Origin of the sequence: Dyella jiangningensis, from assembly GCF_003264855.1 — a bacterium.
Taxonomy (GTDB): Bacteria; Pseudomonadota; Gammaproteobacteria; order Xanthomonadales; family Rhodanobacteraceae; genus Dyella; species Dyella jiangningensis_C.
The window spans coordinates 230,148-287,818 of sequence record NZ_NFZS01000005.1 but is presented as its reverse complement, the minus strand read 5'-3'; the positions used below and the strand labels follow the sequence as shown (position 1 = coordinate 287,818).

Here is a 57,671-nt window from a genome sequence, read left to right as displayed (position 1 = left end):
CGCCGCCGGCACCACGGTAAACCGCTGGACCAGCGTGGGCATGCTGGCGGCGTCGGCCTCTTCCAGCGAAACCTCCTATCTCACGTGGAAGGTGGTGCGCTCCCTCGGCATGGTGGTGTTCGACAACCAGGCGCGTGTCTGACACGGACCGACGGTGGCCAGTCTGGCCCCATCATTCGGTCGCGGTGCCATGACCAACACCTGGCAGGACATCAAGAACGCCAATGTCGTCGTCGTGATGGGTGGCAATGCCGCCGAAGCGCATCCCTGCGGGTTCAAGTGGGTGATCGAGGCGAAGATCGAGAACGGCGCCAAGCTCGTCGTGGTCGATCCGCGTTTCACGCGCACGGCTTCCGTCGCCGACTACTACGCGCCGATTCGCCCGGGTACCGACATCGCCTTCTTGAATGGCGTGATCCGCTACCTGCTGGAGAAGGACGCCATCCAGCACGAGTACGTGCGTTCGTACACCAATGCCGGCCTGATCGTGAAGGAAGGCTATAGCTTCCAGGACGGCCTGTTCAGCGGCTACGACGAAGAGAAGCACACCTACGACAAGTCGAGCTGGGACTACGAGCTCGACGAGAAGGGTTTCGCCAAGTCCGACGATAGCTGGCAGGACCCGCGCTGCGTGATCAACCTGCTCAAGCAGCACGTGTCGCGCTACACGCCGGAGATGGTGTCGCGCATCTGCGGCACGCCGCAGGACAAGTTCCTGCACGTGTGCGAGCTGTTCGCCAGCACCGCCGCGCCGGACAAGGCGATGACCAGCCTGTTCGCGCTGGGCTGGACGCAGCACTCGGTGGGCTCGCAGAACATCCGCACGATGGCGATGGTGCAGCTGCTGCTGGGCAATATCGGTGTGGCGGGCGGCGGCATGAATGCGCTGCGCGGCCACTCCAACATCCAGGGCCTCACCGACGTCGGCCTGCTGTCGAACCTGATGCCGGGCTACATGACCCTGCCCAACGACAAGGACACCAGCCTCGACGTCTACATGTCGACCAAGCAGTACAAGCCGCTGCGGCCGGGCCAGACCAGCTACTGGCAGAACTACCGCAAGTTCTTCGTGAGCTTCCAGAAGGCGATGTTCGGCGACGCCGCCACGCAGGAAAACAACTGGGCGTATGACTGGCTGCCGAAGCTGGACATCCCGCTGTACGACATCATCAAGGCGTTCGAGATGATGAACAACGGGCAGATGACCGGCTACATCTGCCAGGGTTTCAACCCGCTGCAGGCGTTCCCCGATCGCGGCCGCAGCCGTCGCGGCCTGAGCAAGCTGAAGTTCCTGGTGACGATGGATCCGCTGGACACGGAGACCTCGCGTTTCTGGCAGGACTTTGGGCCGCAGAACCCGGCGAAGTCGGCCGAGATCCAGACCGAGGTGTTCCAGCTGCCGACCACGTGTTTCGCGGAAGAGAACGGCTCGCTGGTGAATTCCGCGCGCTGGCTGCAATGGCACTGGAAGGCGGCGAATGGCCCGGGTGATGCGAAATCCGACATCTGGATCATGACCGGCATCTACAAGCGCCTGCTCGACCTGTATCGCAAGGAAGGCGGTGCGTTCCCCGATCCGCTGCTCAACCTCACGTGGAAGTACACCAACCCGGTCGATCCCGATCCGGAAGAACTGGCCAAGGAAATGAATGGTCGCGCGCTCGCCGATCTCACCGATGCCACCACCGGCGCGGTGACCAAGGCCGGCACCTTGCTGGATGGCTTCGCGCAGCTGCGCGACGACGGCACCACCATGTCGGGTTGCTGGATCTTCAGCGGTTGCTTCACCGAGAAGGGCAACCAGATGGCGCGTCGCGACGCCACCGATCCGCGCGAGCAGGGCATCGCGCCGAACTGGGCGTGGGCGTGGCCGGCCAACCGGCGCATCCTCTACAACCGAGCGAGCGCCGATCCCGAAGGCAAGCCGTGGAATCCGGCCAAGCCGGTGATCTCGTGGAACGGCACGCGCTGGGTGGGCATCGACACGCCTGACTACGGCCCCACGGTGAAGCCGTCCGACGGCGTCGGCCCGTTCATCATGAATGCCGAAGGCATGGGCCGCCTGTTCGCGCGCGATCAGATGGGCGACGGCCCGTTCCCGGAGCACTACGAGCCGCTGGAATCGCCCGTGGACAACGTGCTGCATCCGAAGGTGAAGTCGAACCCGGTGGCACGTGTGTTTCCCGACGATCGCGCGATGTTCGGCGACGCCAAGAGCTTCCCGTACGTGGCCACCACCTATCGACTCACCGAGCATTTCCATTTCTGGACCAAGCACGCACTGATCAACGCGATCCTGCAGCCGGAGGAGTTCGTGGAGATCGGCGAGGCGCTGGCGAAGGAGAAGGGCATCGCGCAAGGCGGTTGGGTGAAGGTGTCGTCCAAACGTGGCGAGGTGGTGTGCAAGGCCTATGTGACCAAGCGCATCAAACCGCTCACCGTCGACGGCAAACCCACGCACGTGATCGGCGTGCCGCTGCACTGGGGTTTCACGGGTCAGGCAAGAAAGGGCTACGGCGCCAACACCTTGACGCCGGCGGTGGGCGATGCGAACACGCAGACGCCCGAGTTCAAGGCATTCCTGGTCAATGTGGAAAAGACCAGCGCGCCGGCATCAGCCTGAGGAACGGACATGTCAGACCTGCAATCGCAAGACTACATCCGCCGTTCCGCCTCGACGATGACGCCGCCGTCGGCGCGCAGTCACGAGGACGAGGTGGCCAAGCTCATCGACGTCAGTCGATGCATCGGCTGCAAGGCCTGCCAGTCGGCGTGCATGGAGTGGAACGATCTTCGCCAGGAAGTCGGCCACTTCGAAGGCTCGTACCAGAACCCCAACGACTTGAGCCCCAGCGTGTGGACGCTGATGAAGTTCGCCGAGTACGAGAACGAACAAGGCAACCTGGAATGGCTGATCCGCAAGGACGGCTGCATGCATTGCGAGGATCCGGGCTGCCTCAAGGCCTGCCCCGCGCCCGGTGCGATCGTGCAGTACGCCAATGGCATCGTCGACTTCATCAGCGACAACTGCATCGGCTGCGGCTACTGCGTGAAGGGCTGCCCGTTCGACATCCCGCGCATCAGCAAGACCGACCACAAGTCGTACAAGTGCACGCTGTGCTCCGACCGCGTCACCGTCGGGCTGGAGCCGGCCTGCGTGAAGGCCTGCCCGACCGGTGCGATCCTGTTCGGCACCAAGACCGACATGAAGCACCAGGCGGCCGAACGCATCGTCGACCTGAAATCGCGCGGCTTCGACAAGGCCGGCCTGTACGATCCGGCGGAAGTGGGCGGCACGCATGTGATGTACGTGCTGCATCACGCCGACAAACCCTCGCTGTATTCGGGGCTGCCCGACAAGCCGGGCATCAGCCCGATGGTCGAAGCGTGGAAGGGCGTGATGAAGCCGCTGGCGCTGGCGGGCATCGCGCTGGCGACCGTGGTGGGCTTCTTCCACTACATGATCAAGGGGCCGAACGAAGTCACCGAGGCGGACGAGGCGGAAGGTGCGCGCGCGCTCGATGAAACGGAGAAGACGCCATGAAGACCGTCATCGTCCGCTACACCACCGCCAACCGGGTGAACCATTGGCTCACCGCCATCTGCTTCGTGCTGATGGTGTTGTCGGGCCTGGCGATGTTCCATCCGATGCTGTACTGGCTGTCCGGCCTGTTCGGTGGAGGACAGTGGACGCGCGCGGTGCACCCGTGGATCGGCTGTGTGCTGCTATTGAGCTATCTCGGGATGATCGTGCAGTTCTGGCGCGAGAACCTGTGGCATCGCGAGGATACCCAGTGGGTGAAGTCGATCCGCGAGGTGGTCGACAACGAAGAAGAGAACGCACCGCCGGTTGGCCGCAACAACGCCGGCCAGAAGCTGGTGTTCTGGTCGATGGCGTTCCTGATCCCCGTGCTGTTCCTCACCGGGCTGGTGATCTGGGAAGTCTATTTCGGCGAGGCAACGCCCATGCCGGTACAGCGCGCGGCCGCATTGATCCACAGCCTCGCGGCGGTGGCGGCGATCATCGTGTGGATCGTGCACGTGTATGCCGGCATCTGGGTGCGCGATTCCGTGCGCGCCATGACCCAGGGCTACGTGACGCCGGGTTGGGCATGGCGGCACCATCGCAAATGGCTCAAGGAGCTGGCCTCCGACCGGCATGACAAGGACCTGATCAGGAAGCGCCCGTGAGGCAAGCGGAAGCACCACCCACCGGCAAGTGGACCGGACCCAACCATGCGGGCGTCAAGGCCGTCGAGCCGATCCAGCTGCCCGATCCCGCCCGACGTTTTGCCGCCACGGCGCAGCGTTTGGAGCAGCTCGCCGAGGGGCATCCGATGGAGGCCTGGCTGCGCTTCATGGCGATGCTCTCGCGGGCGCAGCATGACGTGGCGACGACGCTCGCGCCGGCAGCGTCGCTCGGCGATGCCAGCGTGAGCCAGGCGGTCGAAGGTCGTCTGCCGCCACTGGCGGCGGATGGCCATGAACGGGATGCCTCATGGCGCGACGGGCTGGCCATGCTGCTCGATCAGATCGGGCGCCATGAGCTGCCGCCGGAAGCGCACGACGCCATCGAACAGCTGCGCCGCAGCGATGCGGCGGCGAGGGAGAAGCTCGCCGACCAGTTCCTTCGCGGCGGCCTCTCGGCAGGCGATGCTGCCGCAGCCGTCTATGTGGCTGCCGCGCTGCAGGTGTACTTCACCGGTTCCGCGGCGCGGCTGAAGGCCGCGGATCTTCGCCTGCTCGAGGAACGCGGCCTGTGTCCCTGCTGCGGTTCGCCCTCGGTCGATGGATTGATCACGGCCACCGGCACCACGCCGGGCACGCGTTTTCTCTACTGCTCGCTGTGCTCCACCGCGTGGAACCACGTGCGCGCGGTATGCATCACCTGTGGCGGCTCGCGACGTTTGTCATTGCAGGGCATCGAGGGCGACGCCGGCGTGGTGAAAGCCGAGACCTGCGGCGAATGCCACACCTACGCCAAGCTGCTCTACCAGGTGAAGGACACCAAGGTCGATCCGTATGCGGACGATCTCGCCTCGCTTGGCCTGGACATCCTGGTGGCCGAGGCGGGTTACGCAAGGCACGCACCCAATCCGCTGTTGCTGGTGGGCGATGGCGAGGCGGTGGAGGAGTGATCGCGCCGATCAGTGCATGCCCAGCCACACCGCAAGCGCGCCGCCCAGCATGCCGAACCCGCAGACCGCCGTGGCGATCGCCAGCAGGGTGCGCACGCGGAACGAGCGTCCCAGCATCGCCAGCGATGGCAGGCTGACCGGCGGCAAGGTCAGCAGCAGCGCCGCCGCCGGCCCGCCTCCCAGCCCAAGGGCCAGCATCGCCTGCACGATCGGCACTTCGCCGGCGGTCGGAATGACGAACAGCGTGCCTGCCAGCGCCAGCGCGGCGATCCACAGCCACTCGTTGCCGATGTCCGGGCCGACGTGGGGAAACATCCATGCGCGCGCCGCGCCGAGCAGCAGCACGATCACCACGTACTCGGGAATCAGTCGCGCTGCCATCTGCACGAAGAGGCGCAGCCAGCGCCGCGCCACCTCGGCCAGCGAACGGGGCTCGGCAGGCAGCGACGGCAGCTCCACGGCGGGTGCATGGGCATGTGCCATGCGGTTCACCAGGTAGCCCAGCCCGAACACCATCGGCACGCCGAGCGCTGTGCGCAGCAGGGTCCAGTGCCAGCCGAGCACGAAGCCGGTGAACACCAGTGTCGCGGGATTGAGCGTGGTGTTGCCCAGCCAGAACGCCACCGCCGCGCCGGGCGCCGCCTGGTGTTTGCGCAAGCCGACGACCACGGGCGCCGCGCAACAGGTGCACATCATGCCGGGGATCGCCAGCAGGCCGCCGGCCAGCACGCTGCCGAAGCCGCGGCCACCCAGCGCGCGCCGCACCCAGTCCGCCGGCAGCAAGGCCTGGATGCCCGAGCCCAGCAGCAAGCCCAGCACCATCGCCTGCCAGATGGCCTTGCCGTACGCGAGGGCATAGCCGAGCGCCGCGTTCCATGAGGGCGCCGGTGCGCTGGCCGCATCACCCATCAGGATGGATCGGCCGATGGAGTGTTCGCTCGCGGCGATGAAGGCGCGCCCGTAGTACGGATACCACTTCACGTAGAACAGGCCGGCGATGGCCAGCAGCACGAAGACGGACCAGCGGACGGTGCGCGCGGACGACACGGTAGCGACGGGCATGGATCCCCCTGCGGGGTAGCGGACATCAGGGCCCTACAGGGCACGAGATCGCCCCCGTGCTGCAGGCCGGACGCACTGCAGAGGGGCAGGGATTGAGCGGCCGCGAGCGCCGCCCGGTGCATCCAAGCATGCGACCGCGTGAAGGTGGCGTCATCCTGCGTGCGCCTGCCTTGACCCTTGCTTGGTCGGCAACGCAGCATAGTCGGCATTGCCGCACGAAGCGGCGATGCGCTGGATGGAGCGTCATGGCCGAATCCGAGGTCAATCTGCTGCGCCGCCTGCCTGCGGTGGCCGCCGTCCTGGCGACCGTCGAGGCCGCATCGCTGGTGGAACGCCACGGACGTGCCGTCACCACCGACGCCATTCGCCAGGTCATCGACGAGGCGCGCGAAGTCCTGCGCATCGCCCCGGTCGAGGCGCCCACCGCGGCCGATCTCGCCCTGCGTGCCGGCGAACTGCTGCAAGCGTGCCTGCCCGGCCTGCGTCCGCTGTTCAATCTCACCGGCACGGTGCTGCACACCAATCTCGGACGCGCCGTGTTCGCCGAGACGGCGGTCGAGGCGGCGGTGGAAGCGATGCGCCATGCGGTGGCGCTCGAATTCGACCTCATCGATGGCGTACGCGGCGAGCGTGACGATCACCTGCGCGGCCTGCTGTGCGAGTTGACCGGCGCCGAAGACGCCACCGTCGTCAACAACAATGCGGCGGCGGTACTGCTGTGCCTCAACACCTTCGCGCTGGGGCGCGAGGCGGTGGTGTCGCGCGGCGAGCTGATCGAAATCGGCGGCGCGTTCCGCATGCCGGACATCATGGTCCGTGCCGGCGCGCGCATGGTGGAAGTGGGCACCACCAACCGCACGCATCCGGCGGACTATCGCAACGCACTCAACGAGCACACGGGCCTCGTGCTGAAGGTGCATACGTCCAACTACCGCATCCAGGGTTTCACCGCGGAGGTCGGCGCGCGCGAACTCGCCACCCTGTGCGATGCGATCGGCGTGCCGCTGTTGAACGACCTGGGCTCCGGCAGCCTGGTCGACCTCTCCGCCTACGGCCTCGTGAAGGAGCCCACCGTGCGCGAAGCGGTGGAAGAGGGCGCGCGACTGGTGACGTTCTCCGGCGACAAGTTGCTGGGCGGGCCGCAGGCGGGCTTCATCGTGGGCGACCGCGCGCTGATCGAACAGGTCAACCGCAATCCGCTCAAGCGCGCGCTGCGCGTGGACAAGGTGCGGCTCGCCGCCATCGAGGCGACGCTCCAGCTCTACCGCGACCCCGATCGGCTGGCCGAACGCTTGCCCACGCTGCGATTCCTTGCGCGGGACAAGGCCGACATCGACGCGCAGGCTCAGCGTCTCCAGCCGGCCGTGGCCGAACGTCTCGGCGATCTCTTCGCGATCGAGGTGGGCGATTGCCTCAGCCAGGTCGGTTCGGGCGCCTTGCCGCTGGACACCTTGGCCAGCACCGCGCTGCTGATCCGTTCGCGCGGCAGCCAGCGCGCGCTGGAGCAACTCGCGGCATCGCTGCGCGTGCTGGCGCGGCCCATCATCGGCCGCATCGCCGATGGCGCCCTTCGGCTGGATCTGCGCTGCCTCGCCGAGGCGGACGAGGACGCATTCCTCGATGCGCTGGCGCAACTCGACGCCACCGATCTGGCGGACATCCCATGATCGTCGGCACCGCAGGGCATATCGACCACGGCAAGACCTCGCTGGTCAAAGCCCTGACCGGTGTCGACACCGATAGGCTGAAGGAAGAAAAGGCCCGCGGCATCACCATCGACCTCGGCTTTGCCTATCTGCCGATGGACAACGGTTCCGTGGTCGGTTTTGTGGATGTGCCCGGCCATGAGCGCTTCGTGCACACCATGGTGGCTGGCGCCAGCGGCATCGATGTCGCGCTGCTGGTGGTGGCTGCCGATGACGGCGTGATGCCGCAGACGCGGGAGCACCTGGCGATCCTCGACCTGCTGCATGTCCGCCGCGGGATCGTCGCGCTGACCAAGGCCGACCTCGCCACGCCGGAGCGCCTCGCCGACGTGGCCGCGCAGATCCGCGGAGCCATCGCGGGAACGGTGCTGGAAAACGCGGACATCCTGCCGGTATCCACGCTCACGGGCGCGGGCATCGAGGCGTTGCGCGACCGGCTGGCCGTCGAGGCGCACACGCTGGGCGAGCGCGCGGCGGAAGGCCGCTTTCGCCTTGCCATCGACCGCGTGTTCATCCTGACCGGCATCGGCGTGGTGGTGACCGGCACCGTGCTGTCGGGCATCGTGCGCATGAAGGACCCGGTGATGCTCAGCCCCTCGGGCCTCAGCGCACGCGTGCGTTCGCTGCATGCGCAGAACCAGCCGATGGAGATCGGTCGCGCCGGCGATCGCTGCGCACTCAACCTGGTGGGCGAGGACATCAGCAAGGAGGCGATCCATCGCGGCGACATGGTGGTCGATCCATCGTTGCATGCGCCCACCGATCGCATCGACGCGCGGCTGCATCTCCTGGCCGGCGAACCCCGGCCGATCGGCCAGTGGTTTCCCGCGCGACTGCATCACGCGGCGGCGGAGGTCGGCGTCCGCATCGTGTTGCTCGAAGAAGGCACGCTGCAACCGGGCGACATGGCGGACGTCCAGCTCGTGCTCGAGCGGCCAATCGCCGCCGCGGTGCTCGACCGCTTCGTGCTGCGCGACGTGTCGGCCCAGCGCACGATGGGCGGCGGCCACTTCATCGACCTGCGCGCGCCATCGCGGCAACGCCGTACCGATGCGCGCGTCGCCCAGCGTGCGGCGCTGGCGATCGATGACCCGCAGCGCGCCTTCGCCGCCCTGCTCGACACGCCGCCGCATGCGTGGGACCTGCGGGCCTTTGCGCGCGACCGCGCACTGTCCGAGGCATGGATCGAGGACACGCTGGCCGCACTTTCACCGATGTTGTTCGATGCCGATGATCAACGCATCGCCATGGCGCGACCGCATTGGGAGCGGCTGGTGGCGCACCTGGTCGAGTACCTGGAAGCGTTCCATGCTTCCCACCCGGACGTGCAGGGCGTGGTGCGCGAGAAACTGCGGCTGGCGCTGCAGCCTCGACTGCCTGCGGCTGCGTTCGCGCTGGCGCTGCAGCACCCTGACCTTGCCGGGCATGTCGTGCGCGATGGCGGCTTCGTAAGGCTCGCCAGCCATGCCGTGCAACTGGGCCCGGAGCGCGAACTGCAGTGGCGCCTGATGTCGCCGCTGATCGGCGGCGATGTCCGCTTTCGCCCGCCGCGCGTGCGCGACATCGCCGGCGTGCTCAAGCGGCCGGAGCAGGATGTCCGGCAGCTGCTGAAGTTCGCCGCGCGACTGGGGCTGGTCGACGAGGTGGCGCACGATCATTTTTTCCTGCGCACGACCACGCACGAGATGGTGCTGATCGCCACCGACATCGCGGCGCGGGCAACGGATGGACGATTCACCGCCGCGCAGTTCCGCGACCGCCTCGACAATGGTCGAAAGGTCGCCATCCAGATACTAGAATTCTTCGACCGCCAGGGTGTCACGCTCAACCGGGGCACCTTGCGCAGGGTCCAGGCACGGTACCTCGACGTGTTCGGACCCGTTCCCGCACCCGTTTTGCCGCAAGGAAGAGAATCGTCTCCGGTGGGGCGTCCGGACTTCAAATCCGGGTGAGGCAGGTAAGACTGTCTCGGGTGGGTTCGACTCCCACTCTCTTCCGCCAGTCATCGGCGGCTCGCTCACACGATGTCGATGCCCGGCGTAACCGCCACCGCCGAGCCGATGATGCGCGCGTCCGGATAGCCCGCGGCTTCGATCCTGTCGCGGATGGCCGAGGCTTTTTCCGCCTTGCACGCCACCAGCAGTCCGCCTGACGTCTGTGGGTCGGTGAGCAGCGCGCGGCGCCATTCCGGCAGGTCGGCGGGCAGGGTGACGCCGTCGCCGTAGCTGTTCCAGTTCCGCTTCGATGCGCCGGTGATGTAGCCCGCTTGCGCCAGCGCTTCCGCCTGCGTGAAGAAGGGAAGGCTCGACTGCTCAATGCGCAACCGCACGCCGCTGCCACGCGCCATTTCCAGCGCATGCCCGAGCAGGCCGAAGCCGGTCACGTCGGTGATGGCGTGCACGTCGTCGTCTTTCGCCAGTTCATGGCCGATGCGATTGAGCAGGGTGGTCGAGGCCAGCATTTCGTCGTACGCGTCCGCGGGCAGCGCCCGTTTCTTGAAGGCGGCCGAGTAGATGCCGACGCCGATGCCCTTGGTGAGGATGATGGTGTCGCCGGCTCGTGCCGTGGCGTTGCGGCGGAGCTCCGCTGGCGCGCACAAGCCGATCGCGGCGAGCCCGTAGATCGGTTCGGCCGAATCAATCGAATGACCACCCGCCACCGGAATACCGGCCTCCCTGCAGATGGCCTCGCCGCCCGCGAGGATGTTGCGGACGGTATCGACGTCGAGCTTGTCCAGCGGCATGCCGAGGATGGCCAGCGCCATGATGGGCTTGCCGCCCATCGCATAGACGTCCGACAACGCGTTGGTGGCGGCGATGCGGCCGAAGTCGTAGGGATCGTCCACCACGGGCATGAAGAAGTCGGTGGTGGCGATGACGCAGGTGCGCTCGTCCACCTGCCAAACCGCGGCGTCGTCGCCTGTTTCCGTGCCCACCAGCAGCCCCGCGAACGGCATCGCGGCGGCCTTGTCGGCGAGCAGTTGCTGGAGCACGGAAGGCGCGAGCTTGCAGCCGCAGCCGCCGCCGTGGGCGAGGTCGGTCAGACGAACGGAGGTCATGCGAACTCCTGTGCCGATGGCGCAGCGGCCAGTGTCCCGAGCATAGCGAAAAGCCGTGTGAAGCCACGACGCGAACGGTGATAGGTGCGGGGCGCGCATGCTGGCATCATGGAAGGCCCGTCCCTGTTCCGGCCGCGCGCCCATGTCGTCACGTTCCAACGTTGCCCAGATGGCGCTTGCGATTGGCACGCTGCTGATCGCCATGGTGTCGTACCAGTGCGGCGCCTCGCTGGCCAAGCATCTGTTTCCGCAGGTGGGCGCACAGGGCGCGACGGCGTATCGACTGGGGCTCAGCGCATTGATCCTCCTGCTGTGGCGGCGGCCATGGCGACGTTGGGGCAGTCGCCGCGACCGATGGGCGTTGTGGGGCTACGGCCTCTCGATGGGCGTGATGAACCTCGTGTTCTACCTGTCGTTGCGCACGATTCCGCTCGGCATCGCAGTGGCGCTGGAATTCACCGGCCCGCTGGCGCTGGCGATGGCCACCTCGCGCCGCTGGGTCGATTTCGTGTGGATCGCCCTGGTGGTCGCCGGCCTGCTGTTGCTGCTGCCGTTGCGCGGGGAGGCGCATGCGCTCGATCCGATGGGCGTGGCCTATGCGCTGGCGGCCGGCGTGGGCTGGGCGCTGTATATCGTGTTCGGCAAGAAGGCCGGTGCGACCTACGGCGCCGACGCGGTGACGCTGGGTACCTCGATCGGCGCGCTGGTGGCGATTCCCTTCGGTGTCGCGCACGCCGGCGCCACGCTGCTGTCGCCGGCGTTGTTGCCCTACGCGCTCGGCGTGGCGCTGCTGAGTTCAGCGCTGCCGTATTCGTTGGAGATGGTGTCGATGACCCGCCTGCCGGCCCGCACCTTCAGTACCTTGCTGAGCCTGGAACCCGCGGTCGCGGCGCTGGCGGGTGTCACCTTGCTGGGCGAGCGACTCAGCCCGCTTCAATGGCTGGCCATCCTCGCCATCATCGTGGCGGCGGCCGGCACCGCCCTGAGCGTAACCAGACCCGCCTCGCCAGCGAACTGAGCTGTGACGCTTCCCGCCGTGGATTGCTTCCGGTCCCGATGAGGCACATGCTCGCCGAGCGACGTGTGTTCACGCGGCGTCCGGCGGCATCGGGAAATGCAACCTTTGCGGGCTGCACGGGCACCCACCTCGGATCAGTGGCCCAAGAATGATCCGCTGCCATGGACGCGTCAGTCCCAACGAGGCCGAAGGAGCGGCCCGGCCGGAAGCCTGGATGGCCCGCCGGATCCAACTTTCGCGCAGTTCCTTCCATAAGCATGTCGAGGATGAAGCAATGAACAAGCGTCTTGTAGTGTCGCTGGCAACGGGAGCCCTGGTAGCTGGCGCGCTGGTGGCGTCGCCCGCATTCGCCGCATTGAGCCAGGGCACGGCCGCGCCCGCGTTCACCGCCCAGGCCAGCAAGGACGGCAAGGCCTCCGATATCTCGCTCGCGGACGCCCTCAAGAACGGACCGGTCGTCGTGTACTTCTTCCCGTCCGCCTATACCGGCGGCTGCGATGTCGAGGCGCATGCCTTCGCCACCGAGGCGGCGAAGTTCCAGGCGGCGGGCGCGACGATCATCGGCGTGTCGGCCGACAGCATCCAGCGGCTCAACAAGTTCTCGGCCGATCCGAACTTCTGCGCGGGCAAGTTCCCGATCGCGTCCGATCCCGCGGGCAAGATCGCCGCGTCGTACGACCTGAAGATGTCTGCTGCCGTGCCGGGCGCGAAGGACGTGCAGGGTGCCGTGATCGATCACGGCTTCATCTCGCGCACCACGTTCGTGATCGGTCGCGACGGCAAGATCGCCGCGGTGTTCGACTCGGAAGCCGATCACCTGCATCCGCAGGAACACGTGGCGAAGTCGCTCGCCATCGTGGAGCAGTTGAACGGCAGCAAGGCGCCGTAAACCGCGCGAAGGTGCCATGGCGTGCCATAGACATGGCTGCCATGGCACCCAACGAACCGGGGCCGCCTGGACCATGACCTAGGACCTATGACGTTCGTAGACCGTCGAAAGTTGTGTTTTTTGCGCAAGAACCTGGCGATAGATTCTGCGCTCCACAACAACGCACGTGATACGGAACGCGCCTTTGATCCAGGGGTTGGCGCTGTACGACGCGTCTACCCCGGAGGGTCCCATGCAAGTCCCGCAGAACGCAGTTCGTGAAACACCCGTGGCTGTTCCCGCTAACCAAGCGCTTTCCCCCGATCGCCTGCTGCAGCTGGGCATGGGTTTCTGGGCCTCCAAGGCCATGCTTTCCGCCGTCGAACTCGGCGTGTTCACGCAGCTGGCAGGCGGCAGCCGCAGCAGGGAACAACTCGAGCGCGCGCTTGGCCTGCATCCCAGGTCGTCCCGCGATTTCCTCGATACGCTCGTGGCGTTGGGCGCGCTGGAGCGCGACAACGGCCAGTACCGCAATGCGCCGGATGCCGACCTCTTCTTCGACCGCGCGAAGCCGAGCTACGTGGGCGGCCTGCTGGAGATGATGGAGACGCGCCTCTATGCGGACTGGGGTTCGCTCACCGACGCGCTACGCACCGGGCTGCCGCAGAACCGGACGAAGGATGGCGCGTCGCCTTTCGACGAGCTCTATCGCAATGAGGCGTCGCTGCGCAGCTTCCTGCAGGCGATGACCGGCGTGAGCCTCGGTGCGGCCCGCGCCATCGCGACGAAGTTTCCCTGGGAGAACTACCGCAGCTTCATCGACATCGGCGCGGCGCAGGGCGCGTGTCCCGTGCAGATCGCGCAGGCACATCCGCATCTGCGCGGCGGCGGCTTCGACTTGCCGGTGGTGGCGCCGGTGTTCAACGACTACGTCGCAGCCCATGGCCTGCAGGATCGGCTGCGCTTCCATCCCGGCGATTTCTTCAACGACCCCTGTCCGTCGGCCGACGTGCTGATCATGGGCCACATCCTGCATGACTGGGACTACGACCAGAAGCAGGCCCTGCTGGCCAAGTGCTACGACGCGCTGCCGACGGGCGGTTGCCTGATCGTGTATGACGCCATCATCGACGACGAGCGCAGACACAACGCCTTCGGCCTGCTGATGAGCCTCAACATGCTGATCGAAACACCCGGTGGCTTCGATTACACGGGCAAGGAATGCTGCGAGTGGATGACGGCCGCGGGCTTCCGCGACGTGCGCGTCGAGCCGCTGCTGGGACCGGATTCGATGGTGATCGGCATCAAGTAGCGCATGGTTGCGCCATGCCTGCGTGCGGCAGGCATGGCGCGCGCGTATCGATGCACGTCAGGCTTCGACCAGCCCGTCTTCTTCGGTATCGGACACCACACGATTGCGGCCGGCGCGTTTCGCGCGATACAGCGCCGCATCCGCCTCCCTGCACAGCCGCTGCAAGTCGTGGCCGCAGTATTCGGTGGAAGCAAGGCCGACGCTGGCGGAGAACGTGACGATGCCGGCATCGCCTTCCAGCTTGGCGACGTCGATGGCGCGACGAATGCGTTCGGCGATCCTCATGCCCTGTTCGCGCGTGCAATCGAGCAGCAGGATGCCGAATTCCTCACCGCCCAGGCGACCGAACAGATCGGTGGGACGCAGCTGTTGCCGGCAGATGGTCACCGTACGCCGCAGGACGGCGTCGCCCGTGGCGTGGCCATGCGTGTCGTTGATGTGCTTGAAGTTGTCGAGGTCGATGAAGAACAGGCACGCCATGCCCTGCCTTCGCTCCAGCAGGTGCAGGGCCTTGCCGGCTTCGCCCATGAAGTGCTGATGGTTGTAGACGCCGGTGAGGCCATCGATGGAGGACAGCTTCTTGAAATGAAGCTGCGATCGCTTGAGCCGCAACAGCCAGAAGACGGCGGATGCCAGCACCAGGAGCAGCAACACGACATACAGACGGATCGTTTCGACCGCCTTGGCGTCAAGCGCCTGCTTCAGGCGAAGGATATTGTTCTCGCGACTGAGCTTCTCGGTTTCCAGCTTCTGCACGATCACGTGTTGCTTGGCCATGGCGTAGGCCAGTGCTCTGGCGCTGACGTCGTTGAGGTAGCCGACGTCCTGCGCGACGTAATGCTCGTAATCGGCCAAGGCCGCCGCCGTGTTGCCCTGTTTCTTGTCGAGGCTGTAGAGCACGCGATAGGCGTCCCTCAGCGTTTCGCTGATGTCGCCGGGATCGCTCAGGGCCAGCGCCGCTTGCGCCGCCTTGCGTGCCGCGTCGTCCTTGCCGAGCTTCAGGTAGGCCTGCGCCAACTGCACCTGCGTCGTCAGCATGTTGGAGTAGTACTGGTCCGAGCGGACGGACGGAGCAATGCGAAGCAGCAGTTGCACCGCTTTCAGGGGCTCGTTTTCGTCGAGGTGAAGGTCACTCTTAACCAGCCAGAGCGCATTGGTGAACACCGAATCGCGCGCAGCCTGGCAGGCATCGAGTGCCTCCTGCAGCTCGGGGCTGGACGACGTCAGCTTGCGCGTTTCGTACAGCGCGGTGATCCGCATGGCCAGCGGCTTGCAGGCGGTTTCGCCCGCGGGGAGATCCTGCGCCATGTCATGGGCGTAGTTCGCCGCCAGTTCGTACTGGCCGGCCGAGCGCAGCAGCTGCGAGAGATAGGAAAGCGCCACGAAGCGCGCGAGCTTGTCCTGTGTGCCTGGGAGCTTCTCCACGAGCTGGTTGGCCAGCTCGAAGGCTTCTTCATAACGCTTGTTGCTGCCCCAGTCGCCCATGAGGATGGCGGATGCCTTCACGGCCAGTGCCGGGTCGTCGGAGTGGTCGATGACGTCGCGGAGCCGCGGTTCCGCGTTTACGTAGTCGCCCTGGAAGGAGGCCTCCCACGCCTCGAGGTAGCGCAGATGCCAGCGCTCGCGCATGGACATGGCGGCCGCCTGCGAGCGCAACAGATTCAGGCGCGCCAGGAAACGAGGGTGGTCCGCCGTGCGCAGGCTCTCGGCCTGTTCGAGCTGCACGCCGAGATCCGCCGAGTGTGTTTGGGCAAACGATGGTCGGATGGTGACGCAAAACGCCATGGCCGCCAGCGCGGCCCATGGCGTGAAGCGGTGCCACCGACGTGGCATGACCGGTCAGCCGAGCACGGAATCGGCGGGGATTTCGTCCGGGGTTTCTTCACCGGGCTCGCCATCGGGCGATTCTTCTTCCTCTTGGCCACCGGTGTGCAGGTCGTGATTGACCAGCAGCAGATTGAGGCCAAGCTCGGCGGAAAGCAGCGCGCTGTCCCCCTGCTTCACCGCGGCCATCAGGCCGTCGGAAGCGTTCGCCTTGGCCAGCACATCCGCCAGTTCCTCCGCCGTCGCGTGCCGCAAGGCTGCGTCCTTGCCGATGGCTTCCAGCAAATCGATCGTATCCGACATGGTTTCCCCCTGTTCCCTGTGATGTTTCAGGCATCTCCGATGCAAGCAACGCTCATGCCAATGCCTTCGCGCGCACGTGCGATGTCGCGGATGGGCAGGGCTGCGGAAAGGTTCATGCGAAAGCGCTCGCCTTGTCCAGCGACTGCAGCCGTTGGCGCACCGCGAGGTTTGGTTTCAGGGGCGCGGCGGGCGGCAGTACGACGGTGTCTTCGCCGGTCAGCGTGATGTCGGGCAACTCGCCCAGCCGGAGGCGGCGCACCCTCGGCCTCTCGATCGGCAGCGTCGCGGCGCGATAGACGATGATCTCGTGGTCCAGCGGATAGTCGGCGCTCAAAACGTCGACCAGCACCTGCCGGTAGGCAGGGCCGGTTTCGAAGCGCGTCAGCGACCAGTCGCCGACCAGCGCCACCTGCCATAGCACCAGGTAGCCGGTGGGTTCGAGCCGGCGCTCGTAAAACAGCAGCTGGCTGGCCTCAAAGTGCTGGCAGCCGAAGCGGCCGGGGTCGATGCCCAGGTCCGCGTACAGGCAGTCCTCCGCGGAAATGCCAGGCTCCATGTGCGCGGCGTAGCCCTCTGCGCGCGCCCGTTCGATGGCGTTGCGCGGCGACCACGCGAAGATGCCCGGGTGGCCGTAGAAGACGCCGCACACGCGCTTGCCGGCGCGTACCTCGGCCATCATCAGGTCGACCCATTCGCGGTAGGTCTTCTGCCGCGACTTGCCTTCCCCGTAATAGGGCTGGAGGCTGCGCACATCCGGATGCATGCGTTGCAGCCACATCTCCGCGGCGCCATGGGCCAGCGCGGCGAAGACCACGTCGGCCCGCTCGATATGGCTGCGCGCCAGCGGCGTGAGATGGGAACCCAGCGTCATGCCCAGGCCGACGCAGGCGAGGCTGCCGCGGGTGGCGTTTTGGGGAGGGAAATGGTCGGTCATCGCCTGATGGTAGGCAATTTTCCGGGCGGGTGTGTGACGGCTGGCCCCCGGAGCCGCCGCCCATGACGGCCCCTCGGAGAGGTGGATCGTCACCACCGGCCTAGGGACCAGGCGTGCGCATCCGGTGCAGTTCTTCCATGAGCCAATCCGCGGAGGGACGTTCCCTGCCATCGCAGTCCACCCGATAAGGCTTGCCACTGAAGCTGCTCTCGGTGCCCGCGCGCTCGATGAATTCCTCCGCGGAGTTCACCCGGTGCCGCTGCAGCAGGTAGTTGAGCTTGTACTCCAGGTGGCTTCGTGCCTGGTCGGCGCCGTACGCCTTGCCATTGCGGATGAACGTGCAATGGCTGCTTCCCACGAAGGCAAGCAATGCCTGCACTTCGCGCTGGCCGATGGCATCCAGGTCGGCGCGCGCGACCGTCGGGCATACGACGCAGAAGCCGAGTCCAAGCATGCCGGCGAGTAACCGCGTTGAGTGCACGATGACGTTCCGCGATGCGATGGTGATGCATGGTTGCTGGCAACGGCATGCTTTGTCGATCACGAAGACGTGATGCGCCCACGAGAGCGGTCGTTCGGACGGCCATTTCGAATGGTTCCGCGATGCGCAAGCTGTACGGAACATGTGCGGGCGTGGCGCATGTCTCCCACCGGCACGCGATAGTCAGCCGTGATAGGGCTTGGCTATGTTAAATGGATGATGCGTCCGGGTTTGCTTCGTCGTCCGGCTGCATCGAGGTGTGGACATGCGGACAGATCGTCGGGTTGTCGCGTTTGCCTTCACAATCCTTTGTCTTTTCCTTCAGGCGTGTTCCACGCTTCCGCCCAGCACGGCCAAGGAAGAGACACACCATCTGCCTCCCGCCAATGACACCGCGGCGGCCCGCTATGCGCATGCGGAGGTGGACAAGCACCAGAACCAGTCGGGGTTTCGCCTGCTGACCCTGAGCACGAACGCGCTGCTCAGCCGCGTGGCCCTGGCCGACCAGGCCGCGCACTCGATCGACCTGCAGTACTACATCTTCGCCAACGACATGACCGGGCACCTGATGCTGCAGCATCTGCTGGCGGCGGCCGATCGGGGCGTGCGCGTGAGGATGCTCATCGACGACAACAACTTCGACGACAAGGATCATCTGTTCGAGGCGCTGGATTCGCATCCGAACATCGAGATCCGCCTGTTCAACCCCTTCCAGACACGCAACCCCACGCTGCTGTCGCGCGCCACGCAGTTCATGCTCGAGTGGCGTCGACTCAACCGGCGCATGCACAACAAATCGTTCATCGTCGACAACAACGTGGCGGTGATCGGCGGGCGCAACATCGGGGACCCGTACTTCGATGCGGGCAGCGATACGCATTTTCGCGACCTGGACGTGGTGGCGATCGGCCCCGTGGTGCAACAGGCATCCGATGCGTTCGATGCGTATTGGAACTGCGACGCCGCCTATCCGCTCGACCAGCTCAAGAAGACGGACGACTCCGGCCAGCGCCTCGCCGCGGCCCGGCAAGTCCTGAAGAAGGAAGTCCGCGCCTTCAACCAATCGGATTACGCGCAGGCCGTGATCAACGAGCTTCCGGATGGACCGACGGCCGACGCGCGCGGCGCATGGTTCTGGGGCGATGCCGAACTGGTCGCTGACCAGCCCGAGAAAATCGAGGCCTCGCGTGATGTGCCGGCGTTGCGCATCGGCCCCAAGCTCAAGTCCATGCTGGACGGGGCGCAGCACGAGATCCTGGCGACCACGCCTTACTTCGTCCCGGGCGATGCCGGTACCAAGCACCTGGTCTCGCTGGCGCAGCATGGCCTGTCCATCAAGATCCTCACCAATTCGCTGGCCTCCACCGATGAGACCGCGGCGCATGCGGGCTACGTGCACTACCGCAAGGCGCTCGCCGAAGGCGGCGTGCAGCTCTACGAGCTGAAACCTTCATGGGGCCAGAGCCAGCCGTCGACCACGCTGGGCAAATCGTCGGGCATCAGCCTGCACGCCAAGACCATCGTGGTGGACGACCGGCAGGTCTTCATCGGCTCGCTGAACATGGACCAGCGATCCAAGCTGCTCAACACCGAGATGGGCGTCATCGTGGATTCGCCTGGACTGGCGCAGGCAGTCAGCGACTTCTTCCACACCGCGACCTTGCCGTCCAACGCGTACCAGGTCATGGTCGATCCCGCTTCCCACCACCTGGTGTGGCTCACCACGGCCGATGGCAAGCCCGTCATCTACCAGAGCGAGCCTGACGCCACCACCAAGCGACGCACCGAGGTAACGCTGTTGCGCCTGTTTCCCCTCGACAGCCTGCTTTGAACTGCCGGTCAGGTCAGTGTGTGTCGGCTGATGCTTCCAGGGCCTGCTTGATCGAAGCATTGGCGAGCGGTTCCATCACCTGGTAACCCTCGCGTGTCGGATGCACGCCATCGGACGACAAGCCCTCCTTCATGCCGCCCGATGCATCGGCCATGGCCGAAAAATAGTCGACATAGGTGTCGCCATGGCTCGCTGCATAGTCCTTGATCCAGGCATTCAGCACCTTGATGGTGGGAACGATGACGAGGTTAGAGCGCCAGGGAAATTTCTCCGCCGGCGGCACCGAGCCAAGCACCACGCGGATGCCATGCGCCCGCGCCAACTCCGCCATCGATGCGATATTGCCCTCCACCTGCGACAGCGTCACCGGCCCCGTGTTGCCGGCGACATCGTTGGTCCCGGCAAGGATATGCACCACCTGCGGATGAAGCTCGATCACGTCCTGCCGAAACCGCAGCAACATCTGCGAGGTGGTCTGCCCGCTGATGCCGCGATCCAGCTTGCCATCGGTGAAGAAGTCCGGATGGAGCTTCTCCCAGCCCTCCGTGATCGAATCGCCCAGGAACACCACCCGCGGCGTCGCCTTGCCAGGCGGAGGCAGCGACGCATTCTTCGCACGGTAATGACAAAGCTGCCCGAAATCGTGTGCAAGGATGTACGACATCCACTGGCCATCCGGCACCTGCTCGGGCGTCTTCTGGCGGGTGCATGGGTCGGCGACGACACCCGTGGGTTCGTCCTCGGCAAGCGCCGTCGTGGTGGCGACGCCAGCGATGCACATGGCGGCAAGGGCTCGGATCATCCAGCGAACGAACATCAAGGGTGTCTCCATTCGATGAGGACGGGAGTTCGCGCATGTGAGGTGCTGACCATCACGACCACTGGGTCGCGAAGTGCGCAAGGCGACGCGAAGAGCCAGCTTACCCGCATCGCGAAGCAGTGACATCCTCGCCATCGGTCGAACCAAGGCCATGAGGCGTCACGGCTCTTCCATGGGCGCCACCGCATCGAGCGCAAAGCCTTGCGCTCCCTGTAGGAGCGCACCCAGTGCGCGAAAAGCCTGCGAAGCGAATCGCCATCAACGCAGCACGCCCACGCAGGCACGCACGGCGCACTTGCATCACCCTCACTCACATCGTGATCATGCACCGCTACCTCACGACGCCATGGAGACCGACGATGTCCTCGCGACGCCTTCGCAGGATGGCCAGCGCGATGATCGTTGCAGCGTCACCCTGCGCGGCGGTTTATGCGCAGCAGACTGCGCCGCAGGGCAACGCCACTACGCTTTCCGCCGTGCAGGTCAACGCGAGCCGCATGGGCATGCCGCCGATCGATGTGCCGGCTGCGTTGAGCGTGGTGCGTGTCGCTCCGTCGGAATCGGGGGAGGCCGGCGTCAATCTCTCCGAAACGCTGGTGGGCGTACCCGGCATTCTGGCGCGCGACCGGCAGAACTACGCGCAGGACGAGCAGATCTCGATCCGAGGCTTCGGTTCGCGCAGCACGTTCGGCGTGCGCAGCATCCGGCTCTATCTCGACGGCGTGCCCGCGACGCTGCCGGACGGGCAGGGGCAGGTTTCGCACTTCATGCTCGACACGGCCGATCGCGTGGAGGTGCTTCGCGGGCCGTTTTCCGTGCTCTACGGCAATGCCTCCGGCGGCGTGGTGCAGATGTGGAGTGCGCCGGGCACCTCGGCGCCGCAGACCACGCTGGGCGTGTACGGCGGCAGCGATGACAGCTTCCGCTACAGCGTGGATACGCGTGGCACCGTGGGCCTGATGGACTACAACGTCGCCGCGTCGCAGTTCCTTTCGGGCGGTTATCGGCAGCACAGCCGCGTGAACCGTCAGTCTGCGCATGCGCGATTGGGTTTCGATCTCGGCCACGGGCAGTCGCTGACGGTGGTGGTGAACCATCTGAACCAGCCGCGCGCGGAGGACCCGATGGGCCTGACCAAGGCGCAGGCGACGGCCGACCCGCGGCAGGCGTCGCCCGCGGCGTTGCAGTTCGATACGCGCAAGAGCACGCGGCAGGACCAGCTCGGCGTGATCTACGAACGACCTGCCGGCGACGACGGCCAGTGGCGTGCGATGGTGTATTACGGCGAACGCGAGATCACCCAGTACCAGTCGATACCCGTGACCACCCAGCTCAACCCGCTGCAGCCCGGCGGCGTGGTCGAGCCCAACACGCATTACGGTGGCGCCGACCTGCGGTGGTCGCATCGCGGGCAGCTCGCCGGCGGCGATTACGAGTTCGTGCTGGGCGCGGGCGGCGACTATCAGCGCCAGCATCGCCTGGGCTACGAGAACTTCGTGGGCACCACGCTGGGCGTGAAGGGCCGGCTACGTCGCGACGAGGACGACAACGTCGACGACGTGGATGCGTACGCGCAGTGGTACTGGCATTTCATGCCGTCGTGGGCGCTGATGCTCGGCCTGCGCCATGACGACGTACGCTTCGACGAGCACGACTACTACATCACCCCGCGCAATCCGGACGACAGCGGCAGCGTGGACTATTCCGCCACCACGCCGGTGCTGGCGCTGCAGTACCGGCCGGGCGATGCGTTGCGGCTCTATGCGAGCTACGGCGAAGGTTTCGAGACGCCCAGCTACAACGAACTCGGCTATCGCAGCGACGGACAGCCGGGGCTCGCCTTCAACCTGCGGCCCGCACGCAGCCATAACTACGAGGCGGGCCTGAAGTGGCAGCCTGCGTCCACGATGGCATTCGATGCAGCGCTGTTTCGCGCGGATACGCGTGACGAACTGGCCATCGCCACCAGCGTCAACGGACGCACCACCTACCGCAACGTGCATGACACGCGTCGACAGGGGATCGAGCTTTCCTTCGACGGGCAGCTCGCGCCGGACTGGCACCTCATCGCCGGCTACACGCATCTGCAGGCGCAGTTCCGCAGCGGTTTCCTCACCTGCGTCGGCACGCCATGCACCACGCCAACGGTGCCGGTGGCGTCGGGTTCGCGCATGCCCGGCGTGCCCGAAGACTACGGTTCGCTACGCCTGCAGCACGGTGGCGATACCGGTTGGCGCGAAGGGATCACGCTGAGCAGCGCGGGCATGACCACCGCGAACGACCTCGGCACCGCCACGGCGGCTGGCTACGCCGTGTTCGATGCCGACGTGGCCTATACCTTCGTGCTCGGCGAAAAGGAGCGCCTCCAGCTGAGCGCGCGAGTGGACAACCTCACTGATCGCCGCACCATCGGTTCGGTGATCGTCAACGACGGCAATGGCCGCTACTACGAGCCTGCGCCGGGGCGCACCTGGCTGTTCGGTGCGCGCCTCAGCTTTTGAGCGATGGGTCAGCCTGGCGTGTTGAGATAGTCCAGCGTGGCCTGCAGCATCGACTCCATGCCGATCTTCAGCGCACCTTCGTCGACGAAGAACTTCGGCGAGTGATTGGCGGGTGCCTTGAGTGCATCCTGCCCGGCAGGCGTGGCGCCGACGAAGAAGTACACGCTGGGCACTTCCTTCGCGAAATAGGCGAAATCCTCCGAGGCCATCCAGGGACGTGCCTCGATCACGTGGTCCGCACCGATGGCCTTGCCGATGCTGCTGCGCACGCGGGCGGCGAGTGCCGGGTCGTTGACCAGCACCGGATTGCTGTCGCCCACCGGGATCTGCGTTTCCACGGTGGCGCCGTTGGCTTCGGCAATGTGCTCCGCGATGGACTTGAGGTTGTCGAACGCCTGCTGGCGCATGCCGGTGTCGAAGGTGCGCAGCGTGCCCTGCAGTTCCACCTTGTCCGGCACGATGTTGTAGCGCGAGCCGCCCTCGATGATGCCGAAGCTGAGCACCGCCGGCAGCTCGCTGATGTCGAGCTTGCGGCTGACGATGGTCTGCGCCGCGTTGACGATCTGCGCCGCGGTGACGATGGGATCGACACCGTTCCACGGCATGGCGCCGTGCGTCTGACGTCCATGCACCACCAGCTTGAACCAGTCCGAGCCCGCCATGGTGGCGCCCGGCCGCACGGCCACCGTGCCGACGTTGAGCGCGCTCACCACATGCATGCCGAACATCGCGTCGGGCTTGAACTCGCGGAACACGCCTTCCTTCAGCATCAGCGATGCGCCGCCTTCCTCACCCGGAGGCGCACCTTCCTCCGCGGGCTGGAACACGAACATCACCTCGCCGGGCAGGTCCTTCTTCATGCCGGCCAGCACGGTGGCGAGGCCCAGCAACATGGCGGTGTGCGTGTCGTGGCCGCAGGCATGCATCACGCCGGTGGTCTTGCCGCGGTATTCCCCCTTGGCCTTGGAGGCGAACGGCAAGTCCACTTCCTCGGTCACCGGCAACGCGTCCATGTCGGCGCGTATGGCCAGTTTCGACCCGGGCTTGCCGCCCTTGAGGATGCCCACCACGCCGGTATGCGCGATGCCGGTATGCACCTCCAGCCCCAGCTTCTTCAGCTGTGCGGCCACGAGGGCGGCAGTGCGTGTCTCGCGATTGCCCAGCTCGGGATGCTGGTGGATGTCGCGACGCCAACTGGTCACCTGGGGCAACTCGTTCTGCACCAGTTGCGTGGTGTCGGCGGCGTGGGCGCCCATGGCGGCGACGGCAAGGGCGAGGACAAGCACGGTCTGGCGCATGGAAGCTCTCCGCATGAGGTGGCCCGATCCTAGCGCGATGCCACCCCCTGTAGGAGCGCACCCAGTGCGCGACCGTCACGCGGGGCATCACCTCTGCGGTCGCGCACTGGGTGCGCTCCTACAACGAGCAACACCCTGTGATGTGCCGCGCAGCGGCACGAGCCTTCACCCAGTCCCTTGTGTGGCGGTGAGGGGTGGACGATCAGGCCCCGCAGGGGTGCCCGACAGGACGTCGGGCACTTTTCGTCCGGGCAGGCGCCCGGTCGAAAAGCCCGGCCGCCCCTCACGGACTGGCTGGGCGCAGCCCAGACAGCGCCATGCGGGGTGCCGTTCTCTTTGGCATTGCCACCTTTACGGTGGTTACTTTCTGACGCGAAGCTAATCCCTGTGGGACTTGGGCAAGCAAGAGAAAGTGACCCCGGCCGCGGCAGCGGTCCGGAAGCCCGCGGCCCCACGGGACTCCCTTCGGTCGCAGGCGAGCCCGAATGAGATAACGCCACAACCGAAACAAGACGGCGCGCCGTCCAAACCAATAGCGAAGACTGAGGCGAAAGGCGGTCGCGCACTGGGTGCGCTCCTACAAAGGTCGAACGTGCCGTGGGGTGGCGAACGCCGGTGCTATCCTCGGCCGCCGATCACGAAGGACGCGACCATGCGTGCGCCGAGCTATGTCCAGGGCGTCAGTTCACAGCGTTTGCTGGGCGATACCGTGGGCTCATTGCTCGACCGCATCGCGGCCATGCATCCGGAGCGGCCCGCCCTGGTGGTCCGTTCGCAGCAGGTCCGCCTGAGCTACCGCCAATTCCATGCCGACGTGGAGCGCGTGGCGGCCGGATTGCTGGCGCTGGGCCTCAAGCGTGGCGATCGCATCGGCATCTGGGCGCCCAATCGCGCGGAATGGGTGGTCCTGCAGTTCGCGGCGCCCAAGGCCGGGCTGATCCTGGTGAACATCAATCCGGCGTACCGCGTGCATGAGCTGGAGTTCGCGCTCAACAAGGTACGCTGCAAGGCGCTGGTGTTGCCGCGCCGCTTCAAGAGCTCGCATTACCTGGACATGTTGAACGAGCTGGCGCCCGAGCTTGCGGGCAGCCCGCCGGGGCAACTGGCATCGGTGCGATTGCCTGCCTTGCGTGATGTCATCGTGCTGGACGATGCGCCTGCGCCGGGCACGCACGCGTGGAGCGAGGTGGCGGCGCGCGGCGATGCGCAAGCCATCGACCATCTGCACACGATGGAATGCGAGCTGAGCTTCGACGATCCGGTGAACATCCAGTTCACTTCCGGCACCACGGGCGCGCCCAAGGGCGCAACGCTCACGCACCACAACATCGTCAACAACGGTTACTTCATTGGCGAGGCCATGCGCCTCACCGAGCAGGACCGGCTGTGCATCCCGGTGCCGTTCTACCACTGCTTCGGGATGGTGCTCGGCAACCTCGCCTGCGTGACGCACGGCGCCTGCATGGTGATTCCCGGCGAGGGCTTCGACGTGCTCGCCACGCTGGAAGCCGTGCAGGAGGAGCGCTGCACCGGGCTGCATGGCGTGCCGACGATGTTCATCGCGGAACTCGAACATCCGGAGTTCCGTCGCTTCGACCTCGGCTCGCTGCGCACCGGCATCATGGCGGGCTCGCCGTGTCCCATCGAAGTGATGAGGCGCGTGGTGAGCGAGATGCACATGAGCGAAGTCACCATCGCCTACGGCATGACCGAGACCAGCCCGGTGAGCTTCCAGACCACCCCGGACGACCCGCTGGAGCGCCGCGTGGACAGCGTCGGCCGCATCCATCCGCATCTCGAAGTGAAGCTGGTGGACGAACAGGGCCGCATCGTGCCGCGTGGCGCGACCGGCGAGCTGTGCACGCGCGGCTATTCGGTGATGCTCGGCTACTGGGAAGACGACGTACGCACGCGCGAGGCCATCGACGAGGCGCGCTGGATGCATACCGGCGACCTCGCGGTCATCGACGACGACGGCTACTGCACGATCGTCGGCCGGCTCAAGGACATGATCATCCGTGGCGGCGAGAACGTATACCCGCGGGAGATCGAAGAGTTCCTCTACAGCCATCCGAAGGTGCAGGACGTGCAGGTGTTCGGCGTGCCGGACCCGAAGTTCGGCGAGCAGGTGTGCGCGTGGATACGCCTGCGCGAAGGGTGCGAATCCAGCGAGGCGGAAATCCAGAGCTACTGCCGGCACCACCTCGCCTACTTCAAGGTGCCACACTATGTGCGCTTTGTGGATGCGTTCCCGATGACCGTCACCGGCAAGGTGCAGAAGTACCTGATGCGCGAAGCGATGGCCGAAGAGCTTCTTTTGTAGGAACGCACCCAGTGCGCGACCGCGGCGATTGACGTTGCCGCTCCGTAGGCTTTTCGCGCACTAGGTGCGCTCCTGCAGCAGGGCGGAAGGCGCCCTAGACCACGCGGCGCGACGGCATGCCGCGATGCGTGGCGAGCCAGGGCAGTACGTCCGCACCGGGCAGGGGGCGTGCGATGTGGAACCCCTGCGCTTCGTCGCAGGCCATCGCCAGCACGCTGTCGTAGAGATGATGGGTCTCCACGCCTTCCACCACCACGCGGAAACCCATGCTGCGCGCGAGATCGGCCACCGAACGCACGATCGCCTCGTCATGGCGGCTGGTGCCCATGCCGCGTACGAACGACTGGTCGATCTTCAGGCTGGTGGCGGGCATCTGCCGCAGCGCGGCCAGGTTGCTGTAGCCCGTGCCGAAGTCATCGATGGCGATGCCGGCGCCGAGCTGGCGTATCGCGGTGAGATGGCGGCGCGTGGTGGCGCTGTGTTCCATCAAGGTGTTCTCGGTGAACTCCAGTTCCAGCGAATCCAGGCCGACCTTGTGGCGTTCGGCCACCTGGCGGACGCGATTGACCAGGTCGGCGCCGAGATCCGTGCTGGACACGTTGAAAGACAGCTTGATGTCGTGGCCCTTCCTGCGCCAATGAGCCAGTTCCGCGACGCCGTGCTCCAGCACCCATTGCGTCAGCGAGCGCATCAGTCCGGCGCGCTCGGCGAGGCCGATGAAACGGCTGGGTGGAATCAGTCCCAGCGTGGGATGGTGCCAGCGCGCCAGCGCCTCGAGCGCGACGCAGCGGCCGCTGTCCAGGTCCACGCGCGGCTGGTAGTGCAGGTCGAGTTCGGTGCGATCGGTGAGTGCCGCCGCCAGTTCGGTGACCAGGAAGAATTCCTGGCGATGCAGTTCGTCCTGCCGTCGATCGTAGACGGCCCAGCCACGCACGCTGTGTTGCGCAGCATACGAGGCGTTCATGACCAGCCGCAGCGGGTCGCCGCCGCGCAGCTCGCTCTCGCCGATCTTCAGCAAGCCCACGCCGGGTTGGATGGTGAGCGGGATGCCCAGGCAGTCGAACGGCTGGCGCAGGCGCGCCACCAGTTCGTCCAGCCGCGTGGCGTCCGCTTCCAGGTGCCGGTCGGGCAGCACGGCCGCGAAGCGTGTCGCACCTACCTGGTACAGCCGCGTCTCGGGCGGTATCCATGCCAGCGTGCGCTGCGCCACCGCCCGCATCAGTTCGTCGGCGTAGGCATGACCCATCGCGCGGATGAAGGCGTTGAAGCGTTGCACCGGTGCGACATCGATGGCGATGACCCAGGCCAGCGGTGAACCCTCCTGGAAATGCCGGCGCAGGTCGTCGAAGAACGCATAGCGATGCGGCAACTGCGTGATCGGATCGGTGCGCCCCAGATAACTGCGCAGCACGACGCCGGCGCCGATGAGGGATGCCGCATCGCGCAGCGAGGTGTGCTCGTGTTCGCTCAGTTCGGCATGCGGGGCGAGGTCCATCACGCAGAGCGCGCCGATCTGCTGACCGGTCAGGGTGCATACCGGTTCGCTGGCGAAGAAGCGGATGGGCGAGTTGGCGCCCGGCGCCGGGGCCACGTCCGTGAAGCGCGGGTCGGACTGGGTGTCGAGCACCACCAGCGGATCGAGGCTGCGTGCCGCTTCCATGTAGAGCGGATGCAGCATGCGCGGTTCATGCGAAGGCAGCGCGCTGCCATTGGCGAACCAGTAGGCCGTGCCGCCATGGAGCACCAACGCCACCAGGGGCACGTTGAGCGAGCGCGACACCAGTCGCACGACGGCGTCGAAGCCGGGTACGGCGAAACCTTCGGAAGGCGCTCCGCCGACGGAAGTCTGGACGGCTGTTTCCCACGCGTCCGAATGTCCGCCCGTGTGCTGCCCCGGGTTGTCTCCCGCGGTCGTGCGCATCGCGATCCCACCCCTGTGAGGAACGGCTCGACGTCTCCGTCAGCCGAGGCTACTGCAGCCCCGCAACGGTCCGCAATGAGACATATGGAAGGCCGATACGGGCATCTTGCCCGCGCCATCTCCACAGAAGCCATCGGCCGGGTGGCCTACTCCTTGATGCTGAAATCGATCTCGACGGGGTAGGGCGCGGGTGTTGCAGGCGGCGCGGGCAGCACCCAGCTCGCGAACTGGCCGGCCATGCAGTTGGCGACCGGCGTGGCCGGCTGCACCGCGATGTCGGTGAGATGGCCGTCCGTACCCACATTCGCCACGAGCGTGAAAGGCGACCTGTCGGCCGGCGTGTTGCTCGCGAGGCAGGCCTTGTACGCATCGGTGGTGGCGTTGCCGATGCGATCCCACATTTTCTTCTGGTAGTCCGGCCCGGCGGCTGCGCCTTCGGCCAGCTTGGCCTGTCTCATCCGTGTTTGAAAATCGGTGCCGGCGGCGGGGACCGTCTGCAGGGCGAGGGCTAGCAGGATGGGCATGAGGGCTCCGTGCGTACTGTATTTACTGCACTGTAGGAGCGCACCCAGTGCGCGACAAGCCAACGGAGCGGAAGCCGCGATCGCGCACTGGGTGCGCTCCTACAAGAGCGCTGGACGGTCAGGACAGGTGTTCGCTCGCGAGATATTCCTCGCTCTGCATCTCGATCAATCGCGATTCCGTGCGACCAAATTCCGCGCGCAGGCGCTCGCCGTCGTACAGCTCGGTGATCGGTGCGGCCGCCGAGAGGATCAGCTTCACGTGGCGGTCGTAGAACTCGTCCACCAGCAGCACGAAGCGGCGCGCCGCGTCGTCGGTGTAGACGGTGAATTGCGGCACGTTGGAAATGATTACCGCCGGACCGGCCTTGGCCAGCTCGATGTAGTCGGACACCGCGCGCGGTCCTTCGCACAGTGCGGCGAAGTCGAACCACAGGATGTTGGCGGCGCGCTTGCGCACCGGGATCGGGCGATCGTTGAGCACGATCTCGCCGCCTTCGTCGACCTGGCCTTCCGCCTGGCTGGAGAAGATCCGCGCCAGCGCGCGTTCGGCCTCCGGTCCTGGCGGGGTCTGGTACACGTCGGCCTGGGTCAGCGCGCGCAGACGCCAGTCGTGGGAGGAAATCATCTGCACCACGCGGCAGTGCTTCTCGATCAGCGCGATGGCGGGCAGGAAACGCGCGCGCTGCAGGCCATCCTTGTAGAGGTTGGTCGGCGCGGTGTTGGAGGTGGTCACCAGCGACACGCCGCGTTCGAACAGGGCCTGCAGCAGGGTGCCGAGGATCATCGCGTCGCCGATGTCGTTGACCAGGAACTCATCCAGGCACAGCACGCGGCAACGCGAGGCGAGGTTGGCGGCCACCTCGAGCAGCGGGTCCTGCCGCTCGCCGAGCGCGCGCAGTTGTTCGTGCACTTCGCCCATGAAGCGGTGGTAGTGGCGGCGCAGCGCCATGCCCGATGGCAGGCTGGCCACGAACAGATCCATCAGGAAGGTCTTGCCGCGGCCCACGCTGCCCCACAGGTACAGGCCCGGCACGGCCTCGCGCTCGTCGTTGCCGAGCAGGGCTTTCAGACGTCCAAACAGTCCGCTGCCATTACCGTTGGCGGTGCTGGCCACCAGCGCGGCATGCATGCGGTCGAATTCGGGCAGCAGCGCCTGTTGGGCCGGATCGGCCTCCCAGCGGTGGGCGGCGACGCCTTCTTGATAACGCGCACTGGGCGCGAGCAGGGGGGTATCACTCATGGGTACGGCAGATTCGGGGGATGGTGCGCCCGTGGGGAGCGGGCATGGAGAGCGGGCGCGGCATCAGTCCTGCCGCAGCGGCGGAAGCCAGGGCTGCACGGCGTGCTTGATGACGCCGCGCAGGTCCATCAGGCGGCGGTGGAAGAAATGGCTGGTCTCGGGCATGCGCACCAGCTCGGGCTTTTTCGCCATGCCATCGATCCAGTCGAACACGGCCTGCGGATCGACCACTTCGTCTTCCTCGCCCTGCACCACCAGCCAGGGGCAGCTGGGCAGCTCGAAACCCTCGAACGGCCAGCGGCCGGCAGGCGGAGCGATGCTGATCAGCGCATCGGCATGCAGGCGCACCGTGTTGCGGATGGAGACATAGCTGCCGAACGAGAAGCCGGCCAGCCACAGCGCATCGTCGGGACGCAGCCGGCGCACCCACGCGGCCACGGCCGCAAGATCGTCGCCTTCGCCATTGCCGTGATCGTAAGTACCTTCGGATTCACCGGTGCCGCGGAAGTTGAACCGCACCGTGTCCAGCCCGGACTCGCGCAGCGCGCGTTCCACCATCGTCACCACCTTGTTGTGCATGGTGCCGCCTTGCAGCGGGTGCGGATGGCAGATGATGGCGGTGCCGCGGCGCGCCTCGTCGGGCAGCGCCACGTCGCTGATCGCTTCGAGCTTGCCGGCCGGTCCTTCCAGCGCGAAGCTGGCGGCCTGCTCGGGAAAATGGTCGGGTTGGGTAGGCAGCATGACGGGGTTCATGGACAAGATGATAACCGGCACCTGTGCCTGTCGTAGGCGCCGAGCGGAGCCAGTCGCATGAACCACCTCGCCCATACGCTGCTCGCAGGCGAAGACGAACTGCTGCAACTGGGCGGTTTGATGGGAGATTTCGTGCACGGCCAGCCCGATCCGGCCCTGCCTTCGGGCGTGATCGCCGGCATCCGCCTGCACCGCGCCATCGACGTCTATACCGACAGCCATCCGGAAGTGGCCGCCGCTCGCAGCCTGCTGCCGGCGCCGTTCCGACGCTACGGCGGCATCCTGCTCGACATGTGGTTCGACCACCTGCTGGCGCGCGACTTCCCGCGCTGGAGCGAGCAGCGCCTGGAAACCTATTCGCTCGGTGTGCGCGACATGCTCGATCGCCACACCCCGTTGCTGCCGCCGGGTTTGCAGCGTTTTCGCCACTACATGGAAGCGCACGCGCTGCCCGGCGGTTACGCCCGCCCCGAAGAAATCGGCGCCGCCCTGGATGGCATCTCGCATCGTCTCCGTCGTGCGAACCCGGTAGCCGAGGCGTTGCCGGTCCTGGTCGGACTGGACCGCCCGCTGCAGGCGCATTTCGAGGCGTTTTATCCGCAGTTGCAGTCATTCGCGAAGCGGTGGCGGGAGGCGGAGTTGCCGGTGCGGTAGGCGGTCGCGCCGTGCTCTGTCACCTGCGAGGTGGCCGCCTCATGCGGGGGAGCCGGCTGTCAGCTCTTCTGTAGGAGCGCACCCAGTGCGCGATCGCCTTTCGCCGCAGTCCTTCCCGTTCGTCACTCCTGCGAAGGCAGGAGTCCAGTGACATTCGCTTCTGTTGCGCCGCTTCCGCCGCTGGCTCGCCTGCCGCGGGCTTCCGAACCGCTGCCGCGGCCCGGGCCACTTTCTCTTGCTTGCCCAAGTCCCACAGGGATTAGCTTCGCGTCAGAAAGTAACCACCGTAAAGGTGGCAATGCCAAAGAGAACGGCACCCCGCATGGCGCTGTCCGGGCTGCGCCCAGCCAGTCCGTGAGGGGCGGCCGGGCTTTTCGACCGGGCGCCTGCCCGGACGAAAAGTGCTCGACGTCCTGTCGGGCACCCCTGCGGGGCCTGATCGTCCACCCCTCACCGCCACGCAGGGGCTCTGGTGAAGGCTCGTGCCGCTGCGCGGCACATCGCAACGCGGAGCTACAACGCCTTGTGGGAGCGCACCCTGTGCGCGACCGCGCACTGACAGCTCGCCTCATTTCTCGGTAGCCGCGATGACGCCACGCTGCGGTCGCGCACTGGGTGAGCTCCTACAGGCATTAAGCAGCGTCCCGAGAGCCCCTCTCATGCCAGTCCTCTCTCCCACCGGTACCACCGTCGGGTCGGCGGGAGAGGGGTCAACGGTGCGCATCCGGGAGGTGACGCCCCATGCGCCTGTCGCGCTCAGGGTGCGCTTCCACCAAACGAAGGCTTGGCGTGTTCGGCAGGATGCCCCACAACGAAAAACGCCGCCCCGTGGGCGGCGTTTCGTCGACATCAGACGCGAGCAGGCCGATTACTTGGCCTGATCCACAATCCAATGCACCGCATTCTTCACCTGCTCATCGGTGAGCGCCGGATTGCCGCCCTTCGCCGGCATCATGTTGCCATCCGGACCCTTGTAGCCTTCGATCGCATGCTTGACCAGGGTGTCGAGGCCCTCGGCGATGCGCGGACCCCAGTTGCCCTTGTCGCCCAGCTTCGGCGCACCGGCCACGCCCGCGGTGTGGCAGCTGTGGCAGAGGTTGTCGTAGATGGTCTTGCCGTCGGTGGTGCCACCGTAGGCGACCTGCGAAGCGGCGGCCTTGGCGGCGGCTTCCTGCGCGGCGGCCATGGCGGCGCGGCCCGTGTCGCCCGCGTAGACGGCGCCTGCCGGCGCGATGCGCTCGGCCACCTGCTTGGCGGACTCCGGATTGGTTTCCTTCGGCTCGTGGTCGTAGATCAACCAGGCACCAACGATCAGCAGCAGGGTCAACGCGCCCAGGCCCGCGATCAGCAACGAGAAGCTGCGCATGAAGCTCTGGTCGGATTTGGTCATGGAACCGCTCACGCAATCACTCCATCTCTAGGACGGCCTTGCAGCCGGGTTAGGCACAGGTTCAGACAACAAGGAGGGGAGTATAGACGAACCCTGCGGCAAGTTTCAGGGCGGCGATCGCCCGATTTGACGGTTGCGTGGCGCGGCCATTTCACGCAGTTTTCTTTGTTTTGACGCGATCACGCGGTAAAAACCCTGCCATCGGTCATGGGGCACCCATGTCAACTGGCATTGTCTATTCCCGTTGATCTGACCCTATCCTTTCATCCGACGTACAAAGTCAGGCGCAGGGAAGGTGTTCCTGCAGCGCCGGTGAGGTCGGGTGGGCCTGCCGTCTATTTCTGGGAGTTTTTCATGTCGCGTTTTTGGAAGATCGCGCTGGTCGTTGTGGCCGTGATCGTGGTGGGAGCGGTGGGCTTCCGTCTGTTGCACAAGCCGGCTGCCGATGGCGGCCAGGCGGGCGAGCAGAGCGGTCAACGCAAGGGCCAGGGCCAGGACAAGGATAAGGACACGCCGGTGCCGGTCACCGTCGAGCCCGTGGTCAAGCAGGACGTGCCGGTGTACCTCACCGCGCTGGGCACCGTGCAGGCGCTCAATACCGTGACCATCAACCCGCAGGTCAGCGGGCAGATGCTCAGCATCAATTTCAAGGAAGGCCAGGAAGTGAAGAAGGGCGACCTGCTGGCGCAGATCGACCCGCGTACGTTCCAGGCCGCCTATGACCAGGCCGTGGCCAAGCAGGAGCAGGACGAGGCTCAGCTTTCGACCGCGCAGAGCACGCTCAAGCGCAACGATGCGCTGGTCGCCAAGGGCTACGTGGCCCAGCTGGACATGGACACCTTCCGCAACAACGTGGCCAACCTGACCGCCACCGTGGCCGCCGACAAGGCTGCCGTGCGTTCGGCCAAGGTCAACCTCGACTACACCCGCATCGTCTCGCCGATCGACGGCGTCGCGGGCATCCGCAACGTGGACCCGGGCAACGTGGTGACCACCACCACGGCCGTGGTGACGCTGACCCAGATCCATCCGATCTACGTCACCTTCAACCTGCCCGAGCAGAACCTGGAGATGGTGCGCAAGGCCGCCGCCGGTGGCGACCCGCTGAGCGTGCTGGCGCTGGATCGCGCCGACGCGCATACCATCGCCGACGATGGCGTGCTCAACGTCGTCGACAACCAGATCGACACCACCACCGGCACCTTCAAGCTGCGTTCGATCTTCCAGAACGCCAAGGGCGACCTGTGGCCGGGCCAGTTCGTCAACGTCCGCCTGAAGGTGCGCACGGTGACCGGCGGCCTGGTGATTCCGTCGCAGGCGGTGCAGCGCGGTCCGGATGGCGACTACGTGTACCTCGTGCAGCAGGACGACACGGTCAAGATGAACCCGGTGAAGGTCGCCGGCGAAGTGGGCGACAGCCACGTGATGATCGGCTCGGGCCTGGCGCTCAACGACCGCGTGGTCACCGAGGGCCAGTTCCGCCTCAAGCCGGGCAGCAAGGTCAAGGCGCTCAAGCCGGGCGAAGTGCCGGCCGCGCCGACGCCGGCCGAGATGGACAAGGCCAAGAAGAACGCGCAGAAGCAGGGCGGTCGCCGCGGCGGCTGATGACGCGAGGCGCGGGACGAGGCATGGCTGGCGAAGACGCGACAAGCGCGATCGCCAGTCGTCCCGGTGGCAGGGCGGCGCAGGCATGCGCGCCTGCCATGCGTCCCTGACCCCTGCAGCAACAACACGAGGCGCCGCGGGATTGGCGCTCGCCACACACATCGACGGCTAACCCATGGGCTTCTCCACACTCTTCATTCGCCGACCGATCGCTACATCGCTGCTGATGGTGGCGGTGCTGCTGCTCGGCATCCTCGGCTATCGCGAGCTGCCGGTGTCGGCGCTGCCCGAGATCGACGCACCCAGCCTGGTGGTCACCACGCAGTATCCGGGTGCGAGCGCGTCCACCATGGCGTCGCTGGTCACCACGCCGCTGGAGCGCAACTTCGGCCAGATCTCCGGCCTCACCATGATGACCTCCGACTCGTCGGCGGGCCTGTCCACCATCGTGCTGCAGTTCGCGATGGATCGTGACATCGACATCGCGGCGCAGGACGTGCAGGCGGCCATCAACCAGGCGCGCGGCACGCTGCCGGCAACCCTGCCGTATCCGCCGGTGTACAACCGCGTTAACCCGGCCGACGCGCCGATCATCACGCTCAAGCTCACTTCGGACAGCCTGCCACTGCGCGAAGTGAACAACTACGCCGACTCGATCCTCGCGCAGAAGCTGTCGCAGGTGCAGGGCGTGGGCCTGGTGTCGATCGCCGGCAACGTGCGCCCCGCGGTGCGCGTGCAGGTGAATCCGTCGCAGCTGGCAAACCTCGGCCTCACCATGGAGGACGTGCGCAGCGCGCTCACCGAGGCCAACGTCAACGCGCCCAAGGGCACGCTCAACGGCGCGACGCAGTCCTACAGCATCGGCACCAACGACCAGCTGGTCGATGCGGCCGAATACAAGAACACCATCATCTCGTACAAGAACAACGCGCCGGTGCGCCTGTCCGACGTGGCGAACGTGGTCGATGGCGTGGAGAACGACCAGCTCGCCGCCTGGGCCAACGGCAAGCCCGCGGTGCTGCTCGACATCCGTCGCCAGCCGGGCGCGAACATCGTGCAGACGGTGCAGCAGATCCGCAACATCCTGCCGCAGCTGCAGGCCGTGCTGCCGGCGGACGTCCATCTGGACGTGTTCGCCGACCGCACCATCACCATCCGCGCCTCGGTGGAGGACGTGCAGTTCACCCTGATCCTCACCATCTGCCTGGTGGTGGCGGTGATCTTCGTGTTCCTGCGCCGCCTGTGGGCCACGGTGATCCCGTCGGTCGCGGTGCCGCTCTCGCTGATGGGCACGTTCGGCGTGATGGCCTTCACCGGCATCTCGCTGGACAACCTCTCGCTGATGGCGCTGACCGTCGCGACCGGCTTCGTGGTCGACGACGCGATCGTGATGATCGAGAACATCGTGCGCTACATCGAGCAGGGCAAGGACGGCAAGGAAGCGGCCGAGATCGGCGCGAAGGAAATCGGCTTCACGGTGCTGTCGCTGACCGTGTCGCTGATCGCCGTATTCCTGCCGCTGCTGCTGATGCCCGGCGTCACCGGTCGCCTGTTCCACGAGTTCGCCTGGGTGCTGACCATCGCGGTGGCGATCTCGATGCTGGTGTCGTTGACGCTGACGCCGATGATGTGCGCCTACCTGCTCAAGCCCGATGCGTTGCCCGAAGGCGACGACGCGCACGAGCGCCACGCCGCCGCCGGCAAGAAGACCTGGTGGTCGCGCCTGGTCGGCGTGTACGAGAGTTCGCTGGACTGGGTGCTCGGCCACCAGCGCTTCACCGTGCTGATCGCCGGCGCCACCGTCGCGGTCACCATCTTCCTCTACATCATCATTCCCAAGGGCCTGCTGCCCGAGCAGGACACCGGCCTCATCACCGGCGTCGTCGCGGCGGACCAGAACGTGGCCTTCCCGCAGATGGAACAGCGCACCAAGGCCGTGGCCGAAGCGCTGCGGCGTGACAAGGCGGTGACCGGCGTGGCCGCCTTCATCGGTGCGGGTTCCATCAACCCGACGCTCAACCAGGGCCAGCTCAGCATCGTGCTGAAGGACCGCGGCGACCGCGACGGCCTCGACGAAGTGGTCAAGCGCCTGCAGCAGGAAGCGGCCGACATTCCGGGCGTGGCGCTGTACTTGAAGCCCGTGCAGGACGTGACGCTGGACAGCCGCGTGGCGGCCACCGAGTACCAGTACTCGATGTCCGACGTGAGTTCCGAGGAGCTCTCCAAGTACGCCACGCAGATGACGCAGGCACTGCGCGAGCGTGCGGAACTGGCTGACGTGGACAACAACCTCGCCGACCAGGGCACCTCGCTCAAGCTCACCATCGACCGCGAGAAGGCCAGCCGCCTCGGCGTGCCGGTGCAGACCATCGACGACACGCTGTACGACTCGTTCGGCCAGCGCCAGATCTCGACCATCTTCACCCAGCTCAACCAGTACCGCGTGGTGCTGGAGGTGGCGCCGCAGTTCCGTTCCAGCACCGCGCTGCTCAACCAGCTCACGGTGAAGAGCAACGGCAGCGGCGCGCTGACCGGCAGCAATGCGACCAGCTTCGGCCAGGTGGCGTCGAGCAATTCCTCGACCTCGACCGGCCTTGGCGTGGCCAACACCGGCGTGGTGATCGGCGCGGGCGGCACCATTCCGCTGGCCTCGCTGGCCACGTCCGAAGTGACCAACGCACCGCTGGTGGTGAGCCATCAGCAGCAGCTGCCGGCGGTGACCATCTCCTTCAACCTCGCACCGGGCTACTCGCTGTCCGAAGCGGTGAAGGCGATCCACGATGTGGAGCAGAACCTGAACTTCCCGCCGCAGGTGCGTGGCCAGTTCATCGGCAAGGCGGCGGAGTTCTCCACCTCGCTGACCAATGAAGTGCTGCTGCTGATCGCCTCGATCGTGGTGATCTACATCGTGCTGGGCGTGCTGTACGAGAGCTACATCCACCCGCTGACCATCATCTCCACGCTGCCGCCGGCCGGCGTCGGTGCACTGCTCGCGCTAATCCTCTGCGGGATGAGCCTGTCGGTGGATGGCATCGTGGGTATCGTGCTCTTGATCGGTATCGTGAAGAAGAACGCGATCATGATGATCGACTTCGCCATCGAGGCGCAGCGCGAGGGCATGAAACCGCACGAAGCGATCCGCCGCGCGTGCCTGCTGCGCTTCCGCCCGATCATGATGACCACGGCGGCCGCCATGCTCGGCGCACTGCCGCTGGCATTGGGCAACGGCATCGGCGCGGAACTGCGTCGTCCGCTGGGCGTGTCCATCGTGGGCGGCCTGCTGCTCTCGCAGCTGGTCACGCTGTACACCACGCCGGTGATCTACCTCTACATGGAACGTTTCTCCGACTGGCTGCGCGAGCGCCGCGAACAGCGCGCACTTGCCAAGGCCCAGACGCGGGGAGCGATGTGACGCGAACGACCGGGCCCGGGATGACCCGGGCCCCCATGCAAACCCCCGAAGGGGCGCGGCCGGAACGGCGCGCCCCTTTCGGCGTTTCCGGTAGCGGCGCTTTCTGTAGGAGCGCACCCAGTGCGCGATCAGGTCTTGCATGAACGTCGCGATATGCCGCTCTCGGGAAGATGCGGGTTGCTGCATCAACGCTTCGTCGGCTTTTCGCGCACTGGGTGCGCTCCTACAGAAAAGACTGCGCGGTTCAACCAATCCACCCGTCATGCGTTGTGTAGACGTTGTGCGGTATATACGTCCATTCCGCGCGCCCCCGCGGCGCTGTCCGAACAGCTCCTTGATCCGAGCGACTTCCCTGGCTTGTTGATGGCATGAACATTTCCGGTCCCTTCATCCGCCGCCCCATCGGCACGTCACTGCTGGCGATGGGTGTCTTCGCGGTCGGCTTGATCTGCTACGTGCTGCTGGGCGTGGCGGCGTTGCCGAACATGACCTTCCCGGTGATCTTCGTGCAGGCCAGCCAGGCGGGCGCCAGCGCGGGCACCATGGCATCCACCGTGGCCGCGCCGCTGGAACGCCACCTGGGCCAGGTGGCGGGCATCGATACCATGCGCTCGTCCAGCTCGCTGGGCAGCACCTTCGTGTTCCTGATGTTCAACGCGGGCCGCGACCTCGACGCCGCCGCGCGTGACGTTCAGGCCGCCATCAATGCGGCGCAGTCCGACCTGCCTACCGGCCTCAATGCACCGCCGAGTTACCAGAAGGCCAACCCCAACGACGACCCGATCATCGCCTTCGCGCTGACCTCGGACACGCAGTCCGCGCGCGACCTCTACGACGTCGCCGATTCGCTGCTCGCGCAACGACTTCGCCAGATCGAGGGCGTGTCGGAAGTGGACATCCTGGGCGCCGCGACGCCGGCCATCCGCGTCGACGTGAACCTGCGCCAGCTCAACGCGCTGGGTCTCTCGCCGGACCAGCTGCGCAATGCGCTCACCGCCGCCAACGTCACCTCGCCGCAGGGCTTCCTGTCCGACGGCAAGACCGTCATGTCGGTGACCGCGAACGATTCGCTGCACACCGCAGAGGACTTCGCCAGCCTGGTGATCGCCTCCAACAAGGGCGTTCCGATCCGTCTCTCCGACGTGGCCAAGGTGTACGACGGCACGCAGGACGCTTACCAGGCCGCGTGGTTCCAGGGCAAACCCGCCGTGCTGATGTACGTGTACCGGCAATCCAATGCCAACATCATCGGCACCGTGGACCGCGTGAAGGCCGCCGTGCCGCTGCTGCGCGACTACCTGCAGCCCGGCACCACGCTCACGCCATACTTCGATGGCACGCCGACCATCCGCGCTTCGCTGCATGAAGTGCAGGCGACGCTGCTGATCAGCCTGGCGATGGTGATGTTGACCATGGCGCTGTTCCTGCGTCGCCTCGCACCCACCTTGATCGCCACCGCCGCGGTGCCGTTGTCCCTCGCGGGCGCGGCCATCGTGATGTACATCCTCGGCTTCACGCTCAACAACCTGACCCTGCTCGCGCTGGTGATCGCGATCGGCTTCGTGGTCGACGACGCCATCGTGGTGATCGAGAACATCGTGCGGCACATCGACCAGGGCATGACGCGCATGGATGCGGCGCTCGCCGGTGCGAAGGAAATCGGCTTCACCATCGTCTCGATCACCGCCTCGCTGGTGGCCGTGTTCATCCCGCTGCTGTTCATGGGTGGCATCACCGGCCTGTTCTTCAAGGAATTCACCATTACGCTGGTGGCGGCGATCATCGTCTCGGCGCTGGTTTCGCTCACGCTCACCACCTCGCTGTGCGGCCAGTTCCTGGTCGGCCACGATTCGGAGCGGCCGACCACGCGCGTCGGCGTGGCGCTGGACAAGTTCCAGGAAGGCCTCATCGGGCTCTATTCGCGCGCATTGAAGTTCTCGTTGAAGCACGCGCTGGCGTTCTCGCTGACGCCGCTGGCGCTGATCGTGGCGACGGTGTTCCTGTTCGGCATGGTGAAGACCGGGCTGTTCCCGGCGCAGGACACGGGTCTGATCCGCGGGCGCGCGACCTCGGGTGCGACGGTGTCGTTCCAGGATGCGCGTGAACGCCAGCAGCGCCTGATCAACATGCTGCTCAAGGACCACGACGTGGCCCGCGTGGGTTCGCGCCTGGGCAGCAGCCGCCAGGGTGCATCCGGCACGTTCGACATCGAGCTGAAGACGCACGCGCAGGGGCGCAAGGACGACACCTTCACCGTGCTCGGCCGCCTCAGCGCCAAGGCCGCGCGCTATCCCGACCTCAATGTGCGCCTGCGGCCGATCCAGGACCTGCCGAGCTTCGGCGGTGGCGGTTCCAGTCAGGGCGCGCAATACCAGGTGTCGCTGCAGGGCGACAATTCCGACGAGCTGCAGCAGTGGCTGCCCAAGCTGGTGGCGGAGCTGAAGAAGAACCCCAAGCTCAAGGACGTGGGCAGCGACATCGACGACGCCGGCCTGCAGCAGAACATCGTGATCGACCGCGACAAGGCCGCGCGCCTGGGCGTGGGCATCGGCACCATCGACGGCGCGCTGTACAACGCGTTCGGCCAGCGCCAGATCAGCACGATCTACTCGGACCTCAACCAGTACAAGGTGGTGGTCAACGCCTTGCCGAACCAGACCGCCACGCCTGCGGCGATCAACGCGGTGTACGTGAAGAGCAACAGCGGCGCGATGGTGCCGCTTACCGCCTTCGCGCACCAGGAGGCGGGCGTCGCGCCCACCCAGATCACGCATGAAAACCAGTACACGGTGATGAGCATGAGCTTCAACCTCGCACCGGGCGTGAGCATGGGCGAGGCGTTGGAGATCATCCAGGCCACCGGCAAGCAGATGCGTTTGCCGGGCGACATCCGCATCAACATCGGCGGCGACTTCCGCCGCTTCCAGCAGTCGCAGAGCGGCATGCTGTGGCTGCTGCTCGGCGCGGTGGTGGTGGTCTACATCGTGCTCGGCATGTTGTACGAAAGCCTGATCCATCCGGTGACCATCCTCTCCACGCTGCCCGCCGCGGGCGTGGGTGCGCTGCTCGCGCTGTGGATCACCGACACCGAGCTTTCGGTGATCGCGCAGATCGCGCTCGTCCTGCTGATCGGTATCGTGAAGAAGAACGCGATCATGATGATCGACTTCGCGCTGGTGGCGCGCCGCGAGCGCGGGCTCAACGCGTTCGATGCGGCCTACGAGGCCTGCATGGTGCGCTTCCGCCCGATCATGATGACCACCATGGTGGCCATCCTCGCCGCGGTGCCGATTGCCGTAGGCCTGGGCGAAGGTTCCGACCTGCGCCGTCCGCTCGGTATCGCGCTGATCGGCGGCCTGATCATCTCGCAGAGCCTGACGCTGCTGAGCACGCCGGCGCTCTACGTGATCTTCTCGTGCCTCGCCGACCGCTTCAGCGCCTGGCGCGCAAGGCGTCGCCAGCCCAAGCGGTTGCCGGCGGGCGAGGCGGTCTAAAGGCACCACTGTAGGAGCGCACCCAGTGCGCGAAAAGCCGACGGAGCGGTGACTCCGCCACGCCGCGATCGCGCACTGGGTGCGCTCCTACAGAAAATCGTAAGGCCCTGAATCTCCATACCTTCGCGCATCGTGGGCCTGCGCGCTTTCCCCGTTTGGGCGAAATCGTGACAATGAGGGGCTTTCGTCCCCGGCTTCCGACCCCATGTCGACTGCCCAGGGCGAAATTTGCGTCCGCGCGGGGCGCCTCGGCGCCCGCCACCCAGGTCATGCCAGCGAGGTCATTGCAACCATGTCGAACACGCCGAAGATCATCTACACGCTCACGGACGAAGCGCCGTACCTCGCCACGCAGTCGCTGCTGCCGATCGTCAAAGCCTTTACCGCCACCGCGGGCGTCGCCGTTGAAACGCGCGACATCTCGCTGGCCGGCCGCATCATCGCCCAGTTCCCGGACATCCTCCCCGACGACAGGAAGATCGCCGACGACCTGGCCGAACTGGGCCAGCTGGCGACTACGCCCGATGCGAACATCATCAAGCTGCCGAACATCAGCGCGTCGGTGCCGCAGCTGAAGGCCGCGATCAAGGAGCTGCAGTCGCAGGGTTACGCGCTGCCGGACTATCCGGAAGACCCGAAGGACGTCAGCGAGTGGAACGTCAAGGCGCGCTACGACAAGGTGAAGGGCAGCGCGGTAAACCCGGTGCTGCGCGAAGGCAACTCCGATCGCCGTGCGCCGCTGTCGGTGAAGAACTACGCACGCAAGCACCCCCACAAGATGGGCGCATGGAGTCGCGATTCGAAGGCGCACGTCGCGCACATGGACGGCGGTGACTTCTACGGCAGCGAGAAGTCCACTGTCGTCGCCAAGGCCACCAATGTCAGGATCGAGTGGTTCGGCAAGGACGGCAGCAGCAAGGTGCTCAAGGAAAAGACCTCGCTGAAGGACGGCGAGATCATCGACGCCGCCGTGATGAGCCGCAAGGCGCTGGCCGCCTTCATCGATGCGCAGATCGAGGACGCCAAAAGCCAGGGCGTGCTGTTCTCGCTGCACCTGAAGGCCACCATGATGAAGGTGTCCGACCCCATCATGTTCGGCGTGGTGGTGAACGAGTTCTACAAGGACGTGCTGGCCAAGCACGCCGACACGCTGAAGAGCGTGGGCTTCGAGCCGAACAACGGCATCGGCGACCTGTATGCGCGCCTCGGCTCGCTGCCGCAGGCGACCCAGGACGCGATCCTGGCCGACATCAAGGCCGAGTACACCCAGCGTCCCGCCGTGGCGATGGTGAATTCCGACAAGGGCATCACCAACCTGCACGTGCCGAGCGACGTGATCGTCGACGCATCGATGCCGGCGATGATCCGCGACTCCGGCAAGATGTGGAACGCCGAAGGCAAGTTGCAGGACACCAAGGCGGTGATCCCCGACCGCAGCTACGCCGGCGTGTACCAGGTGGTGATCGAGGACTGCAAGGCGCACGGCGCGTTCGATCCGGTCACGATGGGCAGCGTGCCGAACGTCGGCCTGATGGCGCAGGCGGCCGAGGAATACGGTTCGCACGACAAGACCTTCCAGATCCCGGCCGACGGTGTCGTGCGCGTGATCGACGAAGCGGGCAACGTGCTGCTCGAGCATGCGGTCGAGTCGGGCGACATCTGGCGCATGTGCCAGACGAAGGACGCGCCGATCCAGGACTGGGTGAAGCTCGCCGTCACGCGTGCGCGCCTCAGCAATACGCCGGCGGTGTTCTGGCTCGACACCAACCGTGCGCACGACAAGCAGGTCATCGCCAAGGTCGAGCGCTACCTCAAGGACCAAGACCTCACCGGCCTGGACATCCGCATCCTCTCGCCGGTGGATGCCACGCGCCACTCGCTGGAGCGCATCCGCAAGGGCCAGGACACGATCTCGGTCACCGGCAACGTGCTGCGCGACTACCTGACCGACCTGTTCCCGATCATGGAGCTCGGCACCAGCGCGAAGATGCTGTCGATCGTGCCGCTGATGGCGGGCGGCGGCATGTTCGAAACGGGCGCGGGCGGTTCGGCGCCGAAGCACGTGCAGCAGTTCGTCGAGGAAGGCTTCCTGCGCTGGGATTCGCTGGGCGAATTCCTCGCCATCGCTGCCTCGCTGGAGCACCTCGCCAACCGCTACGACAACGCCGATGCGCGCGTGCTGGCCAAGACGCTGGACCAGGCCAACGGCAAGATCCTCGACAACAACAAGTCGCCCGCCCGCAAGGTCGGTGAACTGGACAACCGCGGCAGCCACTTCTACCTCGCCATGTACTGGGCACAGGCGCTGGCCGAGCAGAACGATGACGCCAAGCTCAAGGCGAAGTTCGCGCCGCTCGCCAAGGTGCTGACCGAGAACGAAGCCAAGATCGTCGGCGAGTTGAACGGTGCACAGGGCAAGACGGTGGACATCCAGGGCTACTACCACCCGAACCTCGATCTGATCAGCAAGGCGATGCGCCCGAGCAAGACCTTCAACGACGCGCTGGCGTCGCTGGGCTGATGGACGGGAAGCAGCAACGTTGATGAGAGAAGGCCGCGAAAGCGGCCTTCTTTCTGTTCGAGCGGTTGGGCTCTTTGTAGGAGCGCACCCAGTGCGCGATTTGCACCACGGCGTCACCGCTCCGTTGGCTTTTCGCGCACTGGGTGCGCTCCTACAAAGGGAGCTGGCGATGCGTCCACCTGTCGCATCACTGCGCTAGGCTGCGCCGCATGGGCACATCGTCGAACGACATCGAAATACCACCGCAGCGCGTGGGCGAAGTCTTCCTCGCCTTCCTCTCGCTCGGGCTGCGTTCGTTCGGCGGTCCCATCGCGCATCTGGGCTATTTCCGCCGCACGTTCGTCGAACAACGGCGCTGGCTGGACGACGCGCATTTTTCGCAGCTGCTGGCGCTCTGCCAGTTCCTGCCCGGGCCGGCGAGCAGCCAGCTGGGTTTCGCCATCGGGTTGCAGCGTGCGGGTTGGCGTGGCGCGCTCGCGGCGTTTGCCGGCTTCACCTTGCCATCGGCCATGCTGATGTTCGCCTTCGCGTGGTGGGCACCTTACCTCAGCGGTCCGTGGGGACAGTCGCTGCTGCACGGCTTGAAACTCGTGGCGGTGGTTGTCGTGGCGCAGGGCGTGCTCGGCATGTGGCGATCGCTGGCTACCGACACGCCGCGACGCCTGCTGGCGATCAGCGCCGCCGTGGTGTTGCTGTGGCAGCCCTCGGCGTGGATGCCATTGCTCGTGATCGTCGTCGCGGCGCTGTTGTCGCCATGGGTATGCCATGGCGTATCGCCCCGCCGCGATGTGGCGCCTTCACCCGGCTACGGCCGTCGCGCGGCATTCGTCCTGCTCGCTTGTTATGGCGTACTGCTGTTGCTGGCTTTCGGCGTCGCGTCAGGAGGCCATCCGTTGCTGCGGATTGGCGCGGCGTTCTATCGCGCCGGTGCGCTGGTCTTCGGCGGCGGACACGTGGTGCTGCCGTGGCTGCGCCAGGCCTTGGTCGTGCCCGGATGGATCGATGAAGGCAGCTTCCTCGCGGGTTATGGCGCGGCCCAGGCGATGCCGGGTCCGATGTTCTCGCTGGCGGCGTACCTGGGCAGCCGGATGTTCGGCGGAGAGGGCGGCGTCGCGGGTGCGGCGGTGGCCTTGCTGGCGATCTTCCTCCCGGGCTTCCTGCTGTTGAGCGGCGTGCTGCCATTCTGGCAACGGCTTTCCGCGCGACCGGAGGCAGTACGCGTGGTGGCGGCCATCAATGCCGCGGTGGTCGGCCTGTTGGCGGCCGCGTTCTACAATCCGGTCTGGACCGGTACGGTGCACGGCTGGGCGGATGTATTCATCGCCGCGTGCGGCTTCCTGATGCTGGTGGTCGCGCGCCAGCCGGCATGGGTGGCGGTGCTGTGGTGCGTGGCCGCGGCGTTGGCAGGTCACGCCTGGGTTCACTGAACAAAGGCGGGAGGCGCGCGGAACCGCGCTGATCCGCGGCGGTCACAAGGCGGCCCCAAGCAAGGAAACCATTCGATGGACCCCATTGTTCTTCGTCAGCAGGGCTGTCGCCTCCTCGGTGCCGCCATCTTCACGCTGGTCGTTGCCTGGCCTGCCAGCGCTCAGAATGCGCCGGCATCAGCCGCATCCACGTCGCAGGTCACCAACCTCGAAGCGGTGACGGTCAGCGGCGAGCAGCCGGGGCCGGGGCTGTGGCGCATCAGCAAGGGCGATCACGTGATGTGGGTACTCGGCACGCTGTCGCCGCTGCCCGACCGCATGCAGTGGAAGACGGACGACGTGGAGCAGACCATCGCCAGTTCCCAGGAAGTGCTCGGACCGCCGTCGATCGCGCTGAAGCCCAAGACCAACTTCTTCGGCAAGCTGTTCCTGCTGCCCTCATTGATCGGCGCGCGCAAGAACCCCGATGGGCAAAAGCTGCAACAGCTGGTGCCGGCGCCCGATTACGCGCGCTGGCTGACGCTCAAGCAGCAGTACATCGGCAGCGACCGCGGCATCGAGGCATGGCGGCCGATCTTCGCGGCGGTGGAGTTGTACGACAAGGCCATCAAGCGTCACGGCATGACGGCGTCCGGCGGCGTGAAGGACACCGTGCGCAGCCTCGCCAAGAAGCACAACGTGAAGTTCGTGACCGCGCGCTACACCCTGCTGGTGGAGCAGCCGCGCGACGCGGTGAAGACGTTCAAGTCCTCGCCGATGGATGACCGCGAATGCTTCGGCCGCACGCTGGATACGGTGGAACGCGACCTCGGCCGCATCACCGAGCGCGCCAACGCCTGGGCCACCGGCGACATCGACCTGCTGCGCAGCCTGCCGATGAACGACCAGCGCGAAGCCTGCATCGCTGCCGTGACGGAAGCGGGTTTCGCCAAGCAGCTGGGTTTCAGCGACGTGAAGCAGAAGGCCGAAGGCATCTGGATGGAGGCCGCCGAGCAGGCGTTGAACACCAACGCACAGACCTTCGCGATGCTGCCGATGGAGGAGCTGCTGTCGCCGCGCGGACTGGTGGCACGGCTGAAGGCGCAGGGTTACCAGGTGGAAGCGCCGGATGGCAGCGACGCGGAAGGTATGGCGCCGGCGCAGCCCTGAGGAAGCGGGAATCGCGCACTGGGTGCGCTCCTACAGGGAACGCTTTTTTTAGGAGCGCACCCAGTGCGCGATCCAACCCGCCTCAACATCTCCATCAGGCACTCGCCTGATCCAGCAGCGCAATCTCTTCCTTGCCTAGCTGCAGGTTCACCGCGCCAAACAACTCCTTGAGCTGAGGAATGCTCGTCGCGCTCGCGATGGGCGCCGTGACGCTAGGACGTGCGATCAGCCATGCCAGCGCCACCTGCGCAGGCGTCGCGCTGTGTGCCTTGGCCACCGTATCCAAAGCGGCGAGCACGCCAAGACCTTGCGCATCGAGGTATTTGCGCACCGAACCGCCACGCGCCGCGCTCTTGGCCAGATCGTCCTCGCTGCGGTACTTGCCGCTGAGGAAGCCGCTGGCCAACGCGTAGTAATTGATGACGCCGATGCCTTCGGACACCACCAGCGGCTCCAGCGCCTTCTCGTAGCCCTTGCGGCTCACCAGGTTGTACTCGGGCTGCAGCGTTTCGTAGCGTGGCAGGCGGTATTCGGCCGACACTTTCAAGGCTTCGGCGAAGCGGTCGGCGATGTAGTTGGAAGCGCCGATCACGCGCACCTTGCCTTGCTCGATCAGCCTGCCGAACGCGCCCAGCGTTTCGTGCAGCGGCACCGTGGCGTCGTCCTCGTGCGCCTGGTACAGGTCGATGTAATCGGTCTGCAGGCGCTGGAGCGAGCCCTCCACCGCCTGGTTGATGTTGATCGGCGAGAGGCCCGGGTGTTCGGCCCACTTCGCCACCTTGGTGGCGATCACCACCTTGTCGCGCTTGCCGCTGCGCTTGAGCCACTTGCCGATGATGGTTTCCGATTCGCCGCCCCGGTTGCCGGGCACCCACGCCGAATAGACGTCCGCGGTATCGATGAGGTTGAAGCCGGCGTCGACGAAGGCATCCAGCAACTCGAACGAACGCTGCTCGTCGACACTCCAGCCAAAGACGTTGCCGCCGAAAGCGAGCGGCGCGACCGACAGCGATGAGCGGCCGAGGGGACGAAAATTCATGGAGGGGCTCCCATGCGATGAACGGGGGACGAGCTTTCGTGCATACTCGAAAGCTCAAGATGCCGGAGTATACGCGCCGCCTTCGTGACGCCGGGGCGAGCGCGCGGCAGCGCCCACAGCGGAGGAACGCGGATGAAGATCAAGGCGACGGCATGGCGATGCGCCATCGTGATGGGTTTGTGTACGTGGATGAGTGCGGCGGTGGCGCAGTCATCCGCGACGCGGCCGTGGTCCGATCCCAAGCTCTCGCCCGACGAGCGCGCGAGGATGCTGGTGGCGCAGCTCACGCAGGACGAGAAATTCCAGCTGATCCGCAGCTATTACGCCGGCCCGGATCGTCCTTCCGACAAGCCGTTCCCCAAGGGCGCCATCGCCTCGGCGGGTTACGTGCCGCCGATCGAGCGCCTCGGCATTCCCGCGCTGGAAGAAAGCGATGCGGGCCTGGGCGTGGCGAGTTCCGACCGCATGCGCCCGGGCGACAGCGCGACGCCGTTGCCGGCCGGTCCCGTCACCGCGGCGAGCTGGGATCCCAAGGTGGCCTATCGCGGCGGCGCGATGATCGGCAACGAAGCGCACAGCAAGGGCTTCAACGTGCTGCTGGCCGGCGGCATCAACCTGATGCGCGATCCGCGCAATGGCCGCAACTTCGAGTACGCGGGCGAAGATCCGCTGCTCGCCGGCACCATCGTGGCCGAGGCGATCCGCGGCATCGAAAGCCAGCACGTGATCTCCACCATCAAGCACTTCGCCTTGAACGACCAGGAAACCGCGCGCAACACCATCAACGTGCAGATCGGCGAGAAGGCCATGCGCGAGTCGGACCTGCTCGCGTTCGAGATCGCCATCGAACGGGGCAAGCCCGGTTCGGTGATGTGCTCGTACAACAAGCTCAATGGCGACTGGGCCTGCGAGAACGACTACCTGATGAACCAGTTGCTCAAGCGCGACTGGAAGTATCCCGGCTTCGTGATGTCCGATTGGGGCGGTGCGCACAGCGCGGCCAAGGCGGTGAACGCCGGCCTCGACCAGGAGTCGGCCGGCGAAGTGTTCGACAAGGAAGTGTATTTCGATGCGCCGCTGCGCCAGGCGCTCGCCAAGGGTGAGGTGAAGCAGGCGCGCATCGACGACATGGTCCAGCGCATCCTGCGCAGCATGTTCGCCGCGGGCGTGTTCGAGCATCCGGCGAAGAAGGCGCCGATCGACAGCAAGGCCAACCTCGCCGTGGCACGCGAAACGCTGGAAGCGGGTGCGGTGCTGTTGCGCAATGAAAACGGCCTGCTGCCGCTGGACTTCGGCAAGCTGGCATCGGTGGCGGTGATCGGCGCGCATGCGGACAAGGGCGTGCTGGCCGGCGGCGGTTCCTCGCTGGTGACGGCGATGGGCGGCAATGCCGTGCCGGGCCTGGCGCCGACCACGTGGCCGGGCCCGGTGATGTATCACCCGTATCCGCCGCTCAAGGCCATCCGCACGATGGCACCGAAGGCTAACGTGCAGTATGCGGATGGCAACGACGTGGCCGCCGCTGCCGCACTCGCCGGCAAGTCGCAGGTGGCCGTGGTGTTCGTGCAGAAGTGGGCGGCCGAATCGTTCGATGCGGCCGACCTCGCGCTGCCCAGCGGCCAGGACGCACTGGTGGAAGCGGTGGCCAAGGCCAACCCGCGCACCGTCGTGGTGCTGGAGAACAACGCGCCGGTGCAGCTGCCCTGGCTCGACCAGGTGGGCGCCGTGCTCGAGGTCTGGTATCCCGGTGGCGACGCGGGCAACGGCATCGCGAACCTGCTGTCGGGCAAGGTGAACCCGTCGGGTCGCCTGCCGATGAGCTGGGTGCGCGATGCGTCGCAGCTGCCGCGCGCGGAGATTCCCGGTGCCACGGGCGGCACGCCGCCGGAGTCGGTCGACTACAACATCGACGGCGCCGACGTCGGCTATCGCTGGTTGCAGTCGCGCGACCTCAAGCCGCTGTTCCCGTTCGGCTATGGCTTGTCCTATACGACGTTCGAGCATGGCGCGCTGAAGGTCGCCTCGCGCGACGGACAGCTGCATGCGACGGTCACCGTACGCAACACCGGTTCACGCGCTGGCGCTGACGTGGCGCAGGTCTACGTCCAGGTGCCTGGCGCCAAGTCGAAACGGCTTGCCGGCTACGCGAAGGTCTCGCTCAAGCCGGGCGAGCAGCGCGAACTCGACATCCCGCTGGAGAAACGCCTGCTGGCCGACTTCGATGCGGCCAAACACGGCTGGGTGATCCATGGTGGTGACTACAGCGTGATGGAAGGCCGTTCGTCCGAAGACCTGGGCACGCCGGTCAAGCTGCAGCTCCCGGCGGGTACGCCTTGACCGTTACCGTCGCCACCCTTGGGTGGCGACGGTCGGTACCGCGGGGACATTCGTCAGGCGCAACCGCCTTGGGCGAGGGGCGCCGGTGCGCCCTTGCGCTGCAGGTCGCGCGCCATGTTCGCGTTGCGCAGCCGCTTGCCCGAAGGGCGTGACGGCGGCTTGGGCGTTTCCGCCAACCGCCGGGCCAGGGCCGGGTCGGTGATGTGGCCGTGCATGAACAACAGGTTGGTCCAGAGCGAGCTCATGACATCCTCCCGTGTATCGTCAGGAGCTCAAGATAGACGCCTCCCATAGGGCGAAAAAGCGATATATTCGCAAGCCAGCCTTGAGGAAAATTCAAATGGGACGCGTCTCGCTGGATCTCCTCCAACAGTTCGTGCAGGTGGCCCGCCTGGGCAATCTGTCGCGTGCCGCCGAGCAGGCGAACCTCACGGTGAGCGCGCTCAGCCATCAGGTACGGCAGCTGGAACAGCGGCTGGAACGACGCCTGTTCGAACGAGGCCCGCGCGGCGTGCAGCTCACCGCCGAAGGACGCCGGTTGCTGGAAGCGGTGGGGCATCACTTCGAAGGCATCGACCGCGCCATGGCCGGTTTCCGCTGCCGCCGCGAAAACGCGCTGACACTGAGCGCGATACCGGGCGTGATGTCGAGCTGGCTGGTGCCGCGCCTGGCAAGGCTGGTCGCCGCGCATCCGGAGCTGGAGCTCAACCTGCAGTCCAGCGTGGAGCTGGTGAACTTCGAGCGCGATCCGGTGGATGCCGCCATGCGCTACGGGCGCGGGCCGTGGCCGGGCCTGGTTACCGAGCGGTTGTTTGGCGAATGGATCGCGCCGGTAGCCTCGCCGGCTCTGCTGGCGCGCATGGGCGACGCCGATCCCAATGATCTCGGGCGGTGGCCGTTGCTGGGTGATCCGGGCGACCGCTGGCCCGACTGGTTCGCCGCCACCGGCGGACAGCCGCCGGGCCGCTATGTCGCGCATTTCGACAACACCGATGCCTTGCAGCGCGGCGCGCTCGAGGGTATGGGCGTCGCGCTGGGGCGCATGGTGATGGCGCGCCCGCTGGTCGAGGCCGGTTTGCTCACGGTGCTGGGGGATCGCTACCAGCAGATCCCGGAAGCCTATTTCCTGGTCTACCCCGAGCACGCGCGGGATCACGCCGGCCTGCGCATCTTCCGCGAATGGCTGCTGTGCGAGGCGGGCAAGTATGCCGAGGCGATGTCCCAGGCCGCACGCGTCACGGCGTAGCACCACCCCGCTATCCTTCTGTAGGAGCGCACCCAGTGCGCGACCGCGACGCAACGGTGGTTCCTCGTTTCCGGGTGATGGCGTCACCGCTTCGCAGGCCTGTCGCGCACTGGGTGCGCTCCTACATGCATGTCCTGTGAGAAAGCCTGCCTCCAGCTTCCCATGCTTTGCTCGCCGCGGAGGTGGCTTGTCCATCCACCATTTGTATACGTAGTGGCCGGCAAGCTGGGGCCGCTATGCTCTACACGCCATTTTGACGTTCGCTTCTAGGGGTAATCGATGAAAAGCCGTGTGATCCTGGGGCTGGCAGCGGTGCTGCTGGCGTCGTGCAGCAGCAGTTCCACGCCGGCCAACGCGCAGGTGCAGGACCAGCCGGCGGGCGGGCTGGTGCCGCCGACCACGGCCAGCGACTTCACCGCGACGCGGCTCGACCAGGTGCTGGCGGGCGACTGGCGTTCGCCCGAGCACAAGGCGCGCGATGTCTATCGTCATCCCAAGGCGACGCTGCAGTTCTTCGGGATCCGCCCCGACCAGACGGTCATCGAGATCACCCCGGGTGGTGGCTGGTACTCCGAAGTGCTCGCGCCGCTGCTGCACGACAACGGCCATTACATCGCCGCCATCGCCAAGCCCTCGGGCGACGGTGAGGCCAGCCGCGACAAGACCGGCCTGAAGGCCAAGTTCGCCGCCGACGCCGCGCACTATGGCAAGGCGCAGATCCTGGAGTTCGATCCCAAGGCGCCGGTGTTCGGTGCGCCGGGCTCGGCCGACGTGGTGCTGACCTTCCGCAACGTGCACAACTGGGTGGAAGCCGATACCGCGCCGCAGATGTTCAAGGCGTTCTTCGCCGCCCTGCGACCCGGCGGCGTGCTGGGCGTGGTCGACCATCGCGCGGCGGATAACGCCAGCATCGAAGCGGTGAAGGACAGCGGCTATCTCCCCACCGACTACGTGGTGAAGCTCGCGACCGATGCAGGGTTCAAGCTCGAGGAAAAGAGCGAGATCAACGCCAACCCCAAGGACACCAAGGATTACCCCAAGGGTGTATGGACGCTGCCACCCACGCTGACGCTGGGCGATCAGGACAAGGCGAAGTATCAGGCGATCGGTGAATCGGATCGCATGACGCTGCGCTTCGTGAAGCCCGCCGCCGCGTCTTCGCCGTAACATCCGGGCAAGACCACGCGCCGCGAGGCGCGCGGATCGCTTCCGCATGCTTATCGCACTCAACAAGCCCTATGGCGTGCTCTGCCAGTTCCGCGATCCGGATGGCCGACCTACGCTGGCCGACTACGTCCGCCAGAAGGATGTGTACGCCGCCGGACGCCTCGACCACGACAGCGAAGGCCTGCTGCTGCTCACCGACGACGGCGCGCTCGCGCACAAGCTCACCGATCCCAAGCACAAGCAACCCAAGACCTACCTGGTGCAGGTCGACGGCCAGATCACCGACGAAGCCGTCGCCGCCTTGCGTCGCGGCGTGACGCTCAACGATGGACCGACGCTACCCGCCAGCGCCGAGCAGGCCGTGGAGCCGGAGTGGCTGTGGCCGCGCGATCCGCCCGTGCGCTTTCGCAAACTCATCCCCACCAGCTGGCTGCGCATCACGCTGCGCGAAGGCCGCAACCGACAGGTGCGACGCATGACGGCCGCAGTCGGGTTTCCCACGCTGCGGCTGATCCGCGAGCGGATCGGGGCGTATGCGCTAGATGGGCTGGCGCCCGGCGAGACGCGCATCATCGGCTGACGACTGCCGTTGTAGGAGCGCACCCAGTGCGCGACCGCAGCGCAACGGCGTTCCTCACTTCCAAAGTCGCGATCCGCTTCTGCGCTTCGTAGGCTTTTCGCGCACTGGGTGCGCTCCTACAGGGGGCGTGTCAGTGGAGGCCGAAAAACGCCGCCGCCGTCGCCGTGCTGTTCGCCGCCGTGACATCCACCGGCTCGCCACGGTCGCGCGCGATCTCCTCGCAGATGTGCTTGAGGTACATCGGCTCGTTGCGTCGATGCGACGGCTGGGGACGTACCGTGCGCGGCAGGAGATACGGCGCATCCGTTTCGATCATCAGCCGATCGGCGGGAATCTCCTTCACCAGCTCGCGCAGGTGGGTGCCGCGCCGCTCGTCGCAGATCCAACCGGTGATGCCGATGTGGCAGTCCAGCGCGAGGTAATCGCGCATGGCCTCGCCGGTATCGGTGAAGCAATGCACCACGGCGCCGGGAATCCTGTCGCGATAGCGGCGCAGCAGCGCGATGAAGTCGTGGTGCGCATCGCGCTGGTGCAGGAACAGCGGCTTCTGCACGTCCACCGCGATCTGCAGCTGCCGCTCGAACACGGCCAACTGCACGTCGCGCGGCGAGTAGTTGCGGTTGTAGTCCAGCCCCGTCTCGCCCACGGCACGCACTTCCTCGTGCGTGGCCAGCTCGCGCAGCAGCGCGTCGGTGGCGTCGTCGTAGTTGATTGCATGATGCGGGTGCACGCCCGCCGTGGCGTAGAGCACCCCGGGATGCGCCTGCGCCAGCGCCAGGGCATGCGTGCTGCCGTCCCGCGAGGCGCCGGTGACCATCAGGCGCGCGACGCCATGGGCGTGGGCGCGAGCCAGCACGGCGTCGAAATCGTGGTGGAACGACTCGTGGGTGAGGTTGGCGCCGATGTCGATCAGTTGCATGGGGTTCGGGGAGTGGGGCAAAGCATGCATTGTCCCAGCCAGCGGCGCGGTGGCAACCCCAGGGCCGGGCATCCCGCAAGATATCGCGGGCGGGCCCGGCGTGCCGCTGAATGCCGGGCGGGTAAGCAAAGGAACCGTCATGCCCCTCGCCTAGCCTTTGGCGGATTGAACGTGATGCTTCGCACGCGGTCGGAACTTAGGGCGTTCGGTGAGAAACCGTGCTCGCGTGGCAGACAATGGGTGTGCTACCAATGACGCCCTCATGGGTGTCGCTTTGGGGAGCGATACCTGTGCCGATGCACTGGATTGAAGCGGGGTGACGCATGTCGGCAGTCGCAAAGCCGGCGGCCAACGAGGAAGCGGCGGCGATGGATGGCCGCGAAGCGGCGGTCTGTGCGCTGCTGGTTTCCCGTGGGCGCCTGAAGGATACGGATCTCGCGCGTGCGCGCCGCCTCCACGAGGAGTCGCCCGACGGCACGCTCACCGCGCTGATGGCCCGGCTGGGCCTGGTGTCCGAACGTGACCTGGCCGAGGCCTGGTCGGAATTGCTGCAGACGCCGCTGCTGGTCGCCCGCGAGGCGCCGGAGCTGCCGCCCACCGAGCTCGACATCTCCGTGCGCTTCCTCAAGCAGCAGCACGTGGTGCCGGTGCGCGTGGGCGAGGACGACCTGGCGCTGGCGGTGTCCGATCCCGCCGATCCCTATCCCCTGCAGGCGATCCAGCTGGCGGCAGGGCGGCCGGTGTCGCTGCGCATCGGCCTGCGTTCGGAAATCGACGACCTGATCGAGCGCTATTACGGCTCCGGCCGTTCGGCCATGGGTACCATCGTGGAGAACCTCGACGGCAGCGCCGCCGTGGAGGACGACGTGGAGCACTTGCGCGACCTCGCCTCCGAGGCGCCGGTGATCCGGCTGGTGAACCTGATCCTGCAGCGTGCGGTGGAGCAGCGCGCTTCCGACGTGCACATCGAGCCGTTCGAGAACCGCCTGAAGGTGCGCTACCGCATCGACGGCGTGCTGCATGAGGTGGAGGCGCCGCCGGCCAGTTCGACCGCTGCGGTGATCTCGCGCGTCAAGATCATGGCCAAGCTCAACATCGCCGAGCGCCGCCTGCCGCAGGACGGCCGCATCCAGCTGCGTGTGCAGGGCAAGGAGCTGGACCTGCGCGTCTCCACCGTGCCGACCAGCTTCGGCGAATCGGTGGTGATGCGTATCCTCGATCGCGAATCGGTGGTGTTCGATTTCGCCTCGCTGGGTTTCACGGGCAGCTTCCAGCAGCGCTTCGTCGATGTATTGGAACGCCCCAACGGCATCCTGCTGGTCACCGGCCCGACCGGTTCGGGCAAGACCACCACGCTGTATACGGCGCTGTCGAAGATCAACACGCCCGACGTCAAGATCATCACCGTCGAGGACCCGGTCGAATACCAGATCGAGGGCATCAACCAGATCCAGGTGAAGCCGCAGATCGGGCTGGATTTCGCCGGTGCGCTGCGTTCCATCGTGCGCCAGGATCCGGACGTGATCATGATCGGCGAAATGCGCGACCTGGAAACCTGCCGCATCGCCATCCAGTCCGCGCTCACCGGCCATCTGGTGCTGTCCACGCTGCACACCAACAGCGCCGCCGGCGGCATTACGCGCCTGCTCGACATGGGCGTGGAGGACTACCTGCTCGGCTCCACCGTCAACGGCATCCTGGCGCAGCGACTGGTGCGCCGCCTCGATCCGGAAACGGCAACGCCGTATGAAGCGCTGCCCGAGGTGATCGAGCAGTTCGAGCTGCACAAGTACACCGACGAGCGCCCGATCCGCCTGTGGAAGCCGGGCAGCAGCGCCGCCAATCCCAGTGGTTACCGCGGGCGCCAGGCGATCATGGAATTCCTGGTGATGACCGACCCGCTGCGCCGCATGGTGATGCAGCGCGCCGACGCCGGAGAGATCGAACGCCTCGCGCGTGTCGAAGGCATGCGCACCATGTACGAGGACGGCATCGCCAAGGCCGTGGCAGGCATCACCACCATCGAGGAGGTGCTGCGTGTCACGCAGGAAGGTTGACGCCGCGAAGATTGCCCCCTCTCCCCACCGGGGAGAGGGCTGGGGTGAGGGGCGGGTGCTCGCGAGAGTGTCCGAGCTTGCCGTGTCGCCCTTAGCCACTTTCCCGCGAGCACCCACCCCTCACCTCGGTCCTCTCTCCCACGGGACTAGCTTCGCGTCGCCCTGTGGGGAGAGGAAGTGGTTTGCGTCATGACCCAGTTCCGCTACCGCGCCGTCACCGCGTCGGGCGAAGTGCTGCAGGGCCAGATGGAAGCCGGCAGCCTCGACGAGGTGGTCAGCCGCCTGCAGGACCAGGGCCATACGCCGCTCGATGCACGCGCTGCCGACGCGGAAACCGGCGGCAGCGGCCTTGCGGCATGGTTCCGTCGCGGCCCGTTCACCGGCGACCAGCTCGCGCAGTTCACGCACCAGCTCGCCACGCTGCTCGGTGCGGGGCAACCGCTCGATCGCGCGCTCGGCATCCTCATGGATCTGCCCGAAGGCGAGCGGGCGAAGCAACTGATCGAACGCGTGCGCGATCGCGTGCGTGGCGGCACGCCACTGTCACAGGCGATGGACGATGAGCACGGCGTGTTTCCCAAGCTCTACATCAGCCTCGTGCGCGCCGGCGAAGCAGGCGGTTCGCTCGAAGACACGCTGCGCCGCCTGGCCGATTACCTGGAGCGCTCGCAGCAACTGCGCGGCAGCATCATCAACGCGCTGATCTATCCGGCGTTCCTGATGGTCGGCGTGCTTGGCTCGCTGCTGTTGCTGCTGGCTTACGTGGTGCCCCAGTTCGTGCCGATCTTCGAAGACATGCAGGTGCCGATCCCCTGGATAACGCAGGCCGTGCTCGTCGTGGGCAGCGTGCTGCAAAACTGGTGGTGGGCGCTGGTGATCCTGCTGGTGCTCGGTGTGCTGATCGTGCGTGCGCGGCTGCGCGATCCGGCGATGCTGCTGGCGTGGCATGCGCGTCTGCTTACCATGCGCGTGGTCGGTCCGCTGCTGCTGAAGATCCAGACGGCGCGCATCGCGCGCACGCTGGGTACCTTGCTGAAGAACGGCGTGCCGCTGCTTTCCGCGCTCGGCATCGCGCGCCAGGTCACCGCCAACCGTGCGCTCGACGAGGCGCTTGAACAGGCGGCCGAACAGGTCAAGGGCGGCACCGGTCTCAGCCTGGCGCTGGCGCAGTCGCAACGCTTCCCGCGGCTCGCCTTGCAGATGGTGCAGGTGGGCGAGGAGGCCGGCCAGCTCGACACCATGCTGCTCAAGGTGGCCGACACGTTCGAGCTGGAGAGCCGTCGCGCGATCGATCGCCTGCTCGCTGCGCTGGTGCCCGCGCTGACCATCGTGATGACCGTGATGGTCGCGATCATCATGGCGGCGATCCTGCTGCCGCTGCTCAGCCTCACCAGCAACATCCAATGACCCTTTTCCATCGAACGACCACGAGGTACGCCATGCGACAACGGACACTCCGCCCCCATCACGCCAACCGCGGCTTCACCCTGCTGGAAATGCTGGCGGTGATCGTGTTGATCGGCATCATCGGCGCGGTGGTGGTGACCCAGGTCGGCAAGAACGTGGACAAGGGCAAGTACGGCGCGGGCAAGGCGCAGCTCACCACGCTGAGCCAGAAGATCGAAAACTACGCGCTGGACAACGGCTCGCCGCCGCAGCAGCTGCAGGACCTGATGACCAAGCCCGCCAATGCGCGGAACTGGCAGGGCCCGTATGCGAAGGAGTCGGAGCTGCACGATCCGTGGGGCCATGAGTTCGG

General features: G+C 66.3%; 42 protein-coding genes and 1 tRNA gene (2 of these 43 cut by a window edge). 27 read left to right on the top strand and 16 right to left on the bottom strand.

The window, feature by feature from the left end:
* The 4 genes in view from fdnG to fdhE are tightly spaced (at most 9 nt apart) and all read left to right on the top strand, a layout consistent with a single transcriptional unit that may run on beyond the window.
* Positions 1-2,623, top strand: partial view of a formate dehydrogenase-N subunit alpha gene (gene fdnG, locus CA260_RS19180; protein ID WP_111984668.1) — the 3' portion only. Its footprint begins 452 nt before the window's first position; 2,623 of the gene's 3,075 nt are visible here — the last part of the coding sequence; the start codon falls outside the window, past its left edge; the stop codon is at positions 2,621-2,623.
* 9 nt (positions 2,624-2,632) lie between these two features.
* Positions 2,633-3,544: a formate dehydrogenase subunit beta gene (fdxH, locus tag CA260_RS19175; RefSeq protein WP_111984667.1), complete on the top strand. Its 912-nt coding sequence runs from the start codon at positions 2,633-2,635 to the stop codon at positions 3,542-3,544.
* Positions 3,541-4,191 carry a formate dehydrogenase subunit gamma gene (locus CA260_RS19170; protein WP_111984666.1) on the top strand — a complete coding sequence of 217 codons (651 nt, stop codon included), beginning with the start codon at positions 3,541-3,543 and terminating at the stop codon, positions 4,189-4,191. The genes fdxH and CA260_RS19170 overlap by 4 nt, the downstream gene beginning before the upstream one ends.
* Positions 4,188-5,138, top strand: a complete 951-nt coding sequence (gene fdhE / locus CA260_RS19165; protein ID WP_111984665.1) for a formate dehydrogenase accessory protein FdhE — start codon at positions 4,188-4,190, stop codon at positions 5,136-5,138. Before CA260_RS19170 ends, fdhE begins: the two co-directional genes overlap by 4 nt.
* 9 nt (positions 5,139-5,147) lie before the next feature.
* Here fdhE and CA260_RS19160 read toward each other — a convergent pair whose 3' ends face one another.
* On the bottom strand, positions 5,148-6,200 hold the full coding sequence (locus CA260_RS19160) for a permease (protein ID WP_111984664.1): 1,053 nt from the start codon (positions 6,198-6,200) through the stop codon (positions 5,148-5,150).
* A 245-nt stretch (positions 6,201-6,445) separates the two neighbouring features.
* On the opposite strand from CA260_RS19160, the gene selA reads away from it, so the two are divergent.
* The 3 genes from selA to CA260_RS21035 all read left to right on the top strand — a co-directional run bounded on the left by selA (position 6,446) and on the right by CA260_RS21035 (position 9,907).
* Positions 6,446-7,867: an L-seryl-tRNA(Sec) selenium transferase gene (selA, locus tag CA260_RS19155; RefSeq protein WP_111984663.1), complete on the top strand. Its 1,422-nt coding sequence runs from the start codon at positions 6,446-6,448 to the stop codon at positions 7,865-7,867.
* Positions 7,864-9,858 carry a selenocysteine-specific translation elongation factor gene (gene selB / locus CA260_RS19150; protein WP_111984662.1) on the top strand — a complete coding sequence of 665 codons (1,995 nt, stop codon included), beginning with the start codon at positions 7,864-7,866 and terminating at the stop codon, positions 9,856-9,858. The genes selA and selB overlap by 4 nt, the downstream gene beginning before the upstream one ends.
* Positions 9,811-9,907 (top strand) — tRNA-Sec (locus CA260_RS21035). Before selB ends, CA260_RS21035 begins: the two co-directional genes overlap by 48 nt.
* 16 nt (positions 9,908-9,923) lie before the next feature.
* On the opposite strand, the gene selD is transcribed toward CA260_RS21035, so the two are convergent.
* Complete coding sequence (gene selD / locus CA260_RS19145; protein ID WP_111984661.1) at positions 9,924-10,964, bottom strand: selenide, water dikinase SelD; 1,041 nt, start codon at positions 10,962-10,964, stop codon at positions 9,924-9,926.
* Positions 10,965-11,106: 142 nt separating this feature from the next.
* Between selD and CA260_RS19140 the strand changes: the two genes are divergently transcribed.
* From CA260_RS19140 to CA260_RS19130, 3 genes are all read left to right on the top strand, one after another.
* The gene (locus tag CA260_RS19140; RefSeq protein WP_111984660.1) at positions 11,107-11,982 is read left to right on the top strand and encodes an EamA family transporter; all 876 of its coding nucleotides are present in this window, start codon (positions 11,107-11,109) and stop codon (positions 11,980-11,982) included.
* 274 nt (positions 11,983-12,256) lie between these two features.
* Positions 12,257-12,871 (top strand): peroxiredoxin, encoded by a 615-nt coding sequence (locus CA260_RS19135; protein WP_111984659.1) that lies wholly within the window; start codon positions 12,257-12,259, stop codon positions 12,869-12,871.
* A gap of 232 nt (positions 12,872-13,103) precedes the next feature.
* Positions 13,104-14,162, top strand: coding sequence for a methyltransferase (locus CA260_RS19130; RefSeq protein WP_172461920.1), 1,059 nt, complete (start codon positions 13,104-13,106; stop codon positions 14,160-14,162).
* A 57-nt stretch (positions 14,163-14,219) separates the two neighbouring features.
* Here CA260_RS19130 and CA260_RS19125 read toward each other — a convergent pair whose 3' ends face one another.
* The 4 genes from CA260_RS19125 to CA260_RS19110 all read right to left on the bottom strand — a co-directional run bounded on the left by CA260_RS19125 (position 14,220) and on the right by CA260_RS19110 (position 17,677).
* Entirely contained in the window at positions 14,220-15,995 is a 1,776-nt protein-coding gene (locus CA260_RS19125; RefSeq protein WP_238149840.1) for a tetratricopeptide repeat-containing diguanylate cyclase, read from the bottom strand.
* 6 nt (positions 15,996-16,001) lie between these two features.
* On the bottom strand, positions 16,002-16,289 hold the full coding sequence (locus tag CA260_RS19120; RefSeq protein ID WP_111984657.1) for a hypothetical protein: 288 nt from the start codon (positions 16,287-16,289) through the stop codon (positions 16,002-16,004).
* A gap of 112 nt (positions 16,290-16,401) precedes the next feature.
* Positions 16,402-17,223, bottom strand: a complete 822-nt coding sequence (locus tag CA260_RS19115) for an SAM-dependent methyltransferase (protein ID WP_111984656.1) — start codon at positions 17,221-17,223, stop codon at positions 16,402-16,404.
* Positions 17,224-17,323: 100 nt separating this feature from the next.
* A complete protein-coding gene (locus CA260_RS19110) occupies positions 17,324-17,677 on the bottom strand; it encodes a DUF5329 domain-containing protein (protein ID WP_172461919.1) in 354 nt (117 codons plus the stop codon).
* A gap of 292 nt (positions 17,678-17,969) precedes the next feature.
* Between CA260_RS19110 and CA260_RS19105 the strand changes: the two genes are divergently transcribed.
* Entirely contained in the window at positions 17,970-19,535 is a 1,566-nt protein-coding gene (locus CA260_RS19105; RefSeq protein WP_111984655.1) for a phospholipase D family protein, read from the top strand.
* A 13-nt stretch (positions 19,536-19,548) separates the two neighbouring features.
* Here the strand turns inward: CA260_RS19105 and CA260_RS19100 are convergent, their stop codons facing one another.
* On the bottom strand, positions 19,549-20,352 hold the full coding sequence (locus tag CA260_RS19100) for an SGNH/GDSL hydrolase family protein (RefSeq protein ID WP_238149839.1): 804 nt from the start codon (positions 20,350-20,352) through the stop codon (positions 19,549-19,551).
* Between the two features lie 362 nt (positions 20,353-20,714).
* On the opposite strand from CA260_RS19100, the gene CA260_RS19095 reads away from it, so the two are divergent.
* On the top strand, positions 20,715-22,856 hold the full coding sequence (locus CA260_RS19095; protein ID WP_238149838.1) for a TonB-dependent receptor family protein: 2,142 nt from the start codon (positions 20,715-20,717) through the stop codon (positions 22,854-22,856).
* 8 nt (positions 22,857-22,864) lie between these two features.
* Here CA260_RS19095 and CA260_RS19090 read toward each other — a convergent pair whose 3' ends face one another.
* The gene (locus CA260_RS19090) at positions 22,865-24,169 is read right to left on the bottom strand and encodes an amidohydrolase (RefSeq protein WP_191983781.1); all 1,305 of its coding nucleotides are present in this window, start codon (positions 24,167-24,169) and stop codon (positions 22,865-22,867) included.
* A gap of 637 nt (positions 24,170-24,806) precedes the next feature.
* On the opposite strand from CA260_RS19090, the gene CA260_RS19085 reads away from it, so the two are divergent.
* Positions 24,807-26,477: an AMP-binding protein gene (locus CA260_RS19085; protein WP_111984653.1), complete on the top strand. Its 1,671-nt coding sequence runs from the start codon at positions 24,807-24,809 to the stop codon at positions 26,475-26,477.
* A gap of 94 nt (positions 26,478-26,571) precedes the next feature.
* Here the strand turns inward: CA260_RS19085 and CA260_RS19080 are convergent, their stop codons facing one another.
* The 4 genes from CA260_RS19080 to CA260_RS19065 form a co-directional block, all read right to left on the bottom strand.
* A complete protein-coding gene (locus CA260_RS19080; RefSeq protein WP_111984652.1) occupies positions 26,572-28,398 on the bottom strand; it encodes a sensor domain-containing phosphodiesterase in 1,827 nt (608 codons plus the stop codon).
* Between the two features lie 146 nt (positions 28,399-28,544).
* Positions 28,545-28,922: a peptidase C13 gene (locus tag CA260_RS19075; protein WP_111984651.1), complete on the bottom strand. Its 378-nt coding sequence runs from the start codon at positions 28,920-28,922 to the stop codon at positions 28,545-28,547.
* Positions 28,923-29,040: 118 nt separating this feature from the next.
* The gene (zapE, locus tag CA260_RS19070) at positions 29,041-30,162 is read right to left on the bottom strand and encodes a cell division protein ZapE (protein ID WP_111984650.1); all 1,122 of its coding nucleotides are present in this window, start codon (positions 30,160-30,162) and stop codon (positions 29,041-29,043) included.
* Positions 30,163-30,225: 63 nt separating this feature from the next.
* Positions 30,226-30,915, bottom strand: coding sequence for an alpha/beta hydrolase (locus CA260_RS19065; RefSeq protein ID WP_111984649.1), 690 nt, complete (start codon positions 30,913-30,915; stop codon positions 30,226-30,228).
* A 57-nt stretch (positions 30,916-30,972) separates the two neighbouring features.
* Here CA260_RS19065 and CA260_RS19060 point away from each other — a divergent pair, with 57 nt between their 5' ends.
* Entirely contained in the window at positions 30,973-31,569 is a 597-nt protein-coding gene (locus CA260_RS19060) for an ACP phosphodiesterase (RefSeq protein ID WP_111984648.1), read from the top strand.
* Positions 31,570-32,437: 868 nt separating this feature from the next.
* Here the strand turns inward: CA260_RS19060 and CA260_RS19055 are convergent.
* Entirely contained in the window at positions 32,438-32,959 is a 522-nt protein-coding gene (locus tag CA260_RS19055) for a c-type cytochrome (protein WP_111984647.1), read from the bottom strand.
* 354 nt (positions 32,960-33,313) lie between these two features.
* Between CA260_RS19055 and CA260_RS19050 the strand changes: the two genes are divergently transcribed.
* From CA260_RS19050 to CA260_RS19025, 6 genes are all read left to right on the top strand, one after another.
* The gene (locus CA260_RS19050; RefSeq protein WP_111984646.1) at positions 33,314-34,564 is read left to right on the top strand and encodes an efflux RND transporter periplasmic adaptor subunit; all 1,251 of its coding nucleotides are present in this window, start codon (positions 33,314-33,316) and stop codon (positions 34,562-34,564) included.
* A 175-nt stretch (positions 34,565-34,739) separates the two neighbouring features.
* Positions 34,740-37,976: an efflux RND transporter permease subunit gene (locus tag CA260_RS19045; protein ID WP_111984645.1), complete on the top strand. Its 3,237-nt coding sequence runs from the start codon at positions 34,740-34,742 to the stop codon at positions 37,974-37,976.
* A gap of 368 nt (positions 37,977-38,344) precedes the next feature.
* Positions 38,345-41,470: an efflux RND transporter permease subunit gene (locus tag CA260_RS19040; RefSeq protein WP_111984644.1), complete on the top strand. Its 3,126-nt coding sequence runs from the start codon at positions 38,345-38,347 to the stop codon at positions 41,468-41,470.
* A gap of 292 nt (positions 41,471-41,762) precedes the next feature.
* Positions 41,763-43,991: an NADP-dependent isocitrate dehydrogenase gene (locus CA260_RS19035; RefSeq protein ID WP_111984643.1), complete on the top strand. Its 2,229-nt coding sequence runs from the start codon at positions 41,763-41,765 to the stop codon at positions 43,989-43,991.
* 209 nt (positions 43,992-44,200) lie between these two features.
* Positions 44,201-45,418, top strand: coding sequence for a chromate efflux transporter (chrA, locus tag CA260_RS19030; protein ID WP_111984642.1), 1,218 nt, complete (start codon positions 44,201-44,203; stop codon positions 45,416-45,418).
* A gap of 75 nt (positions 45,419-45,493) precedes the next feature.
* On the top strand, positions 45,494-46,567 hold the full coding sequence (locus CA260_RS19025) for a TraB/GumN family protein (protein WP_111984641.1): 1,074 nt from the start codon (positions 45,494-45,496) through the stop codon (positions 46,565-46,567).
* Positions 46,568-46,661: 94 nt separating this feature from the next.
* Here CA260_RS19025 and CA260_RS19020 read toward each other — a convergent pair whose 3' ends face one another.
* Entirely contained in the window at positions 46,662-47,606 is a 945-nt protein-coding gene (locus CA260_RS19020) for an aldo/keto reductase (protein WP_111984640.1), read from the bottom strand.
* 132 nt (positions 47,607-47,738) lie between these two features.
* On the opposite strand from CA260_RS19020, the gene CA260_RS19015 reads away from it, so the two are divergent.
* Positions 47,739-49,943, top strand: coding sequence for a beta-glucosidase (locus CA260_RS19015; RefSeq protein ID WP_111984639.1), 2,205 nt, complete (start codon positions 47,739-47,741; stop codon positions 49,941-49,943).
* 53 nt (positions 49,944-49,996) lie between these two features.
* Here CA260_RS19015 and CA260_RS19010 read toward each other — a convergent pair whose 3' ends face one another.
* Complete coding sequence (locus CA260_RS19010) at positions 49,997-50,188, bottom strand: hypothetical protein (RefSeq protein ID WP_111984638.1); 192 nt, start codon at positions 50,186-50,188, stop codon at positions 49,997-49,999.
* Positions 50,189-50,283: 95 nt separating this feature from the next.
* On the opposite strand from CA260_RS19010, the gene CA260_RS19005 reads away from it, so the two are divergent.
* The 3 genes from CA260_RS19005 to CA260_RS18995 all read left to right on the top strand — a co-directional run bounded on the left by CA260_RS19005 (position 50,284) and on the right by CA260_RS18995 (position 52,936).
* Complete coding sequence (locus CA260_RS19005; protein ID WP_111984637.1) at positions 50,284-51,189, top strand: LysR substrate-binding domain-containing protein; 906 nt, start codon at positions 50,284-50,286, stop codon at positions 51,187-51,189.
* 279 nt (positions 51,190-51,468) lie between these two features.
* On the top strand, positions 51,469-52,356 hold the full coding sequence (locus tag CA260_RS19000; RefSeq protein WP_111984636.1) for a class I SAM-dependent methyltransferase: 888 nt from the start codon (positions 51,469-51,471) through the stop codon (positions 52,354-52,356).
* Between the two features lie 46 nt (positions 52,357-52,402).
* A complete protein-coding gene (locus CA260_RS18995; RefSeq protein ID WP_111984635.1) occupies positions 52,403-52,936 on the top strand; it encodes a pseudouridine synthase in 534 nt (177 codons plus the stop codon).
* A 130-nt stretch (positions 52,937-53,066) separates the two neighbouring features.
* Here CA260_RS18995 and CA260_RS18990 read toward each other — a convergent pair whose 3' ends face one another.
* Complete coding sequence (locus CA260_RS18990) at positions 53,067-53,855, bottom strand: TatD family hydrolase (RefSeq protein WP_111984634.1); 789 nt, start codon at positions 53,853-53,855, stop codon at positions 53,067-53,069.
* A gap of 323 nt (positions 53,856-54,178) precedes the next feature.
* Between CA260_RS18990 and gspE the strand changes: the two genes are divergently transcribed.
* The 3 genes from gspE to gspG form a co-directional block, all read left to right on the top strand.
* Positions 54,179-55,912 (top strand): type II secretion system ATPase GspE, encoded by a 1,734-nt coding sequence (gspE, locus tag CA260_RS18985; RefSeq protein ID WP_111984633.1) that lies wholly within the window; start codon positions 54,179-54,181, stop codon positions 55,910-55,912.
* Between the two features lie 189 nt (positions 55,913-56,101).
* Positions 56,102-57,319: a type II secretion system inner membrane protein GspF gene (gene gspF, locus CA260_RS18980; RefSeq protein WP_111984632.1), complete on the top strand. Its 1,218-nt coding sequence runs from the start codon at positions 56,102-56,104 to the stop codon at positions 57,317-57,319.
* A gap of 32 nt (positions 57,320-57,351) precedes the next feature.
* On the top strand, positions 57,352-57,671 hold the 5' portion of the coding sequence (gene gspG / locus CA260_RS18975; RefSeq protein WP_111984631.1) for a type II secretion system major pseudopilin GspG. It continues 106 nt past the right edge of the window; 320 of the gene's 426 nt are visible here — the first part of the coding sequence; its start codon is at positions 57,352-57,354; its stop codon lies beyond the right edge, outside the window.

Excerpts from the sequence above, each read along its gene's own strand:
- CA260_RS19050 (WP_111984646.1), top strand. The coding sequence starts at position 33,314 with ATGTCGCGTTTTTGGAAGATCGCGCTGGTCGTTGTGGCCGTGATCGTG.
- CA260_RS19135 (WP_111984659.1), top strand. The coding sequence starts at position 12,257 with ATGAACAAGCGTCTTGTAGTGTCGCTGGCAACGGGAGCCCTGGTAGCT.
- CA260_RS19160 (WP_111984664.1), bottom strand. The coding sequence starts at position 6,200 with ATGCCCGTCGCTACCGTGTCGTCCGCGCGCACCGTCCGCTGGTCCGTC.
- CA260_RS19125 (WP_238149840.1), bottom strand. The coding sequence starts at position 15,995 with ATGCCACGTCGGTGGCACCGCTTCACGCCATGGGCCGCGCTGGCGGCC.
- selB (WP_111984662.1), top strand. The coding sequence starts at position 7,864 with ATGATCGTCGGCACCGCAGGGCATATCGACCACGGCAAGACCTCGCTG.
- CA260_RS19065 (WP_111984649.1), bottom strand. The coding sequence starts at position 30,915 with ATGAACCCCGTCATGCTGCCTACCCAACCCGACCATTTTCCCGAGCAG.
- CA260_RS19130 (WP_172461920.1), top strand. The coding sequence starts at position 13,104 with ATGCAAGTCCCGCAGAACGCAGTTCGTGAAACACCCGTGGCTGTTCCC.
- CA260_RS19095 (WP_238149838.1), top strand. The coding sequence starts at position 20,715 with ATGTCCTCGCGACGCCTTCGCAGGATGGCCAGCGCGATGATCGTTGCA.
- CA260_RS19120 (WP_111984657.1), bottom strand. The coding sequence starts at position 16,289 with ATGTCGGATACGATCGATTTGCTGGAAGCCATCGGCAAGGACGCAGCC.
- CA260_RS18995 (WP_111984635.1), top strand. The coding sequence starts at position 52,403 with ATGCTTATCGCACTCAACAAGCCCTATGGCGTGCTCTGCCAGTTCCGC.
- fdxH (WP_111984667.1), top strand. The coding sequence starts at position 2,633 with ATGTCAGACCTGCAATCGCAAGACTACATCCGCCGTTCCGCCTCGACG.
- CA260_RS19100 (WP_238149839.1), bottom strand. The coding sequence starts at position 20,352 with ATGTTCGTTCGCTGGATGATCCGAGCCCTTGCCGCCATGTGCATCGCT.
- CA260_RS19015 (WP_111984639.1), top strand. The coding sequence starts at position 47,739 with ATGAAGATCAAGGCGACGGCATGGCGATGCGCCATCGTGATGGGTTTG.
- CA260_RS19170 (WP_111984666.1), top strand. The coding sequence starts at position 3,541 with ATGAAGACCGTCATCGTCCGCTACACCACCGCCAACCGGGTGAACCAT.
- CA260_RS19090 (WP_191983781.1), bottom strand. The coding sequence starts at position 24,169 with ATGCGGAGAGCTTCCATGCGCCAGACCGTGCTTGTCCTCGCCCTTGCC.
- CA260_RS19080 (WP_111984652.1), bottom strand. The coding sequence starts at position 28,398 with ATGCGCACGACCGCGGGAGACAACCCGGGGCAGCACACGGGCGGACAT.
- CA260_RS19075 (WP_111984651.1), bottom strand. The coding sequence starts at position 28,922 with ATGCCCATCCTGCTAGCCCTCGCCCTGCAGACGGTCCCCGCCGCCGGC.
- CA260_RS19115 (WP_111984656.1), bottom strand. The coding sequence starts at position 17,223 with ATGACCGACCATTTCCCTCCCCAAAACGCCACCCGCGGCAGCCTCGCC.
- selD (WP_111984661.1), bottom strand. The coding sequence starts at position 10,964 with ATGACCTCCGTTCGTCTGACCGACCTCGCCCACGGCGGCGGCTGCGGC.
- CA260_RS19140 (WP_111984660.1), top strand. The coding sequence starts at position 11,107 with ATGTCGTCACGTTCCAACGTTGCCCAGATGGCGCTTGCGATTGGCACG.
- CA260_RS19025 (WP_111984641.1), top strand. The coding sequence starts at position 45,494 with ATGGACCCCATTGTTCTTCGTCAGCAGGGCTGTCGCCTCCTCGGTGCC.
- chrA (WP_111984642.1), top strand. The coding sequence starts at position 44,201 with ATGGGCACATCGTCGAACGACATCGAAATACCACCGCAGCGCGTGGGC.
- CA260_RS19005 (WP_111984637.1), top strand. The coding sequence starts at position 50,284 with ATGGGACGCGTCTCGCTGGATCTCCTCCAACAGTTCGTGCAGGTGGCC.
- CA260_RS19035 (WP_111984643.1), top strand. The coding sequence starts at position 41,763 with ATGTCGAACACGCCGAAGATCATCTACACGCTCACGGACGAAGCGCCG.
- CA260_RS19040 (WP_111984644.1), top strand. The coding sequence starts at position 38,345 with ATGAACATTTCCGGTCCCTTCATCCGCCGCCCCATCGGCACGTCACTG.
- CA260_RS19110 (WP_172461919.1), bottom strand. The coding sequence starts at position 17,677 with ATGCTTGGACTCGGCTTCTGCGTCGTATGCCCGACGGTCGCGCGCGCC.
- CA260_RS19105 (WP_111984655.1), top strand. The coding sequence starts at position 17,970 with ATGCGGACAGATCGTCGGGTTGTCGCGTTTGCCTTCACAATCCTTTGT.
- CA260_RS19060 (WP_111984648.1), top strand. The coding sequence starts at position 30,973 with ATGAACCACCTCGCCCATACGCTGCTCGCAGGCGAAGACGAACTGCTG.
- gspE (WP_111984633.1), top strand. The coding sequence starts at position 54,179 with ATGTCGGCAGTCGCAAAGCCGGCGGCCAACGAGGAAGCGGCGGCGATG.
- CA260_RS19055 (WP_111984647.1), bottom strand. The coding sequence starts at position 32,959 with ATGACCAAATCCGACCAGAGCTTCATGCGCAGCTTCTCGTTGCTGATC.
- CA260_RS19020 (WP_111984640.1), bottom strand. The coding sequence starts at position 47,606 with ATGAATTTTCGTCCCCTCGGCCGCTCATCGCTGTCGGTCGCGCCGCTC.
- CA260_RS19085 (WP_111984653.1), top strand. The coding sequence starts at position 24,807 with ATGCGTGCGCCGAGCTATGTCCAGGGCGTCAGTTCACAGCGTTTGCTG.
- gspF (WP_111984632.1), top strand. The coding sequence starts at position 56,102 with ATGACCCAGTTCCGCTACCGCGCCGTCACCGCGTCGGGCGAAGTGCTG.
- CA260_RS18990 (WP_111984634.1), bottom strand. The coding sequence starts at position 53,855 with ATGCAACTGATCGACATCGGCGCCAACCTCACCCACGAGTCGTTCCAC.
- selA (WP_111984663.1), top strand. The coding sequence starts at position 6,446 with ATGGCCGAATCCGAGGTCAATCTGCTGCGCCGCCTGCCTGCGGTGGCC.
- CA260_RS19000 (WP_111984636.1), top strand. The coding sequence starts at position 51,469 with ATGAAAAGCCGTGTGATCCTGGGGCTGGCAGCGGTGCTGCTGGCGTCG.
- zapE (WP_111984650.1), bottom strand. The coding sequence starts at position 30,162 with ATGAGTGATACCCCCCTGCTCGCGCCCAGTGCGCGTTATCAAGAAGGC.
- CA260_RS19045 (WP_111984645.1), top strand. The coding sequence starts at position 34,740 with ATGGGCTTCTCCACACTCTTCATTCGCCGACCGATCGCTACATCGCTG.
- CA260_RS19010 (WP_111984638.1), bottom strand. The coding sequence starts at position 50,188 with ATGAGCTCGCTCTGGACCAACCTGTTGTTCATGCACGGCCACATCACC.